The 57,671-nt window shown below is 58.8% G+C and carries 45 protein-coding genes (2 of these 45 running past the window's edge); 25 read left to right on the top strand and 20 right to left on the bottom strand.

Features of this window, described 5'->3' with window-relative positions:
* Positions 1-201, top strand: the 3' end of a protein-coding gene (gene dsbG, locus GBC55_RS06280; RefSeq protein ID WP_162436308.1) for a thiol:disulfide interchange protein DsbG. It extends 570 nt beyond the left edge of the window; the window shows 201 of its 771 coding nt (coding positions 571-771); the start codon falls outside the window, past its left edge; the stop codon is at positions 199-201.
* 79 nt (positions 202-280) lie between these two features.
* On the opposite strand, the gene GBC55_RS06275 is transcribed toward dsbG, so the two are convergent.
* A complete protein-coding gene (locus GBC55_RS06275; protein WP_162436309.1) occupies positions 281-1,093 on the bottom strand; it encodes an alpha/beta fold hydrolase in 813 nt (270 codons plus the stop codon).
* Positions 1,094-1,833: 740 nt separating this feature from the next.
* Complete coding sequence (locus GBC55_RS06270) at positions 1,834-14,817, bottom strand: non-ribosomal peptide synthetase (protein WP_162436310.1); 12,984 nt, start codon at positions 14,815-14,817, stop codon at positions 1,834-1,836.
* Between the two features lie 372 nt (positions 14,818-15,189).
* Between GBC55_RS06270 and GBC55_RS06265 the strand changes: the two genes are divergently transcribed.
* Entirely contained in the window at positions 15,190-15,738 is a 549-nt protein-coding gene (locus GBC55_RS06265; protein ID WP_162436311.1) for an RNA polymerase factor sigma-70, read from the top strand.
* 204 nt (positions 15,739-15,942) lie between these two features.
* On the opposite strand, the gene GBC55_RS06260 is transcribed toward GBC55_RS06265, so the two are convergent.
* The 3 genes from GBC55_RS06260 to GBC55_RS06250 all read right to left on the bottom strand — a co-directional run bounded on the left by GBC55_RS06260 (position 15,943) and on the right by GBC55_RS06250 (position 18,579).
* The gene (locus tag GBC55_RS06260) at positions 15,943-16,956 is read right to left on the bottom strand and encodes a GNAT family N-acetyltransferase (protein ID WP_162436312.1); all 1,014 of its coding nucleotides are present in this window, start codon (positions 16,954-16,956) and stop codon (positions 15,943-15,945) included.
* Positions 16,957-17,053: 97 nt separating this feature from the next.
* Positions 17,054-17,863, bottom strand: coding sequence for a transporter substrate-binding domain-containing protein (locus GBC55_RS06255; protein WP_162436313.1), 810 nt, complete (start codon positions 17,861-17,863; stop codon positions 17,054-17,056).
* Between the two features lie 89 nt (positions 17,864-17,952).
* On the bottom strand, positions 17,953-18,579 hold the full coding sequence (locus GBC55_RS06250) for a TetR/AcrR family transcriptional regulator (protein WP_194692950.1): 627 nt from the start codon (positions 18,577-18,579) through the stop codon (positions 17,953-17,955).
* A 190-nt stretch (positions 18,580-18,769) separates the two neighbouring features.
* On the opposite strand from GBC55_RS06250, the gene GBC55_RS06245 reads away from it, so the two are divergent.
* The 8 genes from GBC55_RS06245 (at position 18,770) to GBC55_RS06210 (ending at position 28,198) form a co-directional block, all read left to right on the top strand.
* Complete coding sequence (locus GBC55_RS06245; RefSeq protein ID WP_162436438.1) at positions 18,770-20,560, top strand: acyclic terpene utilization AtuA family protein; 1,791 nt, start codon at positions 18,770-18,772, stop codon at positions 20,558-20,560.
* Positions 20,561-20,572: 12 nt separating this feature from the next.
* Entirely contained in the window at positions 20,573-21,457 is an 885-nt protein-coding gene (locus GBC55_RS06240; RefSeq protein ID WP_162436314.1) for an SDR family oxidoreductase, read from the top strand.
* A gap of 3 nt (positions 21,458-21,460) precedes the next feature.
* Positions 21,461-23,077 carry a geranyl-CoA carboxylase subunit beta gene (gene atuC / locus GBC55_RS06235; protein WP_162436315.1) on the top strand — a complete coding sequence of 539 codons (1,617 nt, stop codon included), beginning with the start codon at positions 21,461-21,463 and terminating at the stop codon, positions 23,075-23,077.
* 25 nt (positions 23,078-23,102) lie between these two features.
* The gene (atuD, locus tag GBC55_RS06230) at positions 23,103-24,260 is read left to right on the top strand and encodes a citronellyl-CoA dehydrogenase (protein WP_162436316.1); all 1,158 of its coding nucleotides are present in this window, start codon (positions 23,103-23,105) and stop codon (positions 24,258-24,260) included.
* A complete protein-coding gene (locus tag GBC55_RS06225) occupies positions 24,257-25,054 on the top strand; it encodes an enoyl-CoA hydratase-related protein (RefSeq protein WP_162436317.1) in 798 nt (265 codons plus the stop codon). The genes atuD and GBC55_RS06225 overlap by 4 nt, the downstream gene beginning before the upstream one ends.
* 214 nt (positions 25,055-25,268) lie before the next feature.
* Entirely contained in the window at positions 25,269-27,230 is a 1,962-nt protein-coding gene (locus tag GBC55_RS06220; RefSeq protein WP_162436318.1) for an acetyl/propionyl/methylcrotonyl-CoA carboxylase subunit alpha, read from the top strand.
* Positions 27,231-27,301: 71 nt separating this feature from the next.
* Positions 27,302-27,844 carry an exonuclease domain-containing protein gene (locus GBC55_RS06215; RefSeq protein ID WP_162436319.1) on the top strand — a complete coding sequence of 181 codons (543 nt, stop codon included), beginning with the start codon at positions 27,302-27,304 and terminating at the stop codon, positions 27,842-27,844.
* Positions 27,845-27,913: 69 nt separating this feature from the next.
* Entirely contained in the window at positions 27,914-28,198 is a 285-nt protein-coding gene (locus GBC55_RS06210; protein WP_010461229.1) for a pyrimidine/purine nucleoside phosphorylase, read from the top strand.
* 72 nt (positions 28,199-28,270) lie between these two features.
* Here the strand turns inward: GBC55_RS06210 and GBC55_RS06205 are convergent, their stop codons facing one another.
* Complete coding sequence (locus GBC55_RS06205) at positions 28,271-29,077, bottom strand: MOSC domain-containing protein (RefSeq protein ID WP_162436320.1); 807 nt, start codon at positions 29,075-29,077, stop codon at positions 28,271-28,273.
* An 80-nt stretch (positions 29,078-29,157) separates the two neighbouring features.
* Entirely contained in the window at positions 29,158-30,093 is a 936-nt protein-coding gene (locus GBC55_RS06200; protein ID WP_162436321.1) for a chemotaxis protein CheV, read from the bottom strand.
* 428 nt (positions 30,094-30,521) lie between these two features.
* On the opposite strand from GBC55_RS06200, the gene GBC55_RS06195 reads away from it, so the two are divergent.
* The 3 genes from GBC55_RS06195 (at position 30,522) to GBC55_RS06185 (ending at position 32,876) form a co-directional block, all read left to right on the top strand.
* Positions 30,522-30,992: a hypothetical protein gene (locus GBC55_RS06195; protein WP_162436322.1), complete on the top strand. Its 471-nt coding sequence runs from the start codon at positions 30,522-30,524 to the stop codon at positions 30,990-30,992.
* Positions 30,993-31,326: 334 nt separating this feature from the next.
* The gene (locus tag GBC55_RS06190; protein WP_162436323.1) at positions 31,327-32,220 is read left to right on the top strand and encodes a sensor histidine kinase; all 894 of its coding nucleotides are present in this window, start codon (positions 31,327-31,329) and stop codon (positions 32,218-32,220) included.
* Complete coding sequence (locus tag GBC55_RS06185) at positions 32,217-32,876, top strand: response regulator transcription factor (RefSeq protein ID WP_162436324.1); 660 nt, start codon at positions 32,217-32,219, stop codon at positions 32,874-32,876. Before GBC55_RS06190 ends, GBC55_RS06185 begins: the two co-directional genes overlap by 4 nt.
* Here GBC55_RS06185 and yegS read toward each other — a convergent pair.
* Positions 32,860-33,777 carry a lipid kinase YegS gene (gene yegS, locus GBC55_RS06180; RefSeq protein WP_162436325.1) on the bottom strand — a complete coding sequence of 306 codons (918 nt, stop codon included), beginning with the start codon at positions 33,775-33,777 and terminating at the stop codon, positions 32,860-32,862. The genes GBC55_RS06185 and yegS overlap by 17 nt on opposite strands.
* Positions 33,778-33,995: 218 nt before the next feature.
* Between yegS and GBC55_RS06175 the strand changes: the two genes are divergently transcribed.
* Positions 33,996-34,190 (top strand): hypothetical protein, encoded by a 195-nt coding sequence (locus GBC55_RS06175; protein WP_162436326.1) that lies wholly within the window; start codon positions 33,996-33,998, stop codon positions 34,188-34,190.
* Between the two features lie 64 nt (positions 34,191-34,254).
* On the opposite strand, the gene glp is transcribed toward GBC55_RS06175, so the two are convergent.
* Positions 34,255-35,481 (bottom strand): gephyrin-like molybdotransferase Glp, encoded by a 1,227-nt coding sequence (gene glp / locus GBC55_RS06170; RefSeq protein WP_162436327.1) that lies wholly within the window; start codon positions 35,479-35,481, stop codon positions 34,255-34,257.
* The gene (gene moaB, locus GBC55_RS06165; RefSeq protein ID WP_162436328.1) at positions 35,465-36,004 is read right to left on the bottom strand and encodes a molybdenum cofactor biosynthesis protein B; all 540 of its coding nucleotides are present in this window, start codon (positions 36,002-36,004) and stop codon (positions 35,465-35,467) included. The genes glp and moaB overlap by 17 nt, the downstream gene beginning before the upstream one ends.
* 81 nt (positions 36,005-36,085) lie before the next feature.
* On the opposite strand from moaB, the gene mobA reads away from it, so the two are divergent.
* Positions 36,086-36,688 carry a molybdenum cofactor guanylyltransferase MobA gene (mobA, locus tag GBC55_RS06160; RefSeq protein ID WP_162436329.1) on the top strand — a complete coding sequence of 201 codons (603 nt, stop codon included), beginning with the start codon at positions 36,086-36,088 and terminating at the stop codon, positions 36,686-36,688.
* A gap of 77 nt (positions 36,689-36,765) precedes the next feature.
* The gene (locus GBC55_RS06155) at positions 36,766-36,987 is read left to right on the top strand and encodes a YgdI/YgdR family lipoprotein (protein ID WP_045058103.1); all 222 of its coding nucleotides are present in this window, start codon (positions 36,766-36,768) and stop codon (positions 36,985-36,987) included.
* 71 nt (positions 36,988-37,058) lie between these two features.
* Here the strand turns inward: GBC55_RS06155 and GBC55_RS06150 are convergent, their stop codons facing one another.
* The 4 genes from GBC55_RS06150 to GBC55_RS06135 form a co-directional block, all read right to left on the bottom strand.
* The gene (locus GBC55_RS06150) at positions 37,059-37,949 is read right to left on the bottom strand and encodes a pseudouridine synthase (RefSeq protein WP_162436330.1); all 891 of its coding nucleotides are present in this window, start codon (positions 37,947-37,949) and stop codon (positions 37,059-37,061) included.
* A 68-nt stretch (positions 37,950-38,017) separates the two neighbouring features.
* Positions 38,018-38,335: a transcriptional regulator gene (locus GBC55_RS06145; protein ID WP_162436331.1), complete on the bottom strand. Its 318-nt coding sequence runs from the start codon at positions 38,333-38,335 to the stop codon at positions 38,018-38,020.
* Between the two features lie 129 nt (positions 38,336-38,464).
* Positions 38,465-38,701 (bottom strand): glutaredoxin family protein, encoded by a 237-nt coding sequence (locus GBC55_RS06140; protein ID WP_162436332.1) that lies wholly within the window; start codon positions 38,699-38,701, stop codon positions 38,465-38,467.
* Between the two features lie 125 nt (positions 38,702-38,826).
* Positions 38,827-40,035 (bottom strand): ammonium transporter, encoded by a 1,209-nt coding sequence (locus GBC55_RS06135; RefSeq protein WP_162436333.1) that lies wholly within the window; start codon positions 40,033-40,035, stop codon positions 38,827-38,829.
* A 303-nt stretch (positions 40,036-40,338) separates the two neighbouring features.
* Here GBC55_RS06135 and GBC55_RS06130 point away from each other — a divergent pair, with 303 nt between their 5' ends.
* The 4 genes from GBC55_RS06130 to GBC55_RS06115 all read left to right on the top strand — a co-directional run bounded on the left by GBC55_RS06130 (position 40,339) and on the right by GBC55_RS06115 (position 42,666).
* Positions 40,339-40,653 carry a YqjD family protein gene (locus GBC55_RS06130; protein WP_162436334.1) on the top strand — a complete coding sequence of 105 codons (315 nt, stop codon included), beginning with the start codon at positions 40,339-40,341 and terminating at the stop codon, positions 40,651-40,653.
* A gap of 1 nt (position 40,654) precedes the next feature.
* Positions 40,655-41,044 (top strand): phage holin family protein, encoded by a 390-nt coding sequence (locus GBC55_RS06125; RefSeq protein WP_162436335.1) that lies wholly within the window; start codon positions 40,655-40,657, stop codon positions 41,042-41,044.
* Positions 41,041-41,382 carry a hypothetical protein gene (locus tag GBC55_RS06120; RefSeq protein ID WP_162436336.1) on the top strand — a complete coding sequence of 114 codons (342 nt, stop codon included), beginning with the start codon at positions 41,041-41,043 and terminating at the stop codon, positions 41,380-41,382. Before GBC55_RS06125 ends, GBC55_RS06120 begins: the two co-directional genes overlap by 4 nt.
* Before the next feature lie 120 nt (positions 41,383-41,502).
* The gene (locus GBC55_RS06115) at positions 41,503-42,666 is read left to right on the top strand and encodes an EAL domain-containing protein (RefSeq protein ID WP_162436337.1); all 1,164 of its coding nucleotides are present in this window, start codon (positions 41,503-41,505) and stop codon (positions 42,664-42,666) included.
* A gap of 45 nt (positions 42,667-42,711) precedes the next feature.
* On the opposite strand, the gene GBC55_RS06110 is transcribed toward GBC55_RS06115, so the two are convergent.
* A complete protein-coding gene (locus tag GBC55_RS06110; RefSeq protein WP_235992926.1) occupies positions 42,712-44,073 on the bottom strand; it encodes a deoxyguanosinetriphosphate triphosphohydrolase in 1,362 nt (453 codons plus the stop codon).
* Between the two features lie 375 nt (positions 44,074-44,448).
* On the opposite strand from GBC55_RS06110, the gene GBC55_RS06105 reads away from it, so the two are divergent.
* From GBC55_RS06105 to GBC55_RS06090, 4 genes are all read left to right on the top strand, one after another.
* Positions 44,449-44,841 carry a response regulator gene (locus tag GBC55_RS06105; protein ID WP_162436338.1) on the top strand — a complete coding sequence of 131 codons (393 nt, stop codon included), beginning with the start codon at positions 44,449-44,451 and terminating at the stop codon, positions 44,839-44,841.
* A gap of 251 nt (positions 44,842-45,092) precedes the next feature.
* Positions 45,093-45,719 carry a response regulator transcription factor gene (locus tag GBC55_RS06100; protein WP_162436339.1) on the top strand — a complete coding sequence of 209 codons (627 nt, stop codon included), beginning with the start codon at positions 45,093-45,095 and terminating at the stop codon, positions 45,717-45,719.
* A gap of 8 nt (positions 45,720-45,727) precedes the next feature.
* Positions 45,728-49,369 carry a transporter substrate-binding domain-containing protein gene (locus tag GBC55_RS06095; protein ID WP_162436340.1) on the top strand — a complete coding sequence of 1,214 codons (3,642 nt, stop codon included), beginning with the start codon at positions 45,728-45,730 and terminating at the stop codon, positions 49,367-49,369.
* A gap of 49 nt (positions 49,370-49,418) precedes the next feature.
* Entirely contained in the window at positions 49,419-52,367 is a 2,949-nt protein-coding gene (locus GBC55_RS06090) for an HD domain-containing phosphohydrolase (protein ID WP_162436341.1), read from the top strand.
* On the opposite strand, the gene GBC55_RS06085 is transcribed toward GBC55_RS06090, so the two are convergent.
* Both GBC55_RS06085 and GBC55_RS06080 read right to left on the bottom strand, forming a co-directional pair.
* Positions 52,368-52,850, bottom strand: a complete 483-nt coding sequence (locus GBC55_RS06085; protein ID WP_162436342.1) for a GAF domain-containing protein — start codon at positions 52,848-52,850, stop codon at positions 52,368-52,370. It abuts the gene before it with no gap.
* Positions 52,847-53,737, bottom strand: a complete 891-nt coding sequence (locus GBC55_RS06080) for an ATP-binding protein (RefSeq protein ID WP_162436343.1) — start codon at positions 53,735-53,737, stop codon at positions 52,847-52,849. Before GBC55_RS06080 ends, GBC55_RS06085 begins: the two co-directional genes overlap by 4 nt.
* 178 nt (positions 53,738-53,915) lie before the next feature.
* Here GBC55_RS06080 and GBC55_RS06075 point away from each other — a divergent pair, with 178 nt between their 5' ends.
* The gene (locus GBC55_RS06075; RefSeq protein WP_162436344.1) at positions 53,916-56,237 is read left to right on the top strand and encodes a response regulator; all 2,322 of its coding nucleotides are present in this window, start codon (positions 53,916-53,918) and stop codon (positions 56,235-56,237) included.
* On the opposite strand, the gene GBC55_RS06070 is transcribed toward GBC55_RS06075, so the two are convergent.
* The 3 genes from GBC55_RS06070 to msrB all read right to left on the bottom strand — a co-directional run.
* Entirely contained in the window at positions 56,221-56,682 is a 462-nt protein-coding gene (locus tag GBC55_RS06070) for a MarR family transcriptional regulator (protein WP_162436345.1), read from the bottom strand. The two genes, GBC55_RS06075 and GBC55_RS06070, sit on opposite strands and share 17 nt — an antisense overlap.
* Entirely contained in the window at positions 56,679-57,164 is a 486-nt protein-coding gene (locus tag GBC55_RS06065) for a glutathione peroxidase (protein WP_162436346.1), read from the bottom strand. Before GBC55_RS06065 ends, GBC55_RS06070 begins: the two co-directional genes overlap by 4 nt.
* A 193-nt stretch (positions 57,165-57,357) precedes the next feature.
* A protein-coding gene (gene msrB / locus GBC55_RS06060; protein ID WP_162436347.1) for a peptide-methionine (R)-S-oxide reductase MsrB crosses the window boundary here: on the bottom strand, positions 57,358-57,671 show its 3' portion. 82 nt of this gene lie beyond the right edge of the window; only the last 314 of its 396 coding nucleotides appear in the window; the start codon falls outside the window, past its right edge — the gene reads right to left on this strand; it ends in the stop codon at positions 57,358-57,360.

Genomic DNA, 57,671 nt, shown 5'->3' with positions numbered 1-57,671 from the left:
GGCAAGGCCAGCACGCTGAAAGCGCTCAAAGATGTACCGCCGGCGATTCAGGCTAAGCTCGAGGCGAACATGCAGTTGATGGAAGACCTGGAGTTGTCCGCGACACCGGCGATTTTCTACATGGATGACAAGGGCGAGTTGCAGCAGCAGCAAGGTGCGCCGTCGCCGGACAAACTGGCGAAGATCCTCGGTCCCAAGTGACTTCACGGCTTGTGTTGCAAGCGCCGCCCAAATGAAAAGCTCGCAGGCTGCGAGCTTTTCGATGAATGCGAGAGGACGATCAGTTTCTCTCGCCAAGAAACTTCAGCAGTACTTCAGTGACAAACCGCGGATTCTCTTGATTGGAAATATGCCCCGCCTCCGGCACCAGCAGGAATGGGCAGCCAATCAGCTCCGCCATTTCCTGGGCTTCGAGGGGAGGCCTTGGGGTGTCCTGATCGCCACACATCACCAGCGTCGTTTCTGGGTTCAATTCACTCAGGCGCGGCAACAGATCACTTCGACCAAAGGTAATCCGCCCCATCGGTACGATGCTTTCGCGTAGACGCTCAGCCGGCAATGCCGCCAGCGACGCACGGAAATTCTGATACAGCGCCGACTGTGGATCGATACCGGGACGGAAGAAGATAGGCACCACAATATCCAGCAACGACGGTGTGATGACTCCAGCCTCTTCGATCTGCTTCAACAACGAAAAATAATACTGGCGAGTCGGCTCGGGCTCGATGCCGACGTAGGTATCCATCATCACCAGCCCACTGACACGTTGCGGAGCCGCCAAGGCCAGGCGCGCGCCCCACATACCGCCAACTGAAAGCCCGACCAGTGCGATGCGATCGATGTCCAAATAATCCAGAAGCCCCAGCGCCTGACGGGAAATATCATCGAGGGAGATGGTGCCGTCCGGTAGTCGCCCGGATTGACCGTGGCCCCAAAGGTCCAGGGCAATCACTCGGTAGTGTTGCGACAACGCGTCGATCTGTGGCGCCCACATGGTCTGATCCCACAGGTAACTTCCGGCAAGCAGTACCGCAGGTCCCCTGCCTTTCTCAATGTAGTGAAGTGGTTGACCGTCTATTGTCACGAAGGGCATTGATTTTTTACTCGACAAAAATTGAACAGGCAGGCTCCGCTGGGTGGATTTGTCAGTCAACACGCAATCTGTGTCAAAAGTATTGGCAGGCTTCAGCCCCATTTCGCCGGAGGCACACCAGATCAACTGTAGGAGGTGAGCCTGCTCGCGATCGCGGCCTCACAGCCGACTCCTATCTCCGTGATGTACCCGGATCAAACTGTAGGAGCGAGCTTGCTCGCGATCGCGGCCTCACAGCCGACTCCTATCTCCGTGATGTACCCGGATCAAACTGTAGGAGCGAGCTTGCTCGCGATCGCGGCCTCACAGCCGACTCATATCTCCCTGATGCACCCGGATCAAACTGTTGGAGCGAGCCTGCTCGCGATCGCGGCCTCATAGCCGACTCATATCTCCGTGATGTACCCGGATCGAACTGTGGGAGCTGGCTTGCCGGCGATGGCGTCCTGGCAGGCGGTGTTGTTTTGATGGTGTACATATCCATTCCTGCGGTTACGGCTTCTATTGGTTTCGCCCTTACGGCGAGTCACTTGGAAAAGCCCCAAGTAACCAAACGCTCTTGCCCCTTTCGTCCGGTGCCTCGCCTGGGCTCGGCATACCCTCGCTCCGGTCCTGCTCCGTAGGCCCGCCGCCATCGGCCATCCATGGCCGGGGGCGGCTAACCCGGCATCCTTGCCGGGTTGCCCACTGCGCAGAACCTGCGCTCGGCCTTCCGAGGCGGCAAGAAGATCAAAAGCAGATCAAAAACCCTCCAGCGCAGCCATCAGATCATTCAACCGCTCCGCCTTCTCCTCAGTCATATCGTTCACCGCCAGCCCATCGATGTACCCGGCCAGTTCCTCTACTGTGCTGCACTCGAACATTGCTCGCAGCGGTACATCACGTTGCAGCGCTTTCTGCACCCGTGACGCGATTTGCGTCGCCAATAGCGAATGCCCGCCCAGTTCGAAGAAGTTGTCGCGCACTCCAACCTTGTCGACCTTCAGCACTTCTGCCCAAATATCGGCCAGCGTCTGCTCCAGCCCGTTGCGCGGCGCCTGGTAGTCCTGGTTCTGCAATAGGCCGATTTCAAGCACCGGCAGGGCTTTGCGATCGAGCTTGCCGTTGGCGTTGAGCGGCATCCGGTCCAGCCATAGCCAGTGCAGCGGCACCATGTATTCCGGCAGTTCGGCGCGCAGGCGTTGTTTGATGCGCTCCAGGTGTTCGTTCGGTTTGAGCGTCGAATCAGCCGCTACCAGATAGCCGACCAGGTGCTTGCCATTGAAGCCGTCCTGGACGCCGACCGCCGCTTCGCGAATGTGCGGCTGTTCGTGAAGGCGCCCTTCGATTTCACCGAGCTCGATGCGGTAACCGCGAATTTTCACTTGATGGTCGATTCGCCCAACGTACTCCAGCACGCCGTCGCTGCGACGCCGGGCCAGGTCGCCCGTGCGGTACAGACGATCCCCCGGTGCGCCAAACGGGTTCGGCACGAAGACTTGCGCGGTGCGCAGCGGATCGCTCACATAGCCACGTCCGACGCCCGTACCGGCAACGCACAACTCGCCCACCGCGCCCAGCGGCACCAGTTCCAGCGCGCCATCGAGCAGGTACAAACGGTTGTTGTCGGTCGGTGTACCGATCGGCAAATAGCTGCCGCGGGTCGAGGCCGGATCGACACGGAAAAACGCCACGTCATCCGAGCACTCCGCCGGGCCATACGCATTCACCAGCCCGATATCCGGATAACGCAGCAGCCATTGATGGGCAAGCTCCGGCGGCATGGCCTCGCCCGTCGGCAGCATCCAGCGCAGGCCGTCGAGGCTCATTCGATCCTGGGCAAGCATGCCTTGGATCAGCGACGGCACGCTTTCCAGCACGGTGACGCCGTGTGCCGAAACGTGCGCCAGCAACCCCTGCGGATCGTGGGCGATGGTGTTCGGCACGATGTCGACCCGTGCGCCGAACAACGGCGCGGCGAGGAACTGCCAGACCGAAATATCGAAGCTTTGCGAAGCCGTCTGCGCGATCACGTCGGCATCGCTCAGGTCCAGGTACGGCACCTTGCTCAACTGGTTATTGAGCATGCCGCGCTGCTCGACCATCACGCCCTTGGGCAAGCCGGTGGAACCGGAGGTGTAAATCACATACGCCAGATTGTCCGGACCGCTGTAGAGGCCGGGATTGGTCACCGCCGCGCCACTCGCCTGCACCTCTTCCCAGACCAGCAATCGAGGTCGAATGGCGCAGCCGCAGGCGTCCAGCAGCGCGACAGCCTGTTCACGGCACGCCTCTGTACACACCAGCAACGGCGTGCGACTCAGCTCGATGATCCGGCTCAGTCGCTGGCTTGGCAGCCCCGGATCCAGCGGCAGGTAACCCGCGCCGGCCTTGAAGCTGCCGATGATCATCCCGAGCAAATCAAGGTTACGTTCACCCAGCAACGCCACCGGTTGATCCAGCCCGACACCGGCCGCGATCAGGGCATGACCCAGCCGGTTACTGCGCTGGTTCAGTTCGGCGTAGCTGTGCTGTTGATCCAGGCAACTGGCGGCCACGCGCTGCGGATGCTGGGCAACCTGCGCTTCGAACAGCGCTACGTAGCTCTGCTCCAGCGGATATTCGTGCTCGCTCTGATTGCAACCGTGGATCAGGAAATCCTCTTCCTCGGCCCCCAGCAGCGGCAAATCCGCCATGTCGCCATGAAACCCCTCCACCAGCGCCAGCAGCAGACGCTTGAACTCGCCGAGCATGCGTTCGACCGTGGCCTCCTCGAAGAAACGCTGGTCGTAAGACAGGTGCAAGCCCAGGTCATCGCCTGGATAACACACGGCCGTGAGCGGGAAGTTGGTGTGGGTGCGTCCCGAATCCGAGGTCGCGTTAAGACTCTGGGCACGGTCCAGCACCGAGACTTCCACCGGGGCATTTTCGAACACAAAAAGACTGTCGAACAGCGGCTGGCCCTTGGGCAGTTCGCTGGTTTCCTGAATGCTCACCAGCGGCAGGTACTCGTACTCGCGCAGCTGCATGTTGCTGTCGAGCAAGTCACTGAGCCACTGGCGAACGCTGCAACGCTGATCGTCTTCAGGCATTTTCACCCGCAGCGCAATGCTGTTGATGAACAGCCCGACCGTGCGCTGCATCGCCGGCATTTCCACCGGACGTCCAGCCACCGTGACGCCGAACAGCACATCACGATCACCGCTCAAACGCCGCAACACCAAGGCCCATGCCGCCTGGGCAAAGGTGTTGATGGTCAACTGATGGGCCTGGGCCAATTCGCGCAGTTGCGCACCGTCCCGGGCATCCAGTCGGGTGTAGCGATCACCTACGATCATGCCGCCACTTTCGCCGGCGTGTTCGCGAAGGAAGGGTCGGTCACTCGGGATCGGCGTGGTCCGTTCGAAGCCGTGCAGATTGTCCTTCCACCACTGCCGAGCCTCTTCCAGGCTCTGGCGTTGCAGCCAGCCAATGTAGTCGCGATAGCGCGGCGGCACGGCCAGTTGTGCCTGGCGATTTTCGCCCAGGGCGGTGTAGATCTCGAAGAAATCGTTCATCAACAGCGAACGGCACCACGCATCGATGAGGATGTGGTGGTTGCTCATCATGAACCAGTAGCGCGCGGCGCCAACCCGGATCAGTCGCAGGTGGAACGGCGCCTGAACAAGCAGATCGAAACCGGCCTCGCGCTCGCTTTTAAGCAGTGCCTGCAGCTTCGGTTCTTGCTCGGCGTCGGCGACATCGGTCCAGTCCAGAAACTCGATCGGCGTGCTGCCCGGCTTGTGGATAACCTGCAACATGTCTTCGCCGACGTTCCAGCAAAACGAGGCACGCAGGGCTTCGTGACGCGCAATCACCGCTTGCCAGGCTTCGGCAAAACGCTGCGGATCAAGTTGGCTGTTGATGCGATAACGGTCCTGCATGTAATACAGCCCGGTACCCGGTTCCAGCAGGGTGTGCAGCAACATGCCTTCCTGCATCGGTGTCAGGGGATACACATCCTCGATGACCGCAGCGGGCACGGGCAGCGCGTCGAGTTGTGCCTGGGTCAGTCTGGCCAACGGGAAGTCCGACGGCGTCAGGCCGCCCGCATCGTCGCGCAGGCAATGCTCGACCAGGTCTTGCAGCTCCCCCAGATAGGCGTTCGCCAGCTCGGTGATGGTCTGCGGATCGTGGCGTTCGGCACTGAACGTCCAGCGCAATACCAGCTCGCCGCCGTAGACCTGACTGTCGACGCTCAGCTCGTTCGGCATCGGTGCTTTCGGGTCATGGGCCGCGCCAACCGGCTCGTCCAGCGGACGGAACAATGCATCATCGGCAAAACTCTGGTCGAACTGGCCGAGATAATTGAAGGTGATCTGCGCCGACGGCAAAGCTGCCATGGCAGTACGGCACGAATCATCGGCGAGGTAGCGCAACACGCCATACCCCAGACCTTTGTGCGGCACGGCACGCAGTTGCTCCTTGATCACCTTGATCGAGTCGCCCTGGCTGTTCGCCGGTGTCAGCCGCAACGGATACGCACTGGTGAACCAACCCACGGTGCGGGTCAGATCGATGTCATCAAACAGGCTTTCACGGCCATGGCCTTCCAATTGAATCAAGGCGGATGCGTGACCGCTCCAGCGGCACAATACGCGAGCCAATGCAGTCAGCAGCAGGTCATTGACCTGAGTGCGATAGGCACTCGGCGCCTGCTGCAGCAACTGGCGTGTCTGTTCGCTGTCGAGGCGCACACTGACCGTTTGCGCGTGACGGTGTTGACGTCCACCGTCAGGGCGGGCGCACGGCAACCCGGCGTGAGGACCTGCCAGGTTCGCCTGCCACCAGCTCAATTCCTCGCGCAGGGATTCGCTGCCGGCGTAAGCCTGCAAGCGAGCGGCCCATTCATTGAAGGCGCTGGTTTTCGCTGGCAGTTGCACCGTCTCCTGCAAGGGCAATTGGCGATAGGCCGTTTGCACATCGTCCAGCAAGACGCGCCACGAAACCCCGTCTACCACCAGGTGGTGAATGGCGATGAACAATCGCTGCTGGTCCTGTGGACCATCAACCAACAGCGCACGAATCAGGGGTCCCTGTTCGAGGTCGAGGCTGCGCTGGGCGTCGGCGAACAGCGCCGTGCACTGGTCCATGGATTTCACCCGTACTTGCCAGAGCACCGGGACGTCAGATTCAGCCTGGTGTTCGGCGCGCCATTGCCCGGCGGCGTTGGTGAAACGCAGGCGCAAGGCGTCGTGCTGTGCGATCACTGCCAGCAGCGCTTGCTCAAGACGATGAGGTTCCAGCGTCTCGGCCGGTTCCAGCAGCAAGGCCTGGTTCCAGTGTTGGCGCTCAGGGATCTCGCTGTCGAAGAACCAATGCTGGATCGGTGTCAGTCGCGATTCGCCCGTCAGCAAACCTTGCTCGGCAGTCACCTGCTCAGTGCGGGTCGCGACGGCAGCGAGGGTGTGCACCGTCTGGTGCTGGAACAGGTCCCGCGGGCTGAAGTGGATACCCTGTTGCCGTGCACGGCTGACCACCTGGATCGACAGGATCGAATCACCGCCCAGCTCGAAAAAGTTGTCATTGAGACCGACCTGCGGAACGTTCAACACGTGGCTCCAGATACCGGCCAAAGTCAGTTCCAGCGCGTTGCCTGGCGCCACGTACTGCTGACGGTTCAGCTCGGGGTCCGGCGCCGGCAACGCGCGGCGATCCAGTTTGCCGTTGGCGGTGAGCGGCCAGTGAGCCAGCAGGATCAGGTGCGTTGGCACCATGTAGTCCGGCAGCTGGGATTTGAGCTGAGCCTTGAGCGCGTCACGCAGCGAGGCCTGTTGCAAGTCATCCTGCGCGGCAGCATCGGTCAGCACGTAGCCGACCAATTGCTTCCCGCTGGGTGCATCAAGTGCAAGCACCACCGCCTCGCGCACGGTTTCATGCTCGAGCAAACGGGTTTCGATCTCGCCCAGTTCGATGCGGAAGCCACGGATTTTCACTTGATGGTCGATACGTCCCAGATACTCCACCAGTCCGTCGTCACGCTGGCGAACCAGGTCACCGGTGCGATACAGGCGCCCGCCATCGGCCGCAAACGGGTCTGCCACAAACCGCTCGGCCGTCATGCCCGGACGCCGGTGATACCCCTGCGCCAGACCGGCACCGCCAACGTACAACTCGCCGCTGGCACCTTGTGGCACCAGGGCCAGGTCGGCATCCAGGATGTAGGCCACACGAGCGCCGATCACGCTGCCGATCGGCACACTGCCCAGGCCTTCTTCCAATTGCTCCGGAGCCAGGCTGGCCAGCGGCATGACCACGGTTTCAGTCGGGCCATAGGCATTGAAGAACAGGCTCGGCTTGAACGCTGCACGAATGCGCTGCAGGTGTTCGCCAGTCAGTGCTTCACCACCGGTGATGCACATGCGCACTGGCAGGGTTTCGTTTTGGGTGGCCAGCCATTGCGCCAACTGGCTACCGTAGCTCGGCGTGAAACCGAGAACGTTGATGTGGTGCTGGCGAATCAAGCCGCAGATTTCTTCCGCATCCCACTGTCCCTGAGCGCGCAATACGACCTGCGCGCCACTCAACAACGGCACGAGCAAGCGCTCGGTGGCGGCGTCGAAATTGATGGAATAGAAATGCAATTCGCAATCGTCCGGGCGCATCCCGAAGCGTTCGATCACGGCACGACAATGCATGGCGATTTCGCCGTGGGACACCACCACGCCTTTCGGTCTGCCGGTGGAACCCGAGGTGTAGATCAGGTACGCCTGATGCTGCGGCAGGCTGATGAACGGCAGCTCACTGGCCGGGTAATTCGCCAGTTCAGCGGCATCGTCTTCGAGGCACCAGCGCGCCACGCTCGCCGGCAGTTGGCCAAGCGCCTTGAACATCGCCGCATCGCTGAGCAGCAAACCGATGCCACTGTCTTCGATCATGTAATGCAAACGGTCCAGCGGATACTCAGGGTCCAGCGGCACATAGGCGCCGCCGGCCTTGAGGATCGCCAGTAGCCCGACAACCATGTCCAGCGACCGTTCAAGCGCCAGGCCGACGCGCACTTGCGGGCCGACACCGCGCTCGCGGAGCATCCAGGCCAGGCGATTGGCGCGACTGTCGAGTTCGGCATAGCTCAGGGTGTGCCCGGCGAACGTCAGTGCGGGCGCGTCTTTTCGAATCAGTGCCTGCTCGCTGAACAGGTGATGAATGCACTGGTCAAGACGATGCTCCCCCGGTTCGACACCAAGGCTGTCGAGCAACTGTTGCTGCTCAGTGGCTTCCAGCAATGGCAAGTCGCTGAGGCGCTGTTGCGGATCGCTGAGTAAGGCTTCGAGCAGGTTGCGCCAATGCCCGGCCATGCGCGCAATGCGTGGTTCGTCGAACAAATCGGTGCTGTAGGTCAGGCAGCAACCGAGCCGATGATCGAGGTCGGTGACTTCCAGATTAAGGTCGAACTTGGTCGCACGCGCATCATTGGCCAGGTACTCGACGGTCATGCCCGCCAGGGTACGACTCTGCTGGAATTCCCAGCGCTGGACGTTGCACATTACCTGGAACAGGGGGTTGTAAGCCGTGCTACGCGGTGGCTGCAAGGCTTCCACCAAGTGATCGAACGGCAGGTCTTGATGGGACTGGCCTTCGATGACGGTATGGCGGACCTGATCGAACAATTCGCCAACGGACATCTGGCCGTCGAGCTGGCAACGCAGCACCTGTGTATTGAGGAAAGCCCCAATCAGCCCTTCGCTTTCCGGACGAATCCGGTTGGCCACCGGCGCGCCAATGCGCAAGTCGGTCTGGCCACTGTAGCGGTAAAGCAGCACCGCCAATGCGGCCGTCATGGTCATGAACAGGGTCAGGCCGTTTTGCGCATTGAAGGCTCGAACCCGTGCGGCAAGGTCATCACTCAAGTCGAAACGGAACAACTCGCCCTGATGGCTTTGCACCGGCGGACGCGGGCGGTCGGAGGGCAATTCCAGCAATGGGTGTTCGCGACCCAACTGCCCGGTCCAGTAGTCCAGTTGACGCTGGCGTTCACCAGACTCCAGCCACTGACGCTGCCACACGCTGTAGTCGAGGTATTGCACCGGCAGCGGCGCCAGCGGCGATTCGCGGTCCTCCACCAGGGCTTCGTAGAGCGCGCTCAATTCCCGGGCAAAGATATCCATCGCCCAGCCTTCGGTGACGATGTGGTGCAGGGTCAGCACCAGGTAATGTTCCAGCTCGTCAGTCTTGACCAGGCACGCGCGAAGCAGCGGCCCGGTTTCCAGATTGAAAGGTTTGTGCGCTTCGTCGTCAGCCAGTTGCTGGACCTGCCATTCACGACCTCCAGCATCCAGCGCAGTGAAATCCTTAAACTCCATGCGCATGCCCGTGTGCTCATGCACCTGTTGCCTGGCCACACCGTCGACGCTCGGAAACGTGGTGCGCAGGGTTTCGTGGCGCAGGATCAACGCCTGCAACGCCGCCTCGAAGCGCCCGACATCCAGCACCCCGCGCAATCGCGCCATGCCACCGACGTTGTAAGCCGGGCTGTCCGGTTCCATCTGCCAGAGGAACCACATGCGCTGCTGGGAATAGGACAAGGGCACCGGTTGGCTGCGGTCGACTTTTTCAATCGGTGGTTGCTGGTTGGTTTTGCCACTGGCCTGGATCAACCGGACCTGTTCAGCAAACGCACCCAGCTCGCTGTTCTCGAACAACGCTCGCAACGGTAACTCGACATCGCAGGCCTGACGGGTGCGAGAAATGATTTGCGTGGCCAGCAACGAATGACCGCCCAGGGCAAAGAAGTCGTCACGCAGACCGATTTGCGTAAGGCCCAGCACTTCGCGCCAGATGCCGGCGATCTTTTGTTCCAGATCGCTGACCGGTTCGACGTGCTCGCGAACCTGCCAGTGCGGTTCAGGCAAGGCCCGGCGATCGAGTTTGCCGCTCGGGCTCAGGGGCATTTCGTCCAGCCGCATCAATTGCGCCGGGACCATGTATTCAGGCAACTCGGCCGCCAATGCGGCGTGCAGGCGCTGGTTTTGTGCATCGATTTCTTCGCAGAAACCCGTGCTCGTGTAATAGCCAATCAACTGTCCACCGGCCGACGTTTCACGCACCAGGACGACGGCTTGAGCGACGCCGTCCTGAGCCAGCAACCGCGCCTCGATTTCTTCCGGCTCGACACGAAAACCACGCAACTTGACCTGCTGATCGAGACGACCGAGGTATTCGATAACGCCCTCTGCGGTCCAGCGTACCCGGTCGCCGGTGCGGTACAGGCGGGCGCCCTGCTCGCCCAGCGGATCCACGACAAAACGCTCGGCGGTCAACGAAGGACGTCCCAAATACCCTCGGGCCAGACCGATACCACTGATGCACAACTCACCCGGCACACCGGCCGGCACGGGATTGAGTTCGTGGTCGAGTACCCGGCAGACAACGTTGTCCAACGGTCGGCCAATCGGCGAACGCTCGCCGTCGGCGAAGGTGCACTGCCAATGGGTGACGTTGATCGCGGTTTCGGTCGGGCCATAACGGTTGTGCAATTGCACCGCTGGCAGCTGTTCCAGCACGCGGTTACGCAGCTCCGCAGGCAAGGCCTCACCACCGGAAAATACCCGGCGCAGGCTGGTGCATTCGGCGGTGAGCGGTTCGTCGATAAACAATGAAAGCAGCGCAGGCACGAAGTGCAGTGTGGTGACGCCGTAGGTTTGAACCAACTGGGCAATGCGGTGCGGGTCGCGGTGTTCGCCAGGGCCGGCGATCAGCAAACGTGCCCCCGTTATCAGCGGCCAGAAGCACTCCCACACCGACACGTCAAAACTGATCGGCGCCTTTTGCATCAGCACGTCGGTATCGTTCAGGCGATAAGTGGACTGCATCCATTGCAGCCGCTCGGCGAGGGCGGCGTGGGTATTGCCGACGCCCTTGGGCTGGCCGGTGGAACCGGAGGTGTAAATCACGTAGGCCAGGTTGTCGCCGTGCAAGTGCAGGCCCGGTGCGTGACTCGGCCAGCTTTCCAGGTGCAGGGTGTCCATGGCGATCACGCTGACGCCTGCGGTGGCCGGCAAGCGATCGAGCAATTCGGTCTGGGTCAGCAGCAATTCAACGCCGCTGTCGCTGAGCATGTAGGCCAGGCGTTCGGCGGGGTAATCAGGATCCAGTGGAACGTAGGCGCCACCGGCCTTGATGATCGCCAGCAGGCCGATCAACAGCTGCGGCGAACGCTCGGCGGCAATCGCCACGCACACATCCGGGCCGACGCCTTTGTCACGCAGGTAATGCGCCAGCCGGTTGGCCTGGGTGTGCAGTTGCGTGAAATCCAGGCTACCGCCGTCCCAGATCAGCGCGATGCGCTCCGGGGTGAGCCGCGCCTGCTCGCTGAGTTGTTCCGGGAGCCACTGGCTGGCCGGTGTGCACGGTGCAACGCTCCACGTTGCCTGGTGTTGTTGCTCGCTTGGTGACAGCAGCTGCAAGTCGCCGATGGCGCTTTGCGGTCGCTCGCAAACGTCCCGCAGCAGGGTGCTGAAATGCTCCGCCAGGCGCTCGATGGTGGCGCTGTCGAACAGCTCACTGGCGTAATCGAAGGACAGGCTCAGACGCCCTTTGGCATCTTCTTCGCTGTGCAATTGCAGGTCGAACTTGGCTTCGCGACTGTGCCACGGCAGTTCTTCCGCCAGCAAACCGGGCAACCGGCGCAGCGCGCTCAGGTCACGTTGCTGATGGTTGAACATGACCTGGAACAGACCTTGTTCCCGGGCATGAGGAAAGGCTTCCAGCAATTGTTCGAACGGCAAATCCTGATGCGCCTGGGCGCCCAACGCGGCGTGACGGGTTTGCGCCAGCAGCTCAATGAACGGCAGCCGCGCATCCACCTCGGCACGCATCACTTGGGTGTTGATGAAGAACCCGATCAGCCCCTGAGTTTCCAGACGAGGACGGTTGGCATTGGGCACGCCGATGCGGATGTCCCGCTGACCGCTGTAGCGATGCAACAGACTCTGGAAGGCGGCAAGCAACAGCATGAACGGCGTCGATTCATGGGCATGGGCCGTCCGGCGAATGGCGTCGCTGAGGGTCGTCGCCAGCTTGATCGAATGACGGGCTGCAGGTTGGCTTGGCTTTTTTGAACGGGGATGATCAGTGGCCAGATTCAGGGTCGGATGTTCAGTCCCCAACTGCGCTTTCCAGTAGGCCAATTGTCGCTCACCCTCCCCTTGTGCCAGCCATTGGCGCTGCCACCTGCCGTAATCGGCGTACTGGGTCGGCAAGGGTGCAAGCGCTGCGGTTTGCCCTTGGGAGGCGGCGGCGTAGACCCGCGAGAACTCGTCGATCAATACGTTCAGCGACCAACCGTCGGCGATGATGTGGTGCATCGTCACCAGCAGCTGATGGTCCTCATCATCCAGGCGCACCAGGGTCACCCACAGCAGCGGACCTTTCTCCAGATCGAATTGGGTATGGGCTTCGTCTTCACGAATCTGCTGCGCGCGCGCCTCTCGCTCGCTGGCTGGCAAGTCGCTGATGTCGATCAGTTGCAGGTTGAACGCGCCGGGCGCGTCGATCTGTTGCAGCGCCACGCCATCACGTTCGAAGAAGCGCGTGCGCAGGGATTCGTGGCGTTCGATCAGTTGCTGGAAACTGGCGCGCAGTGCGTCTTCGTCCAGTTCGCCACGTAAACGCAAAGCTCCCGGAATGTTGTAAGCGCTGCTCTGCGGGTCGAGCTGCCAGGTGATCCACAAGCGGTTTTGCGCAAGGGACTGCGGCATCAGTTCACTGCGCGACAGCGTGGAGATTGCGCCTTGAGCCAGTCCGCCGTCCTGTTGTTGGCGGGCGACGGCGTCGGCGAATGCGCCCAGGGTCGGGGCTTCGAACAGCAAGCGCAGGTTCAGCTCAAGACCGAGTTCTTCACGCAGCCGCGCGACCACCTGAGTCGCCGCAATGGAGTTGCCACCGAGCAGGAAGAAGTGATCATCGGCCTCGACCTGCTTGACCTGCAATTGCTCGCACCAGATCTGACCGATCAGGGTGTGCAGCTCGCCAGCGAACTCGCTTTGCCCGACCCTGGCGCTGACCGCTGAAGGAAACAGCGCGTAATGGTCGAGACTGTCGTCCGCCAATCGAATACGGCACGCCGCTCGTTGCAACTTGCCGCTGGAAGTTTTCGGCAGCGCACCGGGATTGAGCAACGCCACGACGCTTGGCGCCTCTTGATACGCCTCCGCCACCGCTTGGCGAATGGCTTTGATCAACGCTTCGGGCGGCAGGATCTTCTGCACGCTGCGGCTGATTTCTGCGGCGATCCCGATGCCCTCCTGACCGTCGACCGTGACGGCAAACGCGGCCACCCGACCTTTGCGCACGACCTCGACTTCGCGTTCGATGGTCTGTTCGATGTCTTGCGGGTACAGGTTGTGACCGCGAACGATGAGCATGTCTTTCAGACGACCAGTGATGAACAGTTCGCCGTCGCGCATGAACCCCAGATCGCCAGTGCGCAGCCAGGTGCGCCCGGCGTGCTGGACGAAGGTCTTGGCGCTGGCTTCGGGATTGCGCCAGTAGCCCTGGGCGATGCTCGGACCGGCGGCCCAGACTTCGCCAACGCTGTTGTCAGCCAGTTCGTTGAGCGCCTGCGGGTCGACAATCAGCACCGCGTGATCCGGCTGGCTGATGCCGCAACTCATGATCGAACTGCCCTCGCCCGGCTCGGCCCGATTCTGCGCCAGCGCTTGATCATCGACACGCAGAGTGCCGATGCCATGGCCGCGTGGGCTGCCGGCGACGAACAGCGTCGCTTCGGCCAAACCGTAGGACGCCATGAAACTGTCCGGGGTAAAACCGCAGGCAGCAAACTTGGCCGCGAAGCGTTCCAGGGTGTCGAGACGAATCGGTTCGGAACCGGAATACGCCACGCGCCAGCCGCTGAGATCAAGCCGTTGCAGTGCCGACTCGCTGACCCGCTCGCTGCACAGGCGATAAGCAAAATCCGGCCCGCCGCTGATGGTGCCGCCGTACTCGCTGATCGCTTCGAGCCAGCGCAACGGCCGACCGAGGAAGTACGCCGGCGACATCAACACGCAAGGCACGCCACTGAAAATCGGCTGCAACAGACCGCCGATCAAGCCCATGTCGTGGTACAGCGGCAACCAGCTGACAATCACATCGTCGGGGTTCAGATCAATGCCGAAACCGTGGCGAATCAACAACTCGTTCGCCACCAGATTACCGTGGCTGACTTGCACGCCTTTGGGCAGCGCCGTGGAACCGGAGGTGTACTGCAGAAAGGCAATGTGATCGGCCGGCAGATCCGGCGCGCGCCAGCTATCCGCCAACGCCGGGGCGAGGCTATCGACGCAGAGCAACGCTGGCGCACCTTCGATCTGCAACAAGGCGTCGCGCAGACTCGTACTGGTCAGTAGCAGACGTGGTTCGGCATCGCTGATGATCGACAGCAAGCGTTCCTGATGATGACGGCGGGTCGACTCTGGCGGATACGCCGGGACCGCGATCACGCCGGCATACAGGCACCCGAAGAAGGCGGCGACATAGTCCGGGCCGCTTGGAAACAACAACACTGCGCGATCGCCAAACTCAGCCTCGGCCTGCAGCGCCCCCGCAATGACCCGGGCCCGCCGATCCAGCTCGCGATAACTCAGTACCACCGCTTGATCCGGGGTTTCGGCGAGAAACCGCAAGGCCACCCGATCCGGCGTCAGGGCCGCGCGGCGCTGAAGGGCTTGGACCAGATTGCTTGGGAGTTCGAACGCGTCGGTCATGGGGTTTCCTGCCAGATGTGGGCTTGCAAATGGAATCGGTTTTCTTACGTCACGCCCCATTCGAGGCATGCAGGACGCGGTCTTCGCCGACCGCGCAAGGCATTGGGAATGCTGATTTGGCCAGGGCTGTACGTCCGAGCCATTCACCAAGGAGAACGGATGGGATCTTGAAATAATTAGTCATACGGCCGATCGCCAACGGGGCTGGCGTGCGTCAGCGTGTCGCAGTTCTCAAAACGCACCTTTGCGAAGCATTAATTCTCTTTCTCAATTGACAATCATTATCATTCAACATAATTTGTCGCTCGATGTGTAGGGCAGCCCAGGTCTTTCGCGCCGCCCCACTAACCTCTTTGCAGCAGGGTGTTTTCCATGACGGAACAAGTATCCACAAGCAGGTGCGACTCACCGTTACTTCAGGCATTCGTCGACAATCGACTGATTCTGGTCAAGATTGCAGCGCGCATTACCGGTTGCCGGTCCCGCGCTGAAGACGTGGTGCAGGATGCGTTCTTCAGGCTGCAATCCGCACCGCAGATCACATCGTCCTTCAAGGCCCAGCTCAGTTACCTGTTCCAGATCGTGCGCAACCTGGCGATCGATCACTACCGCAAGCAGGCGTTGGAGCAGAAGTATTCCGGCCCTGAAGAGGAAGGGTTGAACGTAGTGATTCAAGGTGCTTCGCCGGAAACCTCGCACATCAATTTCTCGACCCTGGAAAACATCGCCGATGCGCTGACGGAGCTGCCGACCCGCACCCGTTACGCGTTCGAGATGTACCGCTTGCACGGTGTGCCGCAAAAAGACATCGCCAAGGAACTGGGCGTCTCGCCGACGCTGGTGAACTTCATGATTCGCGATGCGCTCGTGCACTGCCGCAAGGTGTCGGGGAATCGTGCGGACACTTTTGCCCGGCGTTGAAATCTGAATGTGTATCGCCGCTGGACTCGGTGCAGAACTCACACATTTATGGTGGGTGAAATGGCCCAATCGCGAGCAAGCTCGGCTCCCACAGTTTGAACGCCTACCTTCACATCATGTGTGTCCGCAGGAGATCAGACTGTGGGAGCCGAGCTTGCTCGCGATGGCGGCCCCGGGATCAATCATAATCCCGAGCCTCACACCTCAAACCAGCTCACACCGCTCAAAAAACCGCTCGCGCCCCAACACCATCAACGCGGCGCGCTTATGCGGAAAGTCGAACTCTTTCTCGCAGTAAAAACGCTGCGCCTGCAGGTACTCGATCATCTTTGCGTTATCCGCACGCGGCTCGGCGACTACTCGCTGGGTGCGTGGATCATCGAGAAACAGGTAGTGCGTCAGCGCCGATAACCAGCTCGCCACCTTGTGTGGGCCACGGTGTGTTTCTTCACCGACCAGCATGTGGATACCCCGGTCGTAATCGGCGGCGTCATAGAACGGCGCGATGCGATCTTCCTTGGCCCAGTAGGCTTCAAAATAGGCAAATGGCTGATCATCGAAACAACCGATCAACGTCAGCGTGTGCGGGTCGGACTCGAGTTTGCTCAGGTATTCGCGATGCTGTTCGAGGCTGCCCTCCTCCTGCCAGAAGCTCGCCACGCGCGCACTGTTCTGCCAGCGATTGAACCGCTCAAGATCGTGGTCAATGTCAACAGTGCGTAACGAGATCCAGCCGCCCAGTCGCGCATCAAACCGGCGATACACCTCACCATGGGGTTTCACCGCGCGCAACGGGTGGCGCTTGCCGGCGCTGATGATCATCTGCCGGGGAAAACTGTGGGCCCGCGCTTGCGTCAGCCACGGCTGGGGCAGTTGCCAAAATAGCGCGCGCTCGCAGCGGTACTCACCGGGTACGTCGGTGGTGATCAGCAAGCCGCTGAGCAACACCTCATTGGGCGCGTCATCGAGCAACCAGGTCAGGCGCTGGCAAGCCGGGTCGCGGGCAAACAACCAATAACAGGCGGCCCAGATCGCGTCGGTGTCTGGGCGTTTGAAGCCTGCCTCGACCTGCACCTGTACCGCGGGCTTTGGATTCAGGCGCAGATGGATCAACGGCTGTCCCGCCAGGCTGAGGACCAGTCGGTTTTCGGTTTCATCCGCTACAAGATGGCTGCCTGACGGTAAGGCCAGGGCGATCAGGTCATTCAGAATTGGCATGGGAGCGCTCACGATAATCGTCGACAGTTCAACGAGGTGACGTGAGCCGGTCAGGGAAATTTAAGAGAAGTCGCGAATTCACGACCCATGGCGCAATTCAGTTGCCAGGCACCGGCACCACGGCGATTTTGTAGGGCGAAAAAATCCTCAGCATCGCGCCGTTATCGCGCAAACCTTGCAGCAACTTGCCAAAGGCTTCGCCACTGATGGGCGCAGAGGGCCGCAGGATCGCGTAGTGGTGATAGACCTGATCGACGCGGTCGGACACCAGTAACTGATCGCCGACTTTGTCGTTGCGCAACAGGTAATCACTCAGGTACGAACGTGTCACCAGTGCGATGTCTGCGCGGCCCCGCAGGACCATCAGCAAGTTGCTGTCATGGGAATAGGTCAGCGTCGCGTTGTAGTTGTGCGCCAGCAATTTCGGGTCGGCATTGAAGTTGGCGAACTCGTAGTGATAGCCGCTGAACAACGCCAAACGTTTGCCGGCAAGGTCGGAAAAATAGGACTGAGGTCGGTCGGGCTGGCGTTGCGCGACGAAGATTTCGGCATCTTCCAGGCCCATATCAACGGTGACGTGGGGAATGTCCTTCCAGCCCCAATCGGGGTTTTCGAAAATCGCCATGTCCACCCGACCTTGCTTGAAGTCACCGAAGCGGCGGGGAATCGAGGTCGGCACCAACGCAAACTGGTAGTCGGTTTGCGAGGCGTTGAGGGCCTCGATCAATTGCGGCAACAGGCCGGTGTCGGCCCCCATCTCGGGGCGCACGGTATAAGGAGGAAAATGCGCAGCGCCGACGCGCACCAGCTGTCCAGCCTGGGACGGCACTGTCCATGACACAGCGAGCAATAACGCCGCGAGCGCCGCCAGTGAAAATCGCGAGGCCGTCTGAATTGGCGAGCACATCAAACAACCTACTCCCGAAAATGACACATCAATGCATTCAAACTAGGCGGTTTCACCCACTTAGCCAGTTTCCTACTGGCCAAATAGCACTATTGTTTCTCTTCCAGCACCAGAATCAACGCCTCATCGGCTAATTGATCAAGGCTCATGCTGCCACCGGCACGGAACCAAGTGGTGGTCCATGACAGCGCACCGGTCAGGAACCGGCGGGTAATGAATACATCGCCGCGAATGAAACCGGCGTCTTTGGCCTCGCCCAATACTTGCAGCCAGAGGTCTTCATAAATATCGCGCAACGCCAGAACTTGCGCCTGGCCTTCTTCGGACAACGAGCGCCATTCATACACCAGCACCGCCATGGCCTCGCCGCTGCCGCCCATGATCGACTGCAATTCGCATCGGATCAGCGCCAGCACCCGCTCGCGCACACTGTCGGACTCGGCCAGTGCCGCGCGCATCAGCGCAGTGTTGTAGCGAATGGTCTCTTCCATCACCGCACGCAGGATTTCGTCCTTGCTTTTGAAGTGATGAAAAATGCTGCCGGACTGAATGCCCACGGCGCCCGCCAGATCACGCACCGTGGTGCGCTCATAACCTTTGTTGCGAAACAGGTGAGCCGCCACTTGCAGCAGTTTGCCGCGGGCGCTGTCCGGGTCGGTCAACTGGCCGTTGTCGACCAATTCGCGCATGACCTTGAGGGCTTTTTGCTCGTCCACCCGTTCTCTCCTACAGTCGTTCAATCAAATACGCCCATCGCCACTAAAACAGCGGGGTTGCGCGGGCAATTTAAGCTGGCGATGACAACCAAGCAAGCGCTTGGGAAGAAGTAAATCGAGGCATTTACAAACCAAGCGCTTGCTTGGTAGTCTCGAACCACTGCTGTCGGAGGTGACTATGGAGATGACTGTGCCTGAAACCATTCGCATCGGATGCGCCAGCGCGTTCTGGGGTGACACGTCGACTGCCGCTGCTCAGTTGGTGGAGGGAGGACGCCTGGACTACCTGGTGTTCGATTATCTGGCCGAAATAACTTTGTCGATCATGGCCGGCGCGCGGATGAAAGACCCGCAGGCCGGGTACGCCAGCGACTTTATTGAAGTGCTCAGCCCGCTCCTCCCACAGCTCGCCGAGCAAAAAATCCGCGTCATCAGCAATGCTGGCGGAATCAACCCGCAAGCCTGCGCCGCCGCCCTGCAAGCGGCCTGCGACAAGGCGGGCGTGGCATTGAAGATCGCCGTGCTGCTGGGCGATGACTTGCAGCCACAGTTCAAACAGCTGAGCACTCAGGGTTTGCGTGAAATGTTCACCGACGCTCCGCTGCCAGCGATGTGCGTCTCGACCAATGCCTACCTCGGCGCACCGGGCATCGTCGAGGCCTTGCGGTTGGGCGCGGACATCGTGATCACCGGACGCGTGGTCGATAGCGCCGTGGTCAGCGCTGCGCTGGTGCATGAATTCGGCTGGTCCTGGCACGATTACGACAAACTCGCCCAAGCCGCACTGGCGGGTCACCTCATTGAATGCGGCGCGCAGTGCACCGGCGGCAACTTCACCGATTGGCGTGAAGTACCCGACTACGAACACATCGGTTTTCCCATCGTCGAAGTCAGCGCTGACAGCCAGTTCACCGTGAGCAAACCCGAAGGTTCCGGCGGCCTCGTCACCCCGCTGAGCGTAGGTGAACAGATGCTCTATGAAATCGGCGACCCGCAGGCCTATCTGTTGCCCGACGTGGTCTGCGATTTTACTCAGGTCAAACTGGTGCAGCAGGGCAAAAACACGGTGCAGGTCCACGGCGCCAAAGGCTTGCCCCCAACCGATCACTACAAGGTCAGCGCGACCTACCCGGACGGTTTCCGTTGCACCGCCAGTTGCCTGATCGCCGGCATTGATGCGGTCGACAAAGCCCGCCGTGTCAGCGACGCGATCATCAACAAGACGGCGGAGATTTTCCTCCAGCGCGGTTGGGCGCCGTATAGCGAAGTGAACATCGAGCTGCTCGGCAGCGAAGCCACTTACGGTCCTCATGGCCAGCGTCAGGACAGTCGCGAGGTGGTGATCAAACTCGCGGTGCGCCACCCGAACAAACAGGCGCTGATCGTGTTCTCCCGGGAAATCGCCCAGGCCGCTACCGGCATGGCGCCCGGGTTGACCGGGATCGTCGGCGGTCGGCCAACGGTGTATCCGGTGATCCGGCTGTTTTCGTTTCTGATCGATAAAACCGCCTGCACCCTGGCCATCGACCTGGCCGGAAAACGCCACCCCTGCACCCTGCCCGACAGCGATGTCCTCGACACCGATGATTTGCCTGTACCCCTCGACCCGCCCAAACCTGCCGGCCGCGCTGACGCCAGTGTGGCGCTGGTGAAGCTGGCGGTTGCGCGCTCCGGTGACAAGGGCAATCACAGCAATATCGGGGTCATGGCCCGCGCGCCGGAGTACCTGCCGTGGATCGCCGAAGCACTGACGCCGGAAGTGATCGTGGACTGGATGAGCCATGTCCTCGACCCGGTCCACGGACGTGTCGAGCGCTGGTATCTGCCGGCCACTCACAGCCTTAATTTTCTCCTGGAAAATGCCTTGGGCGGCGGTGGCGTGGCCAGCTTGCGCATCGATCCACAAGGCAAAGCATTCGCTCAGCAACTGTTGGACATCCAGATTCCGGTGCCGCAAAGCATCGCTGACCAGGTCAACTAGAGGACCGCCACCGTGGCCTACGATTCGATATTCAAAACCGATCTGTTTGCGGGTCAAACCATTATCGTCACCGGCGGCGGTAGCGGTATCGGACGCTGCACCGCTCACGAACTCGCGGCCCTTGGCGCCCATGTGCTGCTGGTCGGGCGCAAAGTCGACATGCTCAAACAGGTTGCCGCCGAAATCGTCGAAGACGGCGGCAAGGCTGACTGGCGCGTGTGCGACATACGCGAGGAAGAAACGGTCAAGCACCTGGTCAGCGAGTTGATCCGAGAGCACGGGCCTATCCATGGCCTGGTCAATAATGCGGGGGGACAATTTCCCTCCGCACTCGCTTCGATCAATCAGAAGGGTTTCGAAACCGTGATGCGCACCAACCTGGTGGGTGGTTTCCTGATGGCCCGGGAAGTGTTCAATCAATCCATGAGCAAGCATGGCGGCGCGATCGTCAACATGCTCGCGGACATGTGGGGCGGCATGCCCGGCATGGGCCACTCGGGCGCCGCACGTTCGGGCATGGACAACCTGACCAAGACCGCCGCGTTCGAATGGGGGTATGCCGGCGTGCGGGTGAATGCGGTGGCGCCGGGCTGGATCGCGTCGAGCGGCATGGACACCTACGAAGGCGCGTTCAAGGCCGTCATCCCGACCTTGCGCGAACACGTACCGCTCAAACGCATCGGCACCGAATCGGAAGTCAGCGCAGCCATCGTCTTTTTGCTCAGCCCCGCGGCGGCGTTTATCAGCGGCAGCACGCTGCGCATCGACGGTGCGGCGAGTCTGGGCGGTCGGGCCTGGCCGATTCACAAGGCGCAGAACAGCGAGTCCTATAACGGCTTTCATCGGGCGTACTTGCCCGATGTACTGCAGCCAGACGCCCCCAAGGACAAGGAATAAACCATGCCGGTCATCCAGTCGCAGGTGGACCCGTTCAGCGAACCGTTTGCCCGGAACCGCGCAGCCATGCTGGTGGGCATCGAGCATGTGCGCCAGCTCGAACAGAACCTGCTGAACAAGGCTGCCGAGGCCAAACCCAAGTTCGACAAGCGCGGGCAATTATTGCCTCGGGAACGACTCAACCTATTGCTCGATCCCGGCGCACCGTTCCTTGAACTGGCGAGCCTGGCCGGCTACAAGCTGCATGATGACAAGGATGGCAGTTCAGCCGGTGGCGGCTTGATCGCGGGGATCGGCTACGTCTCGGGCGTGCGAGTGCTGGTGGTGGCGAACAACAGCGCGATCAAGGGCGGGACCATTTCCCCCAGCGGGTTGAAAAAATCCCTGCGCCTGCAACAGATCGCGATGGAAAACAAACTGCCGGTGATCACCCTTGCCGAAAGCGGTGGCGCCAACCTGAATTACGCAGCGGAGATTTTTGTCGAGGGCGCGCGCAGCTTCGCCAATCAGGCGCGCATGTCGGCCATGGGACTGCCGCAAATTACCGTCGTGCACGGTTCCGCCACCGCCGGCGGTGCCTATCAGCCTGGGCTGTCGGATTACGTGGTGGTGGTGCGCGGCAAGGCCAAACTGTTTCTCGCCGGACCGCCGCTGTTGAAGGCCGCAACCGGCGAAATCGCCACCGACGAAGCACTGGGAGGCGCCGAGATGCACGCGCAAATCGCCGGCACCGCGGAGTACCTGGCCGAAAACGATGCGGATGGCGTGCGTCAGGTACGTGAGATTGTCGGTCTGTTGCCGTGGAATGCGCGACTGCCGCTCGCCCAGTCCCGGCAGTACGACGAACCGCTCTACCCCATCGATGAGTTGCTAGGGCTGATCCCGGACGATCCGAAGAAACCCTACGATGTGCGCGAAATCATCGCGCGGATTGCCGACGCGTCGAACTTCCTCGAGTTCAAGGGCGAGTTCGATCAGCAAACCATTTGCGGTCACCTGCACATCCAGGGGCGCGCCTGCGGATTCATCGGCAACAACGGCCCGATCACGCCTAAAGGTGCGAGCAAGGCCGCGCAGTTCATCCAGCTGTGCGACCAGAGCCAGACACCGCTGCTGTTTTTCCACAACACCACCGGGTTCATGGTCGGGACGGAATCGGAACAGCAAGGGGTCATCAAACACGGAGCCAAAATGATCCAGGCAGTGGCCAACGCTCGTGTGCCTAAACTGACCATCGTCGTCGGCGGCTCGTACGGTGCCGGTAACTATGCGATGTGCGGCCGTGGTCTCGATCCCCGTTTCATCTTCGCCTGGCCCAACAGCCGCACGGCGGTGATGGGCGGCGCCCAGGCTGGCAAGGTGCTGCGCATCGTGACTGAAGCCAAGCAGGCCAAAGACGGATTGGTGCCCGACCCGAAAATGCTCGACATGCTGGAAACGGTCACCGCGCAAAAGCTCGACAGCCAGTCCACTGCACTCTATGGCAGCGCCAGCCTGTGGGACGACGGTCTGATTGACCCGCGTGACACCCGGACCTTGCTCGGTTACTTGCTGGACATCTGTCACGAGGCCGAAGTGCGGCCGCTGCAAGCCAACAGTTTTGGTGTAGCCCGCTTCTAAGGGCGATCAACGGAGAATAATAAAAATGATCTTCACCCAGGAACACGAAGCACTGCGCCGCACGGTTCGCCAGTTTGTCGATCACGAGATCAATCCTCACGTCGAAGAATGGGAAAAAGCCGGGCGCTTTCCGATTCACGAGATCTTTCGCAAGGCCGGGGATCTCGGTCTGCTGGGGATTTCCAAACCGGAAAAATTCGGTGGCATGGGCCTCGATTACAGCTACTCCATTGTTGCGGCAGAAGAGTTCGGCACCATTCATTGCGGCGGCATTCCGATGTCCATCGGCGTGCAGACCGACATGTGCACGCCCGCACTCGCGCGGTTCGGCTCCGATGATTTGCGCGAGGAGTTTTTGCGCCCGGCGATCACCGGCGAACAGGTCGGCTGTATCGGGGTGTCCGAAGTCGGCGCCGGTTCCGATGTCGCCGGTTTGAAAACCACCGCGCGCAAGGACGGTGACGACTACGTGATCAACGGCAGCAAAATGTGGATCACCAACTCGCCGAGTGCTGATTTCATCTGCCTGCTGGCCAACACCTCGGACGACAAGCCGCACATCAACAAGTCGCTGATCATGGTGCCGATGAACACGCCGGGGATCAGCCTCAGTTCGCACCTGGACAAGCTCGGCATGCGCAGTTCGGAAACCGCCCAGGTGTTTTTCGACAACGTGCGCGTGCCGCAACGCAACCGCATCGGCCACGAAGGCGCGGGCTTCATGATGCAGATGCTGCAGTTCCAGGAGGAGCGGTTGTTCGGCGCGGCCAACATGATCAAGGGCCTGGAATACTGCATCGACAGCACCATCGAGTACTGCAAGGAGCGCAAGACCTTCGGCAATGCGCTCATCGACAATCAGGTGATTCACTTCCGCCTGGCCGAGCTGCAAACCGAAATCGAATGCCTGCGGGCACTGGTCTATCAGGCGACCGAGCAATACATCAAAGGGCAGGACGTCACTCGCCTGGCGTCCATGGCCAAACTCAAGGCCGGGCGCCTGGGACGCGAAGTCAGTGACAGTTGCCTGCAATACTGGGGCGGCATGGGCTTCATGTGGGACAACCCGGTGGCCCGGGCGTATCGCGATGTGCGTCTGGTGTCGATCGGCGGCGGCGCCGACGAAATCATGCTGGGGATCATCTGCAAACTCATGGGCATTCTGCCGGGGAAAAAGAAATGAGTACCTTGCCGGATTGCCAGACGTTGCTGCTTGAACCGCATAACGGCGTGCTGCACATCACCCTCAATCGCCCGGAAAGCCGCAATGCCATGAGCTTGCAGATGGTTGCAGATTTGCGCGCGGTGCTGGCGGCCGTGCGCGATGACCGACACATCCGTGCATTGGTGATCGGCGGCGCCGACGGGCATTTTTGCGCCGGTGGCGACATCAAGGACATGGCCGGCGCCCGGGCTCAGGGCGCGGCAGGTTTTCGCGATCTGAACCGGGCATTTGGCGCACTGCTGCAAGAGGTGCAACACGCCCCGCAAGTGGTGATTACCGTGCTGCAAGGTGCAGTGCTGGGCGGTGGCCTGGGCCTGGCCTGCGTCAGCGATGTCGCATTGGCCGATCATCAGGCGCAGTTCGGCTTGCCAGAAACCAGCCTCGGTGTGCTGCCGGCGCAGATTGCTCCCTTCGTGGTCCAGCGCATCGGCCTGACCCAGGCACGACACCTGGCGCTGACAGCAGCGCGTTTCGACGGCACCCATGCGCGGCGTATCGGTCTGGTGCATTTCGTCGAGCATGACGCCCAAGCCTTGGCCGAGCGCCTCGACGAGGTGCTGGCGCATGTGCTGTGTTGCGCGCCGGAGGCGAATGCACGCACCAAACAACTCCTGCTGGCGAGTGCCGGGCAACCTTCAGATACCTTGCTCGATGACGCGGCGCAGTGGTTCAGCGAAGCGGTGACCGGGCGTGAGGGCATCGAGGGGACGATGGCTTTTGTGCAAAAGCGTAAACCAGGGTGGGCACCCTAAGAGCATCGCGGGCAAGCCCGGCTCCCACAGGTTCTGTATTGCCCCCACAGACTCTGAACTGGCCCCACAGACTCTGTATTACCCCCACAGGCTCTGTATTGCCCCCACAGGTTTGAGTGGCAATGAAGTTTTGTGAACAGCACTGAACCTGTGGGAGCCGGGCTTGCCCGCGATGAGGCCCTCGAACTCACCGAAAAACAAAAGGGAAACCCACATGCCCGCGCTCAAAAAAATCCTGATCGCCAACCGCGGTGAAATCGCCTGTCGCATCCAGCGCACCGCCCAGGCCCTGGGCTACCGCACCGTCGCCGTCTTCAGCGATGCCGACGCCGACGCCCTGCATGTGCAGATGGCCGATGAGGCCGTCAACATTGGCCCGGCGCCGGTGCAGCAATCCTATCTGAACATTCCAGCCATCATCGAAGCTGCGCGGCGCACAGGTGCCGACGCGGTGCATCCCGGCTACGGTTTTCTCTCGGAAAACGCCGGGTTCGCCCTCGCCTGCCAGGACGCCGGTCTCACCTTCATCGGCCCCAGCCCCGAAGCCATCGAACTGATGGGCAGCAAGCGCCTGTCGAAAATCGCCATGATCGACGCGGGTGTGCCGTGCATCAAAGGCTATCAGGGCGCTGCACAGGACGACGCCACCCTGAGCCGCGAGGCGCAATCGATCGGCTATCCGCTGATGATCAAAGCCAGTGCCGGCGGTGGCGGGCGCGGCATGCGTCTGGTACACAACGAAAACGACTTGCTGGAACAGATCCGCACTGCACGCTCCGAGGCGTTGAACGGTTTCGGCAGCGACGAGTTGCTCCTCGAACAAGCTTTGATAGACCCACGCCATGTCGAGGTGCAGCTGTTCGGCGACCAGCACGGCAACCTGATTTACCTCGGCGAGCGCGACTGTTCGATTCAGCGCCGGCATCAGAAGGTTATTGAGGAAGCGCCCTGCCCGGTGATGACGGCCGAACTGCGCCAGGCCATGGGCGAGGCGGCGCTCAAGGCCGGTCGTGCGGTGAATTACGTCGGTGCCGGCACCGTGGAGTTCCTGCTGGATGCGCGGGGGCAGTTCTACTTTCTGGAGATGAATACACGGCTGCAAGTCGAACATCCCGTGACCGAACTGATCACCGGCCTTGACCTGGTGGCCTGGCAGTTGAGGGTCGCCGAGGGGTTGCCGCTGCCGCTTCGCCAGGAGCACGTGCAACTCAACGGCCATGCCATGGAAGTGCGTTTGTACGCTGAAGATCCGGCGCAGGGCTTTCTGCCGCAAACCGGCCGCATCACCGCGTGGGAGCCGGCGTTGCAGGCGGGTGTGCGGATCGACCATGGTCTGGTCGAAGGCCAAATCATCAGCCCGTTTTATGACCCGATGCTCGGCAAGATCATCGCCCACGGCGCCACACGGGAAGAGGCGCGGCGCAAGTTGCTCAGGGCGGTGCAAGACAGCGTTTTGCTGGGCCTGCACAGCAATCAGCGTTTGCTCGAAGGCTTGCTCGAGCACCCCGCGTTTGTCAGTGGCGATTTCAGTACCGGATTTATCCCGACCTGGTTCACCGACCATGCCTGCCTGCAGGCGCAGATACCGACCAATGAACAATTGGCTATCGCGGCCGCGCTGTTTTATCACGGCTCTGCGAAGGTACATTCGTCTTCCCTGCCGGGTTGGCGCAACAACGCCAGCGTCCCCCTGCACTATCGCATCGGCCTGGGTGAGCAGGAGTGGGTCGTTGAATTGAACGCCGTGCCGGGTGAGCCGTACCGGATTCAAATCGCTGCTCAAACGCTGAATCTGAAGGTCATTGAGTGCGACGGGCGAACTGCCATCCTGGAAATCGATGGCATTCGGCGCCGGCATGTCTACCGTCTCGACGCTGGAGAACTGTGGCTGTTCACGGGGCCTGGCAGCCTGCGACTGGTCGATCGTACGCAAGCGCTGGTCAGTGCTCAGGTCAGCGTCAGCAGCGGCACCCTCAAGGCGCCGATGGATGGCGCCATTGTCGATGTGCTGGTCAGTGAGGGCAGCACCGTCGTCAAAGGCCAGTTGCTGGTGGTGCTCGAGGCCATGAAGATGGAGCATCCACTCAAGTCCGGGATCGATGGCGTGCTCAAACGCTTGCAAGTCAGCGTGGGCGATCAAGTGAAAAATCGACAGATTTTGCTCGAGGTCGAATAAGCCGCTAGGCGGATCCGCCGGGTTTGGCTACGCTCAAGCCCTATCAAGACGCGGATACCAGGAACCCTGCGATGCCCCATTGGCTGGTCATTGATCTTGAAGCCACCACCGACGAGGGTGGTTGGCCAGTAACAGAAATGGAAATCATCGAAATAGGCGCCACGCTGGTGGACCGTAAAGGCCGAGAGCTGGATCACTTCCAGCGCTTCGTGCGGCCTTTGCGTCGACCCTTGCTGACGCCGTTTTGTCGTGAGCTGACGCACATCACTCAAGCCAATATCGATGTTGCGCAACCGCTAAGCGAAGTCTGGGCGGCGTTCGAACGCTGGCTGGGCCAGCATCATGAACGCCTGGAAGGCTGGGCCAGTTGGGGGGATTACGATCGCAAACAGCTGCTGCAGGAATGGCAACGCTTGCAACTCGACAGCCTGCTGAGCCGCGTACCGCACATGAACCTCAAGCAACGCTTTGCCAAGGTGCGTCGACTGGAAAGGCCGTTGGGCCTCAATGGCGCCCTGCAACTGGCCGGCATGCAGTTCACCGGGCAACAACACCGGGCGCTGGAAGATGCGCGCAATACGGCGCGCTTGCTGCCGCTGATTCTCCCCGCCTAGAGAGGTGACGGCGCCGAGGGCCTTGTGCATACTGGCCGGCCCTTTTAAGCCCTTTTCGAGGAATCGCCCATGTTTAAAGTCAACGAGTACTTCGACGGCACCGTCAAGTCGATCGCCTTTGGCACTGCAGAAGGTCCAGCGACCATCGGCGTCATGGCTCCGGGCGAATACGAATTCGGCACCAGCCAGCGGGAAATCATGCACGTGGTGACCGGCGCCCTGACCGTCAAACTGCCTGACAGCACCGACTGGGAAACCTTCGCCGCCGGCAGCCAGTTCAACGTACCCGCCAACAGCAAGTTTCAGCTGAAAGTGGCTGTCGACACGGCTTACCTGTGCGAATACCGCGGCTAAAACCACGGGTTTTCACAGCGATAAAAAAATGCCCGCATCCTTCGATGCGGGCATTTTTCATTCCGGGTAGGATTACTCGAGGATGGTCACCGACATCCCGACTTCAAGCCGGCCATTGCTGTCGTTGACCAGGTTCTGGCCGAACATCGCACCGTCGGCTTCAGCACGGTACTTCTGCAACATGGCCAACGGTTCGCGGTCTTCGCTGCGCTCACCGGTCTGCGGATCGATGGTGGTCAAAATGCAACGTGCACAGGGTTTGACGACACGAAATTCAACGTCGCCGATGCGGATGCGCTTCCAACCGTCTTCGGCATAGGCTTCGGCGCCCTCGATCACCAGGTTTGGCCGGAAGCGCAGCATTTCCAGCGGACGGCCCACTCGATGCGACAAGTCGTCCAGGGATGCCTGTCCGATCAGCAACAGCGGGAAGCCATCGGCGAAGGCCACTTGATCGTCGTCTTTGCCGTAACCGGCCGACGTGGTCCTGGCACGCTCCAGCGGGACCTGCACCAGGCGAGTGGGTTTACCCACGAACTCACTGACCCACGCGCCCGCCTCATCCCCCGCATCCGGTACGCGCAGCGTGTCGCGCCAGAGGGTCACGCCACGCAATGGCGCACGGTCGTCAGGCAGCGCGATATCGATGGGGTTGTAACCCGGAGCACTCAGGGTCAAGCCACCTTCGGTATTCCACAACGCGGACAACTGGCTCATTTTGGCCACCGCGCGTTGGGACAGAAAGCGTCCGCTGGCTTCGTCCACGAGCATCCAGCGTCGGTCGCCGTCCACACCCAGTTTGTCGAGATTGACCTGTTGCAGGGTCTCGCCCTTGCCGGACTTCAACGGATAACGATAGAGCGCGCTCAGATGCAGCATAGCCAGCTTCCTAGTAGGCAAAGCGCCACCCTATACGAGCTTCATCGCCGAATCAAAGGCTTGCTTGAGGGTTGATCGGGTCAGGCCGGAACTTCATCGCGCGTCAACCGCTGGCGCACCACGTCTACGAGCTTGTCCGGCTGGAACTTGGAAAGGAAGTTGTCGCAACCGACCTTCTTGACCATCGAGTCGTTGAAGCTGCCGGACAACGAGGTGTGCATCACCACGTACAGGCCTCGCAGGCGCGGGTCGTTGCGGATCTCGGTGGTCAGGCGATACCCGTCCATTTCCGGCATTTCCGCATCGGTAAAAATCATCAGCAGCTTGTCCGTCATGTTCACGCCGGTGTCAGCCCAGGTCTTAAGCATGTTCAGCGCTTTCAAACCGTCGCTGGCGATGTGCATTTTCACGCCCAACTGACCTAGCGTGTCGCGCAATTGCGACAGGGCCACGTTGGAGTCATCCACCAGCAATACTTCACGGCCACGGGCGCGTTCGAGCACCGGGTCTTCGAGTTTTTCACGAGACACTTTGGCGTTGTACGGGACGATTTCCGCCAGGACCTTTTCAACGTCGATGATTTCCACCAACTGATCGTCGACCTTGCTGATAGCCGTCAGATAGTGCTGGCGGCCGGCACTGGTCGGCGGCGGCAGGATGGCTTCCCAGTTCATGTTGACGATGCGGTCCACACCGCCGACAAGAAACGCCTGCACCGAGCGATTGTACTCAGTGACAATGATGGTGCTGGTAGGGCTTGGCACCAACGGACGCATGCCAATGGCCTGGGACAGGTCGATCACCGGCAAGGTTTGCCCACGCAGGTTGACCACGCCACAGACAAAAGGATGGCGCTGGGGCATCAGGGTCAGTTTCGGTAACTGCAAGACTTCCTGAACCTTGAACACGTTGATCGCAAACAACTGGCGCCCGGCCAGTCGGAACATGAGGATTTCCAGGCGGTTCTCACCCACTAGTTGCGTGCGTTGGTCTACCGTGTCGAGAATGCCGGCCATCAATGACTCCTGAGCTTGTTCTGTGAATTCACTAAAGAGGGTTATCGGCTGTTTAAAGCAGACCTTGACCCTATTGCAAAATGCCACTCTCCAGCATTGATGTCACATTAACATCATGCTCTACTGATGACGTGACTTCATCTGCTCTACTCCCTCGCGGCGCGACAACTTTTCGCTCGCCAGGTTCCCCTGTGTAAGGGATTCCCTTACCCACAATCAGGCCTAACCTGATATTCGCCCTATCCGATAGCTATTAATGTGACGCCATTCTCATTGCATGAACGGAGTCAGGCTTTTGTGTGCGATCGCAGGTCAGTGGCCATCCAGCCGTTCGAGTTATCCGGCATACGCCTGGACGGGCTGGGACACTTACGCGCATGTCGATACGCACGGCATTTCCTCTTTTGACATGACGTTGTGGAGCCAGCATGCAAATCGACCATAAAGAGTGGGCGCAACGGTTTCCGGAATTCCTCGTCGAGGCTCAATTGCTCTTGGCCAAAACCGAGGAGTGCCTCAGTCATCTGCAACTGATCAGCAATGACAGGGACGCCATCGATTGCATGCTCAGCACCCTGCTCAAGCTGGCCAGCAAGGCAGATGCAATCGCTCTGGCAGCCATTTCAGAGTTTTCTCTGCATATTCACGAACTGCTCAACCACGCGCAAAACCACATGCAATTGCATGACGAGGCCTTGGCTGCGCTGAAAGACTGCCTGACGCTGATTGCCTGGCAGCTCGAGCTTATCGACCAGAAGACGGGCCAGCTCAGCCTGGATGACAGCGAACAGATATCGCTGATAGAAACGTTTGCGTTTCAAGTCGGGCACAGTCAGTTTCAGCCGATGCCCACCTCTTTCCCGTTTACCCTCGTCCCCCCTTTGAAAGCGCAGGCTTGATCGATCGCCTGTTTTTATGCGGTGTCAGGTAGTTTTAAACGTCACGCTTAGCGTTGATTTTGAAGTGCGCGATGTCGTCATTGAAATTTCATACCTGTTCACGACATCTTGAATCAATGTGTTCCTGCCAGAGAGTTCTTCTACAGAAAGAGCTCCTCGAATAAACATGTTTACCCAATGTTTAAAGCCAACTACCCAGCGCGACCGACTGTATCTTCAGTGGTATTATGCCGACCGTTAATTGACGTCAATTAATGGCACCCTGTTTCCATACCGAGATCCGTCATAGCACCAGACGATCTTCCCGCAGCGAACATCCATTGGCTCCATCTCTATGTACGCCAACCTCAAGTCAATCACCCAGTGGCCACCCGTCCCCGTGACCGTACGCCGGCTTACGCTGCTGCTGTGTGCCTGTTCGACGCTTGGTAGCCTGGTGATTTACTGCTCATCCATGCCTTTTCCGCTGGGCCTGCTGATACTGAATGCTGCGGCATTGATCGGATTAGCGGTACAGCATCACCTTTCAAGTTCGCTCATCAAGTTTCAACCGCAGGAACTGGCCGACCGGTTGCTGGAGGTTCAGGAAAACGAACGTCATCGGCTCAGTCGCGAACTGCACGACGATATCGGCCAGTTGCTGACGGCGGCAAAGCTTCAAAGCGACTGGCTCAAACGCCGAATACCCGAAGAACTCGCTGCGCATTGCTCGGTACTCTGCGACACGCTGGAAGAAACCCTGGTGAAGGTTCGCGACGTTTCGGCCATCCTGAATCCCAGGCAACTGGCGAGCCTTGGGCTGGAAGCCAGTCTGCGTGCCCATCTGCTCAAGACGCTGGCCAACACCTCAGTTAACTGGAGCCTGGAGTGCCATCAAAGGCTCATCGGCATACCTGAGGAAACCGCCGTCGCCGTCTTTCGAATTACTCAGGAAGCGGTGACAAACATCCTGCGCCATGCCCAAGCGAAAAATCTGCTGGTCAGCCTGCAACGCTTACCGCAGGGTTTGACGCTGCTGATCAGCGATGACGGAGCGGGGTTTGCACCCTCGACGGATCCGGGGCGTGAAGGTCAACGCGGAATGGCCGGAATGTCGGAGCGGATCGAACAGTTGGGCGGCACATTGGCAGTGATCAGCAAGCCGGGCAACGGCACCCGGATCGAAGCACTTTTCCCTTGGGCCCCTCGAGCACTTGAACGGGCCAGTACCCATAAGGTTATGCGTTGACTTGTAACTTACTTCTGGTGGATGACCACTCGCTCATCAGGGCTGGCGTGCGCGCGCTGGTGCTGGATATTCCCGGTTATGCAGTGGTCGGTGAAGCCAATGACGGATCGCAATTGCTCGAGATGGTCGAGCAACTGACGCCAGACATTGTCCTGCTGGATATCTCCATGAAGGAAACCGACGGTCTGGAGGCCTTGCAACGCCTCAAGCGCGTGCGCCCCCAGAGCAAAGTATTGATCCTCTCCATGCACACCGACCCGGCACTCATCATGCAGGCGCTGGAATCCGGTGCCCATGGCTACCTGCTCAAAGACACCACCGCCACCGAGCTCGAGCATGCGCTGGAGGCCCTGCGCAACAACGAACGCTACCTGAGCCCGGCGATCGCGCACACGGTCATCAACCAGGCATTGATCAGCTCCCGGACAAGCCAGGCGGAACCTGTCGTCACGCACAACCTGACGGCACGTCAGCTTGAAATACTGCGGTTGATTGTCCGGGGGAAATCCACCCGTGAAATCGCCAACGGCCTCGGCCTGAGCATCAAGACCATCGAGACCCACCGCTCGCAGATCATGAAACGCCTGCAAATCTACGACGTAGCCGGACTGGTGCTGTTTGCGGTGCGCGAGCAGATCATCAGTCTGGATGATTAGCGATGCCTGGAGCACTCAACAGCGGTGAGTGCTCGGGTAGATGCACCCGCAGCGCCCCCGCTCGCGCCGAGAAGCGCAGACTATCGCCTTCCAGCGGTTCGCCATCCAGATTGATGTAAAGACCTTCCGCGACTTTGATCTCGACCCAGGGCAGGCGGGCTCGCACAAACATGTTGTCGGTACCAAAGCCATCAGCCAGCAGGTTTTTCAAGGTGCCAACCAGTTCCTGAGGTGCAGGCAAGATACTGATATCCAGCAAGCCATCATCGACCAGCGCATCAGGGCACAGGACATGCCCGCCGCCTGCCTGTCGGCCGTTGCCGATACCCAAGGCCAGTAACTCGCCCTGCCAATGAAAATCCGGCCCCTGCAACTCGCCGTAGGCCGCATGCAGTTCACTGAAGCGTGACAAGCCGGTGAACAGATAAGCCGCGCCACCGAGGACTTTTTTCAGGTCCTCAGAGGTGTTTGCGGTGACCTGGCTGCCGAAGCCGCCAGTGGCCATGTTCAGGAACACCTGTCCGCCGACCTCGCCCAGGTCAATGGCTCTCGCCGGAGCATCCAGAAGGTCCAGCGCTTGATCGGGTTCCAGAGGTACGCCGGCGGCACGAGCAAAATCATTGGCGGTGCCCAAAGGCATCAGCACCAGGCTGGCCTCCGTCGAATGTGCAGCCATGGCTTCGGCGATATCGCGCAACGTGCCATCCCCTCCTCCGGCGATGATCTGCTGATAACCCGCCGTCAGCCCTTCATCCACCAGCCGTTGCGCATCACCGGCCTCCCAGGTCACCCGAACGGCCAACTCCCAGCCCTGCTGGCGTTTGCTTTCAACCGCCGCACGAACCTCTTCGTTGAGCGCTTGCTTGCCATGCAGAATCAACAGCGCCTTGCGTTCGCTCATCGCGTTCTCTCCCAGAAATGAATTCCGTATGGCAGTTGTGACCTCGGTAGCGCGTAAAAAAGCCGCAAGGATTCGAATTATTTAACGGAGGGCGGGCTCGCGTCCTACAGGACGGGGTTTTTTCTTACAAAACGTGAGGAATCGGCTCAATTGACCACTGAGGATCGTTGGTACAACTTGGCGCCTTCTGTTGCCCGCCGTAAAAGGAGAAGTAAAACATGGAACCTCGCACCGTTGATCTGCAGGCCCAACTCGAAGGCATGCGCCGAGACATGGACGTCATCCGTCAGAACGTCAAGACCATCAAACACCGGCTCGCCTATACAGCGGGCGGAGCCGTTGTGGTTCTCGGCGTGCTGGCCTGGATCGCCAACAGTCGTTTCGAGCAGATCGTAGCGCTGCTGGCTCGATAGCGGGCAGCCCTCAAACGCAAAACCCGGCCAATCGACCGGGTTTGCCTTGGGCGTACATCAGCTATCAGCCCAGTACTTCGCTCAGCGGGATAAAGGCTACAGACTCACCCTCGGCCAGCGTGCGACCTTCCAGGACTTCAACCAGACCGTCCGCCCACGCTGCGCTGCGCAGCACACCGGAACTCTGATTCTTGTAGATGATTGCCCGGCCATTCACCAGACGCCCGCGCAAGTACTCGCGACGATTGCCAGCCTGAGGCCACGCAAACCCCGCCGGCACCTGAAACTTCAAGGGTTCGACGTCCTGCACGCCCTGACGGCGCAATAGATACGGCCTGGCCAGCAAGGCAAAGGTGACCAGGGTCGATGCCGGATTGCCCGGCAATCCAATCACCGGTACGCCTCGAAAATGTCCGAATGTCAGCGGCTTCCCAGGCTTGATGGCGAGTTTCCACAACGTCAACTCGCCCTCTTCTCGCAGCGCGATCCCGAGAAAATCAGCTTCCCCTACCGAGACACCGCCGGTGGAGAGAATCAGGTCGACATCATTCAATTCGCCCAGGCGAAGACGAGTCGTCGCAAGGTCATCGGGAAGAATACCGGCGTCGATCACCTCACATCCCAAACGCTGCAACCAGCTGCAGAGCAACACTCGATTGCTGTTGTAGATTTGACCGGGACCCAGCGCCTGACCTGGCTCAATCAATTCATCGCCAGTGGACAGCACTGCAACGCGAACTTTGCGAATCACATCCAGCTCAGCGCACCCCAGTGAAGCCGCCAAGCCTTGCTCGATCGGACCCAATCGCGTGCCGGCAGGTAAAACAAGTTCACCCACCGTGGTTTCCTGACCTTGCGGCCGAATGTTTTGACCCACCGTCATGGCTTCGATAAACCGTATCCGCGCGTCCGGCTGAACCTCGGCGTTCTCCTGCATCTCGACGCAATCGGCCCCTGCCGGAACAGGCGCACCGGTGAAGACTCTGGCACAGGTGCCTGGCTGCAAAGGTTGCGGTGCATTGCCTGCAAAAACCTTCTGGCTCACCACCAGCGGCTCGCCGGTCCAGTCGGACACCCGCAAGGCGTAACCATCCATGGCACTGTTGGGCCAAGGCGGTAAATCCAGCGTCGAAACCAGATCATCGGCCAGCACACGGCCCTGAACCTGCGCCAACGGCAAGCACTCACGTTCGACAATCGGCTTGGCTTCAGCCATTTCCAGCAAACGCGCCAGCGCCACCTCGACTGGCATCAGGCTACCGGCTTTGCCCGGCTTACCCGCGGGATTCACAGGGAGCCGCCTGTTTCAGGTGCGCGACGAAGTTGCACGGGCGGTGCCGTGAATCCAGCTGCTCAGCCAAAATGCCATCCCAACCGGTCCGCACAGCATTGGTCGAACCCGGCAAGCAGCAGACCAGCGTGCCATTGGCCAGACCCGCCAGGGCGCGGGACTGGACAGTGGAAGTGCCGATGTCGGCGACCGAAATCTGCCGGAACAGCTCGCCAAAGCCATCGACGTGTTTGTCGAGCAGGCAGCTCACTGCTTCGGGGGTGCTGTCGCGCCCGGTGAACCCGGTGCCGCCGGTGATCAGCACGACCTGGACCACGTCATCGGCGATCCAGGTGGCGACTTGCGCGCGTATTTTGTAGAGATCATCTTTGAGCAAAACCCGCTCAGCCAGGTTATGGCCGGCGGCGATCAAACGGTCAACGAAGACCTGGCCGGAAGTATCGGTTTCCAGGGTACGGGTATCGCTGACCGTCAGCACTGCGATATTGAGCGGTGCGAAAGGTACATCAGCCTTGGCTTTCATAGGCTCGTCCAGTTGTAGGAGAAACAGCCCGGTGTTATATCACAGCGCTCCCTTTTTTCGCCGCCCCCATGGAGACCGACCATGACCTTGAACTCGGATTTGCCACCCTGCTCCATTCTCCTGCTGGCGGGTGGTCGCGGCCAACGGATGGGGGGGCAGGACAAAGGATTGCTGGAATGGCATGGCGAGCCGTTGATTGCCCATCTGCAGCGCAAGACGCGATCGCTGAGCGATGATCTGATTATCTCGTGCAATAGGAACCTGGAAAAATACGCGCCCTACGCCGATCAATTGGTGCATGACGATGAAGGTAGTTTTCCGGGGCCCTTGGCCGGTATTCGCGCAGGGTTGAAGGCCGCTCGCCATGCGTATTTGCTCGTGTTGCCATGCGACGTACCGCGCATCGATGCACGGCTGCTTCATGACATGCGCAAATCCGCCAGCCTGCACCCGGAAAAACCCTTGATGCTGCGCCACGGTGAGCATTGGGAACCGTTGCTGTGCGTCATTCCCGTGGCGCTTCGCGATGCCTTCGAAAATGCTTGGGACAATGGCGAACGCAGCCCCGGTCGAGTTATGCGCGAGCTAGACGCGACGGCCCTGCAATGCCCGGATAACGACCCGCGCCTGGCTAACCTCAACACACCGGAACTGTTAAGCATGCAACCCAATGTGTCAGACTGACACTAGCCAAGGAACTTGCACGCGTTGTATACGTCTACAAGCTCAGTAACCAAAGAATTCATATCGGAGACACACTCATGACTCAACGGACCCTCGCCACTTTCATGCTCGCACTGGGCCTAGCGACCCTTGCTGGTTGCTCCTCGCCTACCGTGATCACCTTGAATGATGGTCGCGAAATCCAGGCTGTCGATGCGCCAAAATACGATGAAGACTCAGGTTTCTACGAGTTCCAGCAACTCGACGGTAAAGAAACCCGCATCAACAAGGATCAGGTTCGCACCGTTAAAGAGTTGTAAGTGTTGCGGTGACACCCGATGCCAAAAAAAGCCCGCGTAATGCGGGCTTTTTCGTGGATGAGGGAAAGTGCTCACCACTGCAGGGTAATTTCGCTTTCGAAATCACGTTCCTCGCCGGTGATCGGGTCTATGAATCGCAATCCCTGGGCCAGCAGCTTCAGTGGGTTGGCGTAGTCATCTTCGACGTCTTTAAGCACCTGCGGATAGAACGGGTCGTTGCAGATGCTCGCGCCCAATGCGGTCATGTGCACCCGCAGCTGATGTTTTTTGCCGGTCACCGGGTACAGCGCGTATCGCCAGAGATCTCCGTGCTTTTCCCTGACGTCGACAGCCGTCTCGGTATTGCTGGCACCGGGCCCCTCCTGCATGCGGAAGAAAGGCTCGCCATCAATGAGCCTGCTTTTATGCACCAGCGGAAATTTCAGGTCAGGCAAGGCACGGGCGATGGCTTCGTAGCGTTTTTCGATGCGGCGTGTCGGGAACAGTGACTGATAAGCCGAACGACTCTGCGGGTTCGCCGAAAACAGCACCAGCCCCGCCGTATGGCGATCAATGCGATGCAGTGGCACGAGATGCGGGTTATCCAGTCGACGGATCAACCGCCGAAGCAACGTTTGCTCGACGTACTCACCCGCCGGCGTCACCGGCAGAAAGTGCGGCTTGTCCGCGACCACCAGATGCTCATCTGCATACAGAATCGACTCGATCACCGGAATCGGTTTCTCGTCCGGCACTTCCCGAAAATAGTGAATGCGCAGACCTTCCTTGTAGGGCAGGTCAAGCGCGATGGGCAGACCTTGACCGTCGAGAACCCGACCTCGGGCAATTCTGTCCAGCCACTGTTCACGGCCAATAGCGCTGAAGTGCTCGCACAGGCAGTCGAGCACCGTCAGCCACGACCCGGGCGGCAGGTAGAGTGTGCTGGCCTGACTGTGCGCAGCCGAAAAAGTTGAAGTGGGCATACGAAAGCTCTAGAGGCTGATGGCCGGCATTATCCAGCAGCTGCTCATACGAACCTAGTGGAGAATCCCTACGCAGGTATCTGCGCACGAGCTGCCGCCTCAGTGAATTCCTTGAGCCAGCGCAATACATCAACGGCCTCCCAGCGACCGGGATCGTAAAGCGCGTACATCAATCCCTGATACCCCACGACATCCAGTTGCCGGTGGTAACCGGCACGCTGGAACAATGCCTCGATTTCGGCGAAGCACGTATTGAAATGCAACTTGTTGAACGGGGTTTTCCCTTCCGTGACCAGGCCGTCCAGGCGCAATTCGAGGACCGCCTCGCGCACGACATCCGCCGACATTCGGTTCACGCTGTTCTTCAATTGTTCGACATTGACCATGACTCATCCTCTGACTCGCGGGATCGTCCCGCAAGACAGGCGACCCGAATAACTGTACAGGCATACAGTAACCGAATCACCGTCCATTCGCCAATGGATCAGACACTGACCGCGACGGATGGGAAAGAATCAGCGCAGGAAAGCCACGACCTGCTCGGCATCGAATGGCCAGTCGAGCTCGGCACCGGTATCAAGACGGCGCAGGACCGGAATACGCAAACCGTAGTCTTCGATCCAATCTTCGTTTTCCGCAATATCCACCAACTCGACCATCAAACCGTGCTCGACCAAGGGCATCAGTTCTTCTTCGGCCAGTTCACAGAGATGGCAACCCAGGGTGCCGAACAGCTGACATTCAGGAGGCATGACTACAAGTCTCGGCAAAGTAGAGGTTCATTCTAGGCCCGCGATAAAAAGCAGTCGAGACGACGGCTCAAGCTACCGCGCAATGGCCGTTGCGCAAGCGCTCTGCGATCCGCCGCCGACCCTGATCAGTCCTGACTGACAGCGCCGATCTTGTGCACCGACAAATCCGCGCCGTAATACTCCTCTTCCTGGCTCAGGCGCAGTCCATGAAGCGCCTTGATCACGCCATAGACCGTAAACCCGCCGACCAGCGCCACGACCACGCCGAGCGAGGTCCCGATCAATTGGCTGATCAGGCTGACACCGCCCAGTCCGCCCAATGCGCTCTGCCCGAAAATGCCGCAGGCAATCCCGCCCCAGACACCGCACAGACCATGCAGGGGCCATACACCCAGCACATCGTCGATGTGCCATTTGCCTTGAGCAGCGGTGAAGCACCAGACAAACATTGCCCCCGCTATCGCGCCCGTAATCAATGCGCCCACCGGGTGCATCAGATCGGAGCCGGCGCAGATGGCCACAAGTCCGGCCAGCGGACCGTTATGCAAAAAGCCCGGGTCATTGCGTCCGACGATCAATGCGGCCACGGTGCCGCCCACCATGGCCATCAGCGAATTCACCGCGACCAGGCCGCTGACGCCTTGCAGGGTTTGCGCGCTCATGACGTTGAACCCGAACCAGCCAACGATCAGAATCCACGAGCCCAGCGCCAGAAAGGGAATGCTCGAGGGTGCGAATGCCACCAGGCGTCCGTCGCGATAGCGCCCTTGCCTCGGGCCAAGCAGCAACACGGCCGCCAGCGCCAGCCAGCCGCCCATGGCGTGCACGACCACCGAGCCCGCAAAGTCGTGGAAACCGGCGCCGAAACTCGCCAGTAACCACGCCTGAAACCCGTAATTTCCGTTCCAGACCATGCCTTCGAAAAAAGGGTAGATGAACGCGACGATCAACGCCGTCGCGCACAGCTGCGGGACGAACCGGGCACGTTCGGCAATGCCGCCGGAAATAATCGCCGGTATCGCCGCCGCAAAGGTCAGCAGGAAGAAAAACTTTACCAGGCCATACCCGTGGTCGGCAGTAAGCACCGCCGCCGGTTGCATGAACGTCACCCCATATGAAATCCAATAGCCTATAAAGAAGTAGGCCAATGTCGAAATCGCGAAGTCACTGAGGATTTTCGATAGCGCATTGACCTGGTTCTTTTGTCGAACCGTGCCAACTTCGAGGAAGGCAAATCCGGCGTGCATCGCCAGCACCATGACCGCGCCGATTAGAATGAACAGCGTATTGGAGCTGTGAACCAGACCGTCCACAGCGCTTTGCAAATTTTCCATGGGTTGGCAGACCTGAAGGCTAAAAAAGCACCAAAGCAGTTCGCGCAGACAATTCGTGCACCAAGTTGCGACTCAACGAGTCTTCATAGAGGACCTCGAGAGCCGCTTTGGCGCACAAGGCCGGAACCTTTGCGCGCGTTTTCGTTATTTGAGATAAGGTTTCGCCCCAATCATGCTCACCAACAGCGCGATAGCGCAGACTGGCGCACCAACTAATAGCAAAAGCTGTACCAGTGATTTGTACTGAACCTTCGCGCAAGGCTCATACTCGAACGCAACAGAAGCCACTTACGGAGATCACCAATGGCCAGCATCAAGGCAAAGACTGCTCAAGAAATCCTGATGAACGATTTTCAGACCCTGGTGCACGATACCGAGCGGTTGCTCGAACACACCGCCTCCCTGGCCGGTGACCAAGCCGATGAGCTGCGTGACCAGATTCACGACAGTCTTTTGCGTGCACGGGAAACCTTGAAGCTGACTGAAGATTCACTGCGCGAGCGTGGTGCGGCTGCTGTGACCGCTACGGAAGATTATGTTCAGGCCAACCCTTGGCAATCGGTCGGTATTGCGGCCGGCGTGGGTTTCCTGATTGGCCTGCTGGCCACTCGGCGCTGATATGGCAATCGGCGAATCCGGCTCGTCGGCGACGGGCCCAAGCTCCTCACCGCGGCGCCTCGGTGCCGCTTTCCTTGGACTGCTGCACAGCCATGTCGAGCTATTCGGCATTGAACTGCAGGAGCAGAAAGCACGCACAGTAAGCCTGTTGCTGTTCGCAGGCCTGTCGCTGGTTTTTGCCTTGCTGTTGCTGGTGGGACTGTCGACGCTAGTAATGATCCTGTTCTGGGACACGTACCGCCTGCCTGCCATCATTGGACTTTGTGTGTTCTATACCTTGGCAGCAATCTTCTGTGCGATGCGTTTGAAAGCGGCGATTTTCGACGAGTCCTCGCCTTTCCACGGCACGCTTGAAGAGTTGGCCAACGATCGGGAGCGCCTGCTGCCATGAGCCTGCCTGAACTGCCTCATAACAACTCGCGCACAGAAATGCGCAAGGCCCTGATCCGCCTGCGTATGGAAATGCACCGGCAGGAAATTCGTCATGAATCCCAACAATTGCTGCAGCCTTTGCAGCGCGTAAGAGGAATGACGCAGAGCCTGCAAGGTGGTTTCGGCATCAAGCACGCCCCGCTATGGGGCGTGGCGGCCGTCACACTGTTGGGTTTTCTGACGGGCAAAGGCGCCAAGAGCGGCGGAACCAGCAGCGTGACCCGTCTGGTTCGACTGGGTGCCACATTGGGGCCGCTGATCAAGCTTGTCATGCAAGGCTCATCGCGCAGGCCTTGATGCCATCATCTGGCTGCATTCTTGCAACATCACAGGATTGAACCTCTTTATCGAGAGGTTTAATCCTGTGTGCCTACCCTGTGCCCAGGTATCAAAACAATACTTTACTAAGGAGGCCTCGTGATCGACGGGCAACCGCTCGCCTGCTTTCAGCCGTTCATCGATACCGCCACTGGCCGCATAGCAGGTGTCGAAGCCTTGGGTAGACTGCGTCATCCGGACGGTCATCTTGCCTCGGTTGGCCCCTTGTTTGCCGATCCCCGAACACCTGCCATCGCTCTGCGACGACTCGATCGCCACATCCGTGAAAATGCCCTGAGCCGCCTGCACGAAGCGCCGGCGGACTGGTTTCTCAGCCTGAACATGTCGCCGCGGTGGATCAATCGCCTGCGCCCGGATCAGTCGCTCCCAAGCCTTAAACAACTCGTCCGATACGACGTCGACCCGCGTCGCATCGTTTTCGAGATCACCGAATTGGGTGGAAACATCCAGCGATTGGCAGACGTCGTTGCCCGCTATCGGCAGGCGGGTGCCCGAATTGCCATCGATGATTTCGGTGCCGGGTACTCTCAGCTGGATCGAGTACTGGCGTTGCAACCGGACATTCTCAAACTGGACATGCGCCTGTTCCAAGCCGCCGCATTAGGTGGCCCCAGCAGTGACGTGGTTAAAGCTCTGGCGCAAATGGCGGAAAAAACGGGTTGCTGGATCATTGCAGAAGGGGTGGAGACCGACGCTCAGCTGAATTTTGCCCTGGAGTGCGGTTCGCGCTACGTACAGGGTTTTCTGTTCGCCCGGGCCGAAGAAGAGTTTTTTGCAACCGAGGCCTTTGTGAGGCAATTCGCTCAACTTCGCCAGCGTTACGTTCAACAAAAACTGAGCGAACGCGGTCGTCTGATGATCATGCGCCAACAGCTCAGCGAATTGATGTCCATTCTGCAGGCCTGGGCACACGCCCGTGCGCCGCTTAGCGCATTACCACAGCTGGATGCGTTCCCTTGGCTGTTGCGCTTTTATCAATGTGACCGCCACGGCACGCAGCTGACGCCGAACCTCGAATGGCGAAACAACGGCTGGGAATCTGACAATCTCTACCTGGGTCATAATTGGTCATGGCGTCCCTACTTCTACCACTTGCTGGCGGAAGGTTGGGACGAGCGCCGGTTGACGCTTTCCAACACTTATCGCGATGCCACCACGAACCAGTACTGCCTAACGGCCGGGCAGTTTTTCGATAACGGCGAGCGGCTGTTACTGATTGATATCGATGCTGTCGGACTGTAGCGAGCTGGACGCCTTAAAAGCCCTAAAAATAAAAACTCCCTACCTTCAACGATCTCCGCCCAAGCCATTAAATTGGCGAGCCAAGTGCATCGCGTAGTTATCCGTCATACCACTTACGTAATCCAGAACCTGCATGATTGCGCCGTACTCTTTGGAGACACCTGACTGACTCTCCAGATTTTTCAGGTCCAGTCCGAAAAGCTCTACCACCCTGCGGGTCTTGGAATCAGCGACACCACCCTTTCTGACATACTCCAAGGCAGCAGAGCAACTCACATTGAGCAAGGTAGAGAGGGTGCTATAAGCCCCGATTTCCAACTCAACCTTACGCGGATGCTGAAAGATCTCATCTCGGGCAAGACCTTTGGCGGCGGATACACAGTCACGCACGTTCCTGTCACACAGATCCAGGATGCCTAACACTTTGCCGGTCATGATGTCGTTATGGTTATTCATGAAAGCAGCCGCTCCAGCATCTACAAAAGCTGAAATGACCTTTCCACGAACCATGGAAAGCCTACGCCCCACTTTCATACCCTGGATTTCTTTAACCAGCTGATTCTTTTGATGATCATCGAGGACCAGGCACAGAATCTCAAAGACCTTATCCCATTCAAGGATCCCCATCTCTACGCCATCTTCCAGATCAAGAATGGCGTAGCAAAAGTCATCGGAGACTTCCATCAAATTAGCCAGTGGATGTCGGCATCGCCATCCATCACCCAACTTCAACAAACCAGTCGCATCAGCGACTTCATTAAACAAATCCAACTCAGAACAGTAAATACCGTATTTGTTCTCGATAGGCCTCTGCTTGTTAACAGCATCACCCGCCAGCCAGGGGTATTTAATGAACGCCCCCAGTGACGCGTAAGTCAGGCGCATACCCCCTTCATAAGGATGATATTCCGAGGTCGTTAAAACCCTGAACCCTTGGGCATTACCTTCAAATCTACGCAAATCAGTAGCTTCGTGGAATGGCAAGTGTTCAATTAACTTCGCCCCCACATCATTGGAGAACCAGTGACGAATGGCTTCTTCACCTGTATGCCCGAATGGAGGGTTACCGATATCATGCGCGAGACAAGCAGTCTGGACAATATCACCAATATCAGACGCTGAATGTTGTTCAGGGATAAGTCTTTCATTCAGAAGTTCCTGGCCTACTCTGACTCCCAGCGTCCGACCCACACAAGCCACCTCCAAGCTGTGCGTGAGGCGATTATGAACATGATCATTAGTGGCAAGAGGGTGCACCTGAGTTTTTCTTGCGAGACGTCTGAACGCACCGGAGAAAATAACCTTGTCATGGTCTGAGTGGAAAGGTGACCGGCCCAGCTCGGATTTAGGCGGCCGACCGCCAAGACGGGTGTTATTCAGCAACTTGTCCCAGCTCATTCTTTCCATGCTCGCCTCTCAAATCAGTTACATAACGCCCAATATAGCTCACTCACACCACATTTCAAAACACATTAACAAACACAAGCAACTTAAATCATCAGCAAAAAATTATTAATATTTTCACCTCATAATAATAAGCTTTAGAATTTCAATATTTTCTAAACACTCCCTCGAATAGGGCACCCGTCATGCGAAGTGTGAGAAGGCGACAAAACAGTCATTTCACCCTTTGAAGTGGCTGATCTGCCTCTCCCAATCCAAAAGCCCTCAACGCACACGGAAATGCCCTACGCCGCATGTCGCGCTGGCTGATCGATTGCAGTTAAGTACTGCGAAATAATCACGCTCCGTCTGCTCGTCGGATCAAGTGTGAGTAGTCCCATGAATAAAAAAAATTTACGCATCTTGGTAGTGGAAGATCATCCCTTTCAGCTTAGAGCGATTCAATGTTTGTTGGAAAGTTATGGCTTCAGTCAAATCACCCTCACCGACAGCGCGGCAGGCGCGATGCAAAAGATGCTCGGAGTGTCGCACCCTTTTGATATTCTGCTGTGTGATCAATGTCTGCCTGATCTGTCCGGCCTGGACCTGATAAAAATGGCGAGCGACTTAAACCTGATCAGCCACGCTATCCTGCTCAGTAGTCTGACACCCATTGAACTGGACGAACTTGCCAAAGAAGCCAACACTCTGAAAATTCCACTCCTGGGTTGTTTACAGAAACCTTTGAAACAATTAGAACTTAGAAACCTGTTGACCTTTGCATACTTATAAAACATTCAAGCAGACACTCTGAAAAACTATTTCACATCAGTTTTTCAACCCCACAACCTCACCACGACCAACGCACTCAACCCACTAAAACTGTATCTACATCAATGAAAAAACCAGTTGACGCGTAGTCTATTTCTTATTCCCACGTAGGAATTATCTGATATTAACCCTGTAGGTCTACCGGTTCATGCGACACCCAGACTATCTGAGCTAAGGTGCGCGCTTTATTTGCGCTCGTATGGGATTTGATTATGAACTCCGTTTTTATTGTCGACGACCACCCTGTTATTCGTCTCGCTGTCCGAATGTTACTGGAGCATGAAAACTTCAAGGTTGTCGGTGAAACAGATAATGGGGTCGACGCCATGCAGATGATTCGCGAATGCGTACCCGACCTGGTGATTCTTGATATCAGCATTCCCAAGTTGGACGGGCTTGAGATTCTTACCCGTCTCAACGCGATGAACTCGCAGACAAAGACGTTAGTACTCACAGCACAAGATCCGACTCTTTTCGGAATTCGCTGCATGCAATCTGGAGCTTCTGGATATGTTTGCAAACAAGAAGCCCTGAGTGAACTGGTCAGCGCCATTAAAGCCGTATTGTCAGGTTACAACTACTTCCCAAGCGCAGCCTTGAATCCGGTTCGCTGTGATGATGTACGTTACGCCGAACTCGAACTCTTCAAATCAGTCAATGATCGTGAATTGATGGTGCTGCAACTTTTCGCCCAAGGTCGTACCAACAAGGAAATAGCCAAGGGCATGTTTTTGAGCAACAAGACTGTCAGTACTTATAAAAAACGACTCATGCAGAAACTCAAAGCCAAATCCCTGGTAGAACTCATCGAGATGGCAAAACGTAACGCGTTAGTGTGAGAGACAGGATGCCTAGTCGCACAAAGCAATTTTGGGGATGGATGAGCGCAAGTTTATGCCTGATCACCTCAGTCCACGCAGCACAGCCCGAAAGTGAGGGGTATACGCTACTTAGTCGAACTCTGCCTGGACACCTGCAAGTCCAGTTGGATAGCTCACAACAAGCGTGGGCTGGCAGTAGAACGCAACTCGTCCTCGGGACATCAGCCCCCGACTATCCACCCTTCGATCTGACCATCAGCAGCCACGAATATGAAGGGTTCACTGCCGACTATGCAGGTCTTCTCAGCGAAACGACGGGCCTGCCGATTGAGGTCAAACGCTACGCTTCCCGGGGCGATGCAATCGAGGCACTGGAAAAGGGTGACATCGATCTGCTCGGTACCTCGAACGGGTTCGAGGCGCAAAACACTGACGTCGTACTGTCCATTCCATACGCGGTCGATCAACCGGTACTGGTGACCCGGGAAGGAGAAACAAGATCCCTTGCCGAAGGACTCGCCGGTCTGCGGTTGAGTATGGTTTACCACTATCTGCCAATGGATGAAGTGAAAGCGTTGTACCCTAATGCCATCATCACATCCTTTCCTTCATTTCAGAATGCAATCAACACTGTAGCCTTCGAACAGGCGGACGTCTTTCTCGGCGACGCCATCTCAACCCATTACATGATCAACAAGGGCTACCTCAACAACCTGCGCATGGCCAACTTCGGTAAACATGAAGCGCACGGATTCAGCTTTGCGGTCCACAAGAACAACCCGCAACTGCTCGGCATCATCAATACGATACTCACTGCCATTCCGAGCAGCGAGCGAGAGAACATTGCCAAGCGCTGGGGCGCAGGCAGTGACATTCTCCTCACCGATCACAATTTGCAGCTCACGGATCGGGAAAAAACCTGGTTGGCACAACATCCTGTGGTGCGCGTGGTGGTCAACGAGGCATACGCGCCGCTGTCATTCTTCGACAGCAATGGAAACTTGCGCGGAGTCACCGCAGACCTGCTTGATCTGATCAGAATGCGCACCGGCTTGCGCTTTGATATCCAGGGCAGCCGCAACGATGGCGAGATGATCAAAAAAATCAGCGACGGCCAGGCTGATCTGGTCACCGCCCTACTTCCCAGCGCCCAGCGTGAAACTTCTCTGAACTTCACCCGCCCATTCCTGCAGAATTCCTTTGTGCTGTTGACACGAAAAGCGGTCGACAGCCCGACCCAACTTGAGCAAATGCAAGGTAAACGCCTGACGATCGCCCAGGGCAATCCGTTGGTGGAGTACCTGCGTCGTGACTTCCCCGGGATCACATTGATCGAAACCCCCGACACGTTCAGCGCCGTTGAAATGCTGGCCGAAGGGCAGGCAGACGGGACAGTGAACTCATTGGTGATCGCCAACTACTTCATCGCCTCGCGAATCTTCGAACACCCTTTGCAAATCAGCACCACCATCGGCACCCGGCAGGCCGCGTTTTCACTGGCAACAGCCCGGGAATCCGAAGAACTCAACGCGATCCTGAACAAAGCACTACTGAGCATCGCGCCGGATGAACTGGGCGTCATCAACAGCCGGTGGCGTGGCTATTCGGCCTCAACACAAAGCGCCTGGCGCAATTATCACCGGCTGTTCTATCAAATCGTCATCGGTGCCGGCGTGCTGCTGATGATTTCCGTTGCCTGGAACGCGTACATGCGCCGTCAGATAAAGCAGCGTCAGGCTGCCGAGCGCGCATTGAACGACCAGTTCGAATTCATGCGCTCGCTGGTCAACGGAACCCCTCATCCGATCTATGTGCGTGATCGCCAAGGCTTGCTGCAAAGCTGCAATGACAGCTACCTCGAAGCTTTCAACGCAAAGCGCGAAGACGTCATCGGTAAAAGTGTCATGCAGGGCAACCTGAGCAATGCATTTGAGGCACAGGAGTATCAGGCCGACTACCAGCGTGTCGTGGCACAAGGCACGCCGCTGGTGGTCGACCGCGAACTGCATATCGGCGGTCGCCGGCTGACGATTTACCACTGGGTTCTGCCCTATCGCGACTCGAGCGGCGAGGTGCAGGGCATCATTGGTGGCTGGATCGACATCAGCGACCGACGACAACTGTTCGATGATCTGCGCTACGCCAAAGAACGTGCTGATGAAGCAAACAGGGCCAAGAGCACCTTTCTGGCGACCATGAGCCATGAAATCCGCACCCCGATGAACGCGGTCATCGGCATGCTCGAGCTGACGCTAAAGCGGATCGAGCAGGATCATCCTGATCGTCCGGCCATCGATGTGGCCTACAACTCGGCGAGGGATTTGCTGGCATTGATAGGCGATATTCTCGATATCGCCCGCATTGAATCCGGACACCTGAGCCTGAGCCCGGAGCGCGTGAACCTGCGAGAAATCGTCGCGTCGGTGGTCAGGATCTTCGATGGACTGGCTCACCAGAAAAATCTCGAACTGTTGCTGGATTACCACCCCGCCAATCCGGAAATCGATGTTGTGCTGGACCCGATGCGCTTCAAGCAGGTGTTGTCCAATCTGATCAGCAACGCCATCAAATTTACGGATCACGGCCAGGTCAGGATCATCGTCATCCTCCAGCCGAGCGGCCCTGACGAGGTACGGATGCACTTGAGTGTCGAGGACAGCGGCATTGGCATCAGCGAAGAGGATCAGCAGCGATTGTTCGAGCCTTTTGCCCAGGCAGACAATTGCGCACAGGCCGGCCGGGTTGGCGCAGGGTTGGGGCTGATGATCAGCCGCAGCCTGTGTGAAATGATGGGCGGCAGTCTGCAATTGAGCAGCCAGCCGGGCGCGGGGACACAAGTTCGGGTTTTGCTGCGTCTCGCCACACTGGTACAGGAGCAGGTCGTGGAGCCGGTCGTCGAGGCACCCCAAGCCACGAGAATGCCCTTGAACGTTCTGGTGGTAGATGACCACCCGGCCAATCGCTTGCTCATGTGCCAGCAACTGGAATTCCTGGGGCACCGTTTCAGCGTCGCAGAGGATGGTGAAGCAGCGCTCGAAGCATGGAAGTCCGAGCCTTTCGACCTGGTCATCGCCGATTGCAACATGCCAGTCATGAACGGTTATGAGCTGGTCCGCGCCATCCGCCGCGAAGAACAGCGCGCGCACCGCTCGCCCGTCATCGTTCTGGGATTTACCGCCAACGCACAGCCGGAAGAAATTGAACGCTGCAAACAGGCCGGTATGGACGATTGCCTGTTCAAGCCGCTGACACTGACGGCATTGAGCCAATGGGTCGAAGGCATCAGTCCCGCGTTTAGCAGTGCAGCGTTCAGTATCGAAGGGCTGCAACAACTGACGGGGGGGAACCCTGCGATGAGCTTGCGATTACTGACTGAACTGCTCAGGAGCAATCGCCTCGACCGAGAAGAATTGCTGGGTTTAACCCGGTCTGGTGACCTTCAGTCATTTCTCGATATCGCCCACAAAATCAAGGGTGCTGCCCGAATTGTCCAGGCTACCCGCCTGATCGACAGCTGCGAATCGCTGGAAGAAGCCATTCATCAAGCCTTTCAACCTGACGTAGTGACCGATTGCATCCTGGCGATGGAGCGCGCCATGCTCGAACTTGACCAGGCGTTGCAACACCAAATAAGGCAGCACGACAACAGCACAATGGTGGAGCGTTAACTATGCTTGGACGCTGAGCAGTGAGTTAAACCTTTTGGAGAGATTGGCAATGCCCAGCCCACTGCGCCCGGACCCGCGACGATTCCCCCTGCATGTCCATATCAGCGTGATGTTCACGTTCCTCCTACTGCTCACAGGCGTGGTGCTTGGCCTTTTCAATTACCACCAAACCACTCAGATCATTCTTTCGAGCAGTGAAAGGCTATTTGAACGTATCGAGCAAGACGTTCGCACGGATCTGAGTACCACGTATCAACCCATCCGCCATTTGTTAAGTCTGCTGGCGGACAACCCGGCGACCCAGACGGCCGATCTTGGGCAGCGCCTGGCATTGCTCAAGCCTTTCAGCCAGTCGCTCAAGGACAACCCAAACCTGGCGTCGCTGTATTTAGGCTATGCCAACGGTGATTTCTTTATGGTGCGCCCTCTGCGCGCACCCGACCTCAAAGCGCTCATCAAGGCGCCAGAGGCCGCGGCGTTTCAGGTATGGAGCATTGAGCGACACCTGACTGACAGCCAGGCCCGCTCCCAGTCGCTGTTTTTCGATCTGGACCTCAAACTCATCTCCCGTCAGGACAATCCTGAAGAGTCTTACGACCCGCGAACCCGCGGCTGGTTTTCCAGCGCTCTCGCCGGCCAGGAACAGATCACCACCAAACCCTATATTTTCTTCTCCACGCACAATATCGGCACCACGCTGGCGTTGCGCAGTGGTGAAAACGCAGTCTTGGGAGCGGACCTGACCCTGGCCGAACTGTCGGCGACCCTGGCCAAGCATGTCGTGACGCCCAGCACTGAAATCGTGCTATTCGACGCCGAAGGCAACGCCATTGCGTATCCCGACAGCAGCAGATTAATCACCAATGATCAAACCGCGCATTTGATCAAAGCAGCGGATTTAAGCCCCAGCCTCGGCGCATTGCTCAACAATCCCTCCAGAGGCAACCGGCTGGACGTCGCTGGACGGCAATGGATTGCAGCGCGCAGCAGCATGCAGGAAGGAGGCCCCGAAGGATTGCAACTGGCCTTGCTGGTGCCCGAGGACGAGCTGCTCGTGGATGCTTATCGCATGCGCTGGCAAGGCGCGCTGGTGACCCTGGCCACGCTGCTGTTATGCCTGCCGCTGGGCTGGCTCACCTCAAGAGTTCTGGTCAAACCCCTGCGTGCGCTGGTGCAGGAAGCCGATGCCATCCGCAGTTTCGACTTCAACTTTCCTGCCGGCAAGGGCTCTCCGGTCCTTGAGGTGGACCAGTTGAGTGTGTCGATGGCGCGCATGAAAGACACCTTGTCGAGCTTCTTCCAGATCACCGATAGCCTCAGCGCCGAGACCCGCTTCGCGCCGTTGTTGCAGCGGGTGCTGTTCGAGACGGTGAAAATCGGTCAGGCCCAGGCCGGCTTGATCTACCTGCGGGAGAACGATGGCGATCGACTCGAGCCCCACGGACTGGTCATCAACGATACTTCGCAGGCGTTGCCATCCTTCGGTATTCAGGGACACGATCCCCAGTCTTTACAAAGCCCCGCATGGCTACGGCAACTCGCGCAGGCCAACACGCTCGTGACCAGCCTTGGTTACGAAGAAGCCGGTGATCTGAGCAAGGTGCTACTGGCGATGGAATGCCCTCGGGTACATCTGATCGGCATTCGGCTGCACAACCGTCACAACGAAACCGTCGGCTTGCTCATCCTGTTGTTGGCAGACAGTGGCAACCAGAGCGATCTGGAAAAGCTTCGCCCGGACCGCATCGCGTTTCTTCAGGCCGTTTCCGGTGCGGCGGCGGTATGCATTGAAAGCCAACGCCTGCAAACCAGGCAAAAACAACTGCTGGACTCATTTATCCAGCTATTGGCCGGCGCGATCGACGCCAAGAGCCCTTACACCGGCGGACACTGCCAGAGGGTGCCGGCACTGACCCTGATGCTTGCTCATGCGGCGGCTGCCAGCGAGGCACCGGCGTTCAGCGACTATCAACCGAGTGAAGATGAATGGGAGGCGCTGCACATCGCCGCTTGGCTGCATGACTGCGGCAAGGTCACCACGCCGGAATATGTGGTGGATAAAGCGACGAAACTGGAAACCCTGAACGACCGAATCCACGAAATTCGCACCCGTTTCGAAGTGCTCAAGCGCGATGCCTGGATCAGTTACTGGCAAGCCATCGCCCTGGGCGGAGACGAGCAACAACTGGCCAAGCTGCGCGATGCGAGTCTGGCGGCGCTGGATGATGATTTTGCATTTGTTGCCCGCTGCAACCTGGGCGGTGAGGCGATGGCAGAAGCGGATCTGCAACGGCTTGGCAAAGTGGCGCAACGCAACTGGACGAGAACGCTGGATGATCGGCAGGGGGTTTCCTGGGAGGAAAACCGGCGCCAGGCACGAACGCCGGCACCGAGCCTGCCGGTCAGCGAACCGTTGCTGGCGGACAAGCCCGAGCACCTGCTCGAACGCGCCGACAGCGAATTGATCCCCCCGGACAATCCGTGGGGGTTCAAGCTCGATGTGCCGCCTTACAAGTACAACCGGGGGGAACTCTACAATCTGAGCATTGCCCGAGGCACGCTGACCCGCGAGGAGCGTTACATCATCAATCATCACATGGTGCAGACGATCCTGATGCTCAGCCACCTGCCCTTCCCTGGTCACCTCGGCAACGTGGCGGAGATCGCGGGCGGTCACCACGAGAAAATGGACGGCACAGGCTATCCCAAACAGTTGAAGCGCGAAGAAATGAGCCTGCCGGCACGGATGATGGCGATAGCTGATATTTTCGAAGCCCTGACCGCTGCCGATCGCCCTTATAAAAAGGCCAAGTCCTTGAGCGAAGCGTTGAGCATCATGGCAATGATGTGCCGTGACGCTCACATCGATCCGCAGTTGTTCGAGCTGTTTATCACTGCCGAAATATATCTGCGCTACGCCGACCAATTCCTCGACCCCAGGCAGATCGACGCAGTGGATCAGGCAAGCCTGCTGGCAAAGGCAGGCTTGCAAAGCTGATCAGCAGTCAGTCAGGCGCAGGAAAATCGCAGCCAACTGCTCGATGCCTGCCTGATCCTGGGCGGTAAAACGCGCAAGCTTTGGACTGTCGAGGTCAAGCACACCGATCATTCGGCCATCCTTGACCAGCGGCACCACCAATTCGCTGTTCGAGGCGCTGTCGCAAGCAATGTGCCCTGGGAACGCATGGACATCGTCTACCCGCTGCGTCTGCAACGTCGCTGCAGCCGCGCCGCACACGCCCCGGCCGAATGGAATCCGCACACAGGCGATCTGTCCCTGAAACGGGCCCAGTACCAACTCGTCGTTGCGATTAAGGTAGAAACCGGCCCAGTTCAAATCTTCCAGCTGATTGAACAGGAACGCCGAGAACTGCGCAGCGTTGGCAATGAAGTCCCGCTCATCCGCCAATAACGACTCCAGCTGCGCGTGCAGCATGCCGTAGCCTTCCAGCCCCTGGCCGCTTTGTTGTAAATCGATCATGCCTTGTGCTCCAACAGCTTGAGCCCGACCCAATAGCGGGCAAATTGATAGGCGCAACGGCCGTTGCGATTGCCCCGTCCCGTGGCCCAGCGGACGGCGAGAATCTCCAACTCTTCGTCGCGCTGCCACGCAAGCCCGGCCTTGCCGGCCAGTTGCCCGATCCAGTGCTCGACAACGTTGAGGAAGTGTTCCTGGGTAAAGGGATAAAACGACAACCAGAGGCCGAAACGATCCGACAGCGCGATCTTGTCTTCCACGGCTTCACTGGGATGCAGTTCGCCATCGACCCGCTTCCAGTTTTCGTTATCGCTTTCTTTTTCCGGCACCAGATGGCGACGGTTGGACGTGGCATACAGCAAGACATTATCCGGCGCCTGCTCGAGGGAACCGTCGAGCACGCTCTTGAGCACGCGGTAATCGCCCTCGCCCGATTCGAACGACAGGTCATCGCAGAACAACACGAAGCGCTGGGGCAGCTTGCCAATCTGTTCAACCACCCGAGGCAGGTCTGCCAGATGATCACGTTCGATCTCGATCAGCCGCAGCCCGTTACTCGCGTGCTCAGCCAGCAACGCACGGACCAGCGACGACTTGCCAGTGCCCCGCGAGCCCCAGAGCAGCGCATGGTTGGCGGGCATGCCATCAAGAAATTGTTGAGTGTTGCGCCCTAGCTGCTCCAGTTGCCGGTCGACACCGATGAGGTCGGACAAGCGCATATCGAGGCTGACTTCAAGCGGCAGCAAGAAACCGCTGCGCCCTTCCCGCTGCCAGCGCGCGGCGAGGCAGGTTGTCCAGTCGATGGCTGTCCGAGGGGTCGGCAGCAGCGGCTCGATACGGGCCAGAACGGCATCGGCGCGTTCAAGAAAAGCATTCAATCGGGAATCCACGTCTTCTCCTCGGGCTCGTTCACAGTAATGATGGCGTTACAGCGACCCAACACAGCGTCCGGTTTGCGGTTCAGCCCTGGTTCATAGGCTTGCGAGAACTCTCGCGACAACAGCGGCATCCATGCATAGTCGGCTATGCTAGAGCGGCGAAGGGAAACGAAAAGTGGCTCAACACCCCATGGATATCAAATTCACCAACCGGCTGTCATACAAGCAAGCCAAGCTTACTGTGCTGGTGGGTTTCATTCTGGGTACGCTGCTCAGCCTGCTGCAAATAGGCATCGATTATGCCAGCGAAGACGCCTCCATCAACCGTGAAATCCAGACTTTACTGGAAATCAGTCATAACCCCGCTTCGCGCATCGCCTACAACATCGATGCGGAACTCGCGCAAGAACTGACACTGGGCCTGCTGCGCTCGCCCGCGATTATCGGCGCGCGATTGACCGACAACAACGGGACAGTGCTGGCCAACGTCAAGCGACCGGAGCTGCAAAGCAGTTATCGGGTACTCAGCGACACGCTGTTCGGTGCCAAGCGACAATTCGAAGACCGCTTGTACCTGGACCATTTACCGGCCGAATCCCTCGGAACTCTGCGTCTGGACGTCGACACATACGCCTTCGGCAGCCGTTTTTTGCGCCGGGCGGAAGTGACGTTGTTGAACGGCTTCGCCCGCAGCCTCCTCCTGACCGGCATCTTGCTGGCGCTGTTCTACGTCATGCTCACCAAACCGCTGGTGCGGGTGATCCGAGAACTCAGTGGCCGTGATCCGCGAAGTGTTGAACCGACCTGGCTGGAGTATCCATCAGGGCATAAAAACGATGAAATTGGAGTGCTGGTCAAAGTGGCCAACCAGCAGTTCGAGAACATCGCGACCGAAATCGAGCAACGCCGCAGCGCCGAAAACCGCCTGACCGACTACCTCGCTCAACTGGAAAACATCGTTTCGGCTCGCACCGCAGAGCTCAAGGCGATCAACGCGCGACTGAGCCAATCCAACGAGGAACTGGAAGTCGCGCGTCGCACCGCACTGGACATGGCCGAAGCCCGCTCAGTGTTCCTGGCCAACATGAGCCACGAAATCCGCACGCCGCTCAATGGCCTGCTGGGAATGATTGCGCTGTCCCTGGATGGCCCGCTTAATGCCGAGCAACAGCAACAACTGTCGATCGCCCACGATTCCGGCAAAGTGCTGGTGGAGTTGCTCAACGATATTCTGGACCTGTCGAAGTTTGACGCGGGTCAGCTTGAACTCGAGCACATCCCGTTCGATTTGGGCGCGCTGATCGAAGACACCGCCAACCTGCTGTCCCAGAATGCCGCACCGAGCGTGGAGCTGACGTGTCTGATTGATCCGCACTTTCCAGCGTTGGTACTCGGTGATCCGACCCGGGTCCGGCAGATCGTCAGCAACCTGCTGTCGAATGCGCTCAAGTTCACCCGTTTCGGACGTGTCGATGTCCGTCTTTCGACCTTTCGGGATGGCGTCAGAATTGAAGTCTGCGACACCGGTATCGGTATCCCCCAGGACGCACAGGTGAAGATATTCCAACCATTCACCCAGGCCGGCGCCGGCATTACCCGGCAATTCGGCGGTACCGGACTGGGTCTTGCGCTGACCTACAACCTTTGCGAGGCGATGCACGGTCGCCTCACCATCAGTTCGGAAGCGGGTTTTGGCAGCCAGTTCTGCGCGGACCTGCCGCTGCCTTGCCATACCCGTGCGCTGCCACCGGTCACGTTGCAGGGAAAGGTTATCGCCATTACCGCTTCCAGCAGTGGTCTGAACGAATTACTGAAAAACATATTGCCCGTCTGGGGCCTCGAGTATCAGCAGCGCTCAATCGACGACTCACTGATGGGGCTGAACCCTGATGTTGTCATCACCGATTGCCCCGAATGCCTGTTTGTCCTGCGCCCCACCTGCACCGCACCCATTCTGCTGGTGACGGCCTACGGCAGTTTCATGCCGATCGAAGAAGTCAGCGCCCTCGCCCCCTTGCAGCAACAAGCGCGTCCATTGGCGCGTAATGCCCTGTTTCAGACATTGCGTCGGGTGTTGCAGCCGGAAATCAACATCCTCAACGATGCCCGACTTGAAGCACTCACCCCCCTGCGACGCGGGCGCGTACTGCTGGTGGAGGACAATCCGGTCAATCAGTTGGTGGCCAAGGGCATGCTCGTAAAACTCGGCTGCGAGGTCATCGTCGCCGCTCATGGCGCTGAAGCCCTTGATCAGTTGGAGCTGCGCGATTTCGATCTGGTGCTGATGGATTGCAACATGCCGGTAATGGATGGGTACGAGGCCAGTCGGCAAATTCGTCGCAGCGGACGCTGGCCGCAATTGCCGATTGTCGCCCTGACCGCCAATGCCATGTCCGAAGAACGCGAGCGCTGTCGCGCGGCGGGTATGAGCGATTACCTGGCCAAACCTTTTCGCCGGGAAGAACTGGCCGCGCTGCTGGACCTGTGGATGCCTGCTACGACAACGCCTTGATTTGCTCCAGCAGGTGATCAAGGCCATTGCGCAGATCGTGCAGGCGGTCCAGATCTACACCGCTGTCGCAAAGCAGCCGGGCCTTGAGCGGCCCGACCTGTTCACGCAACACCTTGCCTGCCGGAGACAAACTCAGGTGCACCTCACGCTCATCGCGCGATGAACGCTGACGCTGAACCAGTTCCAGCTGCTCGAGACGCTTGAGCAACGGTGTCAGCGTCCCGGAATCGAGGGCCAGGCGTTCGCCCAACGCCTTGACGGTCGGCTGCTCGGGCGCTGTTTCCTGCCATTCCCACAGCACCAGCATCGCCAGGTATTGCGGATAGGTCAGCCCCAACTGATCGAGCATCGGCTTGTAGGCACGGATCACTGCCCGGGACGCGGCATACAGCTTGAAACAGACCTGGCTGTCGAGCTTCAGGAAATCGACCGGCAGTGAACTCATTTGAGCAAGGCTTCAATCTCGCGGCTCAAGTCCTGCGGCTTGGTCGCGGGAGCGAAGCGCTTGACCAACTGGCCGTCCTTGCCGATCAGGAACTTGGTGAAGTTCCATTTGATGCCTTGGGACCCCAGCACGCCGGGGGCACGTTTTTTCAGCTGCACGAACAACGGATGGGCGTCTGCGCCGTTGACTTCGATCTTTTTGAACAGTGGAAAGCTGACACCGAAATTCAACTCGCAGAACTCGGAAATCGCCCCTTCATTGCCAGGTTCCTGCTTACCGAACTGGTTGCAGGGAAACCCGAGCACGACCAGGCCTTGATCCTTGTAGGTTTGCCACAGTTCTTCAAGACCCTTGTATTGAGGGGTGAAGCCGCACTTGCTGGCCGTGTTGACGACCAACACCGCCTTGCCGGCGAAGTCTGCCAGGGTCTTTTGCTCACCGGTAATGGTGGTGCAAGGGATGCTTAACAGGCTGTTGGTCATGGTTTTCGCTCTGGATGCCGGGAAGAGCGATAAAGATAGTTTGCAATTGAATTGTGTGCAATTCAATAAATCGATCTAACTGACCGAACAATCATTTTGGCGTAGGAGCTGCCGAAGGCTGCGATCTTTTGATCCTCGTTTAAAGAGCAAAGTCAAAAGATCGCAGCCTGCGGCAGCTCCTACGGGGCTCGCATTACTCGCGGGGAACGAGGTCCAGACAGACCGAGTTGATGCAGTAGCGCAGGCCTGTCGGCGGCGGACCATCCGGAAACACATGACCCAGGTGCGCATCGCATTTGCCGCACACCACTTCGGTGCGAATCATGCCGTGGCTGACATCTCGGATCTCGACCATGGCGCTGTCACCGATGGGCGCGTAAAAGCTCGGCCAGCCGCAGCCCGAGTCGAATTTGGTCTTCGAATCGAACAGCGGCTCATCGCAGCAGATGCAGTGATAGACACCGTCTACCTTGCTGTCATTGTACTTGCCGGAAAACGGACGTTCGG

The sequence above is a fragment of the Pseudomonas sp. TNT3 genome (genome assembly GCF_010095445.2).
Lineage (GTDB): Bacteria > Pseudomonadota > Gammaproteobacteria > Pseudomonadales > Pseudomonadaceae > Aquipseudomonas.
The sequence above is the reverse complement of the archived record's forward strand: the minus strand, read 5'-3'. Positions and strand labels throughout refer to the sequence as shown.

What these genes read in the sequence shown, in the direction of transcription:
- GBC55_RS06210 (WP_010461229.1), top strand. Translation starts at nt 27,914, where the DNA reads ATGTTTAAAGTCAACGAGTACTTCGACGGCACCGTCAAGTCGATCGCC.
- mobA (WP_162436329.1), top strand. Translation starts at nt 36,086, where the DNA reads ATGACCTTGAACTCGGATTTGCCACCCTGCTCCATTCTCCTGCTGGCG.
- atuC (WP_162436315.1), top strand. Translation starts at nt 21,461, where the DNA reads ATGCCGGTCATCCAGTCGCAGGTGGACCCGTTCAGCGAACCGTTTGCC.
- yegS (WP_162436325.1), bottom strand. Translation starts at nt 33,777, where the DNA reads ATGAGCGAACGCAAGGCGCTGTTGATTCTGCATGGCAAGCAAGCGCTC.
- GBC55_RS06270 (WP_162436310.1), bottom strand. Translation starts at nt 14,817, where the DNA reads ATGACCGACGCGTTCGAACTCCCAAGCAATCTGGTCCAAGCCCTTCAG.
- GBC55_RS06095 (WP_162436340.1), top strand. Translation starts at nt 45,728, where the DNA reads ATGCCTAGTCGCACAAAGCAATTTTGGGGATGGATGAGCGCAAGTTTA.
- GBC55_RS06120 (WP_162436336.1), top strand. Translation starts at nt 41,041, where the DNA reads ATGAGCCTGCCTGAACTGCCTCATAACAACTCGCGCACAGAAATGCGC.
- GBC55_RS06100 (WP_162436339.1), top strand. Translation starts at nt 45,093, where the DNA reads ATGAACTCCGTTTTTATTGTCGACGACCACCCTGTTATTCGTCTCGCT.
- GBC55_RS06150 (WP_162436330.1), bottom strand. Translation starts at nt 37,949, where the DNA reads ATGCCCACTTCAACTTTTTCGGCTGCGCACAGTCAGGCCAGCACACTC.
- GBC55_RS06215 (WP_162436319.1), top strand. Translation starts at nt 27,302, where the DNA reads ATGCCCCATTGGCTGGTCATTGATCTTGAAGCCACCACCGACGAGGGT.
- GBC55_RS06085 (WP_162436342.1), bottom strand. Translation starts at nt 52,850, where the DNA reads ATGATCGATTTACAACAAAGCGGCCAGGGGCTGGAAGGCTACGGCATG.
- GBC55_RS06140 (WP_162436332.1), bottom strand. Translation starts at nt 38,701, where the DNA reads ATGCCTCCTGAATGTCAGCTGTTCGGCACCCTGGGTTGCCATCTCTGT.
- GBC55_RS06265 (WP_162436311.1), top strand. Translation starts at nt 15,190, where the DNA reads ATGACGGAACAAGTATCCACAAGCAGGTGCGACTCACCGTTACTTCAG.
- moaB (WP_162436328.1), bottom strand. Translation starts at nt 36,004, where the DNA reads ATGAAAGCCAAGGCTGATGTACCTTTCGCACCGCTCAATATCGCAGTG.
- GBC55_RS06065 (WP_162436346.1), bottom strand. Translation starts at nt 57,164, where the DNA reads ATGACCAACAGCCTGTTAAGCATCCCTTGCACCACCATTACCGGTGAG.
- GBC55_RS06130 (WP_162436334.1), top strand. Translation starts at nt 40,339, where the DNA reads ATGGCCAGCATCAAGGCAAAGACTGCTCAAGAAATCCTGATGAACGAT.
- GBC55_RS06260 (WP_162436312.1), bottom strand. Translation starts at nt 16,956, where the DNA reads ATGCCAATTCTGAATGACCTGATCGCCCTGGCCTTACCGTCAGGCAGC.
- GBC55_RS06275 (WP_162436309.1), bottom strand. Translation starts at nt 1,093, where the DNA reads ATGCCCTTCGTGACAATAGACGGTCAACCACTTCACTACATTGAGAAA.
- GBC55_RS06200 (WP_162436321.1), bottom strand. Translation starts at nt 30,093, where the DNA reads ATGGCCGGCATTCTCGACACGGTAGACCAACGCACGCAACTAGTGGGT.
- GBC55_RS06225 (WP_162436317.1), top strand. Translation starts at nt 24,257, where the DNA reads ATGAGTACCTTGCCGGATTGCCAGACGTTGCTGCTTGAACCGCATAAC.
- GBC55_RS06125 (WP_162436335.1), top strand. Translation starts at nt 40,655, where the DNA reads ATGGCAATCGGCGAATCCGGCTCGTCGGCGACGGGCCCAAGCTCCTCA.
- GBC55_RS06145 (WP_162436331.1), bottom strand. Translation starts at nt 38,335, where the DNA reads ATGGTCAATGTCGAACAATTGAAGAACAGCGTGAACCGAATGTCGGCG.
- GBC55_RS06110 (WP_235992926.1), bottom strand. Translation starts at nt 44,073, where the DNA reads ATGGAAAGAATGAGCTGGGACAAGTTGCTGAATAACACCCGTCTTGGC.
- GBC55_RS06155 (WP_045058103.1), top strand. Translation starts at nt 36,766, where the DNA reads ATGACTCAACGGACCCTCGCCACTTTCATGCTCGCACTGGGCCTAGCG.
- GBC55_RS06220 (WP_162436318.1), top strand. Translation starts at nt 25,269, where the DNA reads ATGCCCGCGCTCAAAAAAATCCTGATCGCCAACCGCGGTGAAATCGCC.
- GBC55_RS06070 (WP_162436345.1), bottom strand. Translation starts at nt 56,682, where the DNA reads ATGAGTTCACTGCCGGTCGATTTCCTGAAGCTCGACAGCCAGGTCTGT.
- GBC55_RS06190 (WP_162436323.1), top strand. Translation starts at nt 31,327, where the DNA reads ATGTACGCCAACCTCAAGTCAATCACCCAGTGGCCACCCGTCCCCGTG.
- GBC55_RS06175 (WP_162436326.1), top strand. Translation starts at nt 33,996, where the DNA reads ATGGAACCTCGCACCGTTGATCTGCAGGCCCAACTCGAAGGCATGCGC.
- GBC55_RS06105 (WP_162436338.1), top strand. Translation starts at nt 44,449, where the DNA reads ATGAATAAAAAAAATTTACGCATCTTGGTAGTGGAAGATCATCCCTTT.
- GBC55_RS06205 (WP_162436320.1), bottom strand. Translation starts at nt 29,077, where the DNA reads ATGCTGCATCTGAGCGCGCTCTATCGTTATCCGTTGAAGTCCGGCAAG.
- GBC55_RS06090 (WP_162436341.1), top strand. Translation starts at nt 49,419, where the DNA reads ATGCCCAGCCCACTGCGCCCGGACCCGCGACGATTCCCCCTGCATGTC.
- atuD (WP_162436316.1), top strand. Translation starts at nt 23,103, where the DNA reads ATGATCTTCACCCAGGAACACGAAGCACTGCGCCGCACGGTTCGCCAG.
- GBC55_RS06255 (WP_162436313.1), bottom strand. Translation starts at nt 17,863, where the DNA reads ATGTGCTCGCCAATTCAGACGGCCTCGCGATTTTCACTGGCGGCGCTC.
- GBC55_RS06195 (WP_162436322.1), top strand. Translation starts at nt 30,522, where the DNA reads ATGCAAATCGACCATAAAGAGTGGGCGCAACGGTTTCCGGAATTCCTC.
- GBC55_RS06075 (WP_162436344.1), top strand. Translation starts at nt 53,916, where the DNA reads ATGGATATCAAATTCACCAACCGGCTGTCATACAAGCAAGCCAAGCTT.
- GBC55_RS06135 (WP_162436333.1), bottom strand. Translation starts at nt 40,035, where the DNA reads ATGGAAAATTTGCAAAGCGCTGTGGACGGTCTGGTTCACAGCTCCAAT.